Below are 57,671 nucleotides of genomic sequence, written 5' to 3' on the forward strand. Positions count from 1 at the left end.
GGCACCTCGACCACGATGGGGGCCGCCGTCATTATGTCTGCTACTGTCCCGCTCATCTGCTTCCCCGCCTCAGTTGGCGTTGGCGTCCTCTGCCCTGACGACCAGGACGGGGCACTGGGAGGCCCTGACGACCCTCTCGGCGACGCTTCCCATCAGGAGCTTGGACATGCCTGTCCTTCCGAGGGTTCCCATGACGATGATGTCGTAGTTAGCGGACTCGTCCAGGATGACCTTGACGGGTGCTCCCTCCTTGACGGAGATGGCGACCTCGACTCCCTCCTGCGTTCCGAGGTCGCGTACGTAGTCCACGGCCTCCTTACCCTCCTTCTCGAGGGTGTTGTACACGTTCATGACTGCTGTGTCCATGGGCATGTTGGTCAGGATGGTCTGATCGAGGACGTACAGGGCTGTGACCTTTCCGCCAGACAGCTTGGCCAGCTCCATAGCCTTCTTCACTGCGGCCTTTGTGTACTCGCTTCCGTCCGTCGGCACGAGAATGTTTGTAAAGCTCATTTTCACAACCTCTTTGTATTTTCATCCAGAGCGACAGCCTCGGGCTTCCCGCCGAGGGCCGACAGGGCGTCGAAATCCTCCGTCGGGATGACCGACAGCACGTCCGTTCCGTTGTGATTCAGTATGTTCCTGTGTTGATTTAATATCTTGCCCGAAAGTTTCCATAGGGCGCTCCAGACCGTCTCGGGATCCCCTCCCTGGGCCTCGGCCGTCCGGGCGAACTCAAGCGCCTCGGCGACCATGTCCGGGCTGCGTATCATGCCGTTGTCCGTGCCTATCGCCAGATCCGCCCCGAGTGCCTCCGCCCTGGCTATCGGCGGGACCTTCCCGAAGTACCTGTTGGACGTGGGGCATACGACGATCGGGACCTCCGCCTCGGCGCACTTCAGTATGTCCGAGTCGGTGGCCTCGCACATGTGGACGACGAAAGCCGGGTCCAGGGACAGTACGAAGTCTATGTCCTCGCGGACCCTCTCGCTGACGTGGATGGCGAACACCATGCGCCGCTCCCTGATGGCGTCGGCAACCGCCTCGATGTAGCCCGGGTCCATGTCAGACACGCTGGATATGCCGATCCCGTCCGCCACAGACAGTATGTCGTCGATCTCCTCGGGGTCGAACTCGGGGGACACCGGGCGGCCGAGGATGACCGCCTCCGGCGCGCTCTCCCTCAGCATCCTGCATCCGCGGGCCCCTCCCTCCCTGAAATCGACGAAGGTGACCGCGCCCGAGGCCCTGGAGTCGCGGGCGAAGCGGGACATGTTGGATGATATCTCCGTGTCAGGTGCCTCCCTGAGGTAGCGGTGCTTCAGCCCGTCCGGCGGGGCGACCAGCTCCTGCAGCGACATCCCGGGCGGCACGCGGAGGCCGTAGTCGGCGCAGTGCGTGTGGCCGTTGACCGTGTCCATGAGGACTATCCCCCTGCGGTCTGGCCGGACCGGGCACTCCCCGCCGCCGACCTCCACCGCCCTGCCATCCTCGACGATCAGATAACCCGGGCGGAACCCCCTCCTGTCGGAGACCATGCCCTCCAGTGCGTAGCTGCCAGAACATTCCATGCGGACGTAATGCCACTTGGATTCATTAACAGTTGGTGACAACCCTTAAGTTCTGGAGAATTGTGGAAAGTCCAGGTGAACAAATGCCGACAGTAGATTCCAGTCTCTGCGTGGCCTGCGGCGCGTGCGCGGACGCCTGCCCCCAGGATGCGATCACCGTCGAGGACGTGAGCGTCATCGACGCCTCGAAGTGCGTCGACTGCGGTGTGTGCGTCGACGAGTGCCCCGCCGGAGCCATCTCCGAGTGAGACTGACGGAAACAAAACAAAAGGGGAACGGGGACGACCCCTCCCCCACCTTAGCACCCATCCGGGCTCATGCCCAGTAGGGCTTCTTGACGAACTTGTACGCCATGAGCACCGCCGTGGTGGCCTCTCCCATGGCCGTCGTGATCTGCTTGAACTTACCGGGGTAGCTGACCACGTCGCCACAGGCGAACACTCCGGGGCGGCTGGTGGACATGTCGAAGTTCACCTTGACGAGACCGTCGTCCGTCAGGTCCAGGTCCCACTTCTTGAGGTCGTCCAGGTCGGCGGAGATGCCGATGTTGATGACCGCCAGGTCTGTGGGGATGTCGAACTCCTTGCCGTCCTGGGAGACGGTCACGGACTCGACGTGGTCCGTCCCGTTGATGGACACGAGGTTGGCGTTCATCACAGTCCTGATGTTGCTCTTCTGAAGGCTCTGGACCGTGGACTCGTCGGCCCTGAAGTCGGGCCTCCTGTGCACTATGGTGGTGTCCGTGACGGTGTCGGCGATGAGGGCCATGTCGATGGCGCTGTTGCCGCCTCCGAACATCGTGACCTTCTTCCCGACGATCTCCTCCTTCGGGGGCAGGATGTAGGTGACGCCCTTCCCGAAGAACTCGTCCTCCCCGGGGCATCCCATCTTCTTGGGCTTGAAGCTGCCCATCCCGATGGCGACTATGACAGACTTGGCGTGGTACGAGCCCTTGTCGGTGTTGACGATGAGCTCCCCGTCCCCGTTGACGATGGTGTCGACCCTCTCGTTCTCCTTGATCTCGCACTCGACGGACTCCGCCTGTGCGTAGAGCTTGTCGGAGAGCTTCCTGGCCTGGATGGTCTCGAAACCGGGATAGTTGTGGATACCCTTCTCGGGGTAGAGGCTCACGAGCTGTCCTCCGACGCGCGCGGAATCGATGATCAGGGTCTTCATCATCTTCGACCTAGCGTAGATTCCGGCGGTGAGGCCCGCGCAACCTGCTCCAACTATTACCACGTCATAGCACATTGGAGCCACGAAATCATGTCTTAATATAAAAATATGGATGCCCTTAATTCGATAGCTGGTTCAATTTCGGCAATTTCTTCAGAATCACGATGCTTTTTCTACGAATATCGTAGCCGCGTTGTGACAATCAGCACAACGCCGGAGCCGTGGACGATGTAAACGTGTCTATAATCCGGACCCGACCCGGCACTCCTTTATAGCGAATGAGAGCAGATTACGTTGCAGGGGTAAACATGGAACAGTCGGAGATATACACCGAGACGATCATGAACATGATTCTGGATGCCATAGACGACATCATCATCCTCCACGACTCCGCGCACACGGTGATCTGGATGAACAGGGCCGGCGAGAAGGCGTTCGGCAGGAACGTCGACGAGGTCATCGGGATGAAGTGCTACGAGCTCTTCGGCAACACCACATCATGCTCCGACTGCGTCGTGAACGCCTCCAACGTCGGGAGCCGCGTCAACAGCATCAAGCGCAGAGTCATCCCCGGCACCGGGATCCAGTGCGACTGCTCCGCCATTCCGTACTACAAGAACGGCAAGCTGGAGCTGGTCGTCCAGCACCTGCGCCCCGTCTGCCCCGCGGTCGTGCCGACACAACCTTAATTAAATGAAGAGGGGATTCACGCCGCATGACATTCGAAATCGCTGACTACCTCGTGGTCATGGCCGTCGGAGCCATCTACTTCATCATCCTCGGCATCGCCAACCTGAAGAAGACCGACTCAGAGTGAGGTGGGCCCCTTGGTCCAGCTGACCGAGCCTATCGTCAGGATGATCAAGCATCCCGACACTAACAAGGTCCTGGCGACCGCCTCCCCTGACGGGAGACCCCACATGATAGTGTGCGGCAGCCTCGACGTCTCCGAGAGCGGTAAGATCGTCGTGGGCGAGGCCTACATGTACAGGACCGTCAAGAACCTCGAGGCAAACCCAGAGGTCGAGTTCCTTGTGTGGAAGGGCAACTCCGCCTACTCGATCAAGGCGAGGGCCGTGTCCAGGGAGACATCCGGTCCAGAGTTCGACAGGATGTCCAGGTTCCTGGACCGCATGAACATGGCGACGGTCGCCGTGTGGGAGTTCGAGGCCCTGGAGGTCTGGGACGAGAGCGCATCCAGCACCTCCGGCAACAGAGTGATCTGATGGAGATCGTCAGGTTCAGGCAGATCAGTCGCGTCCTGTTCTTCGTCGGCGCGGTCGTGATGGTCCTGGGGATAGCCGTCTACATGCTCTGGAGCGAGGCGGGCGGCGTCGTCATGCTCATCGCGGGCATGGTCGTGGCCGTCATCTCCCTGTCCATAACGCGCCTGTTCTCGGCCTACGACATGAGCCACTGGCTCGACAGGACGAAGCCTCCGAGGGAGGACTGAGAAACACCTTAACTCAAAAACTTTCGATCGTTATGTTGTTTGATGCGGGCGTGAGCCCGCGTTGTGGTGTCAGAACCTGCTTCTGTCCCTCTCCTCGGGCTTGTGCTTCCTGAAGCAGTCCCTGCAGTAGACGGGCCTTCCCTGGGTGGGCTTGAAGGGAACCTCGCACTCCGCTCCGCAGTCCGAGCAGACCGCCTTGAAGAACTCCCTGGGCTTGTCCCTGTCGTATCCCCTGTCCCTGTAGCCTCCGTATGCCATTTTATCTCCTCTTGGTGGAAGGTACCCCAATAATGCTCCGTCCCGAAGGGCCGGATTTTACCAGAACGCCTCTGGGGGTGAATCTCGGCTCGGATATAATTCACTTATTGGGGAACGGCTGGAACGCGACGGGGATGTCACAGCGTCCCGCAGTCGGGGCAGATCCACATGCCCTTGTAGCAGACCATCATCTCGCCGCATCTGGGACAGACATGGGAGCGGCTCCTCTCGGTGCCCACGACCTCCTTCTTCGAGAGGTCGGCGTTGGCCCAGGCGATCAGGGAGTTGAGCTCCCTGGCGCGGTCCGTCTTGTCCGGACCGTAGAACTGGAGGTTGTCCGTCTCGTTGTAGAGACGGGTGCGCATCTTGGCGAGGGCGCGGGCCACGTTGTTGAACGTCGCCAGCTTCACCTTCTCCAGAGGAAGGACGTTGTTCCTGTACCTGACGTCCAGGTACTCGATGCTGGAGTCCAGGAACCTCTCGAACTCGCCCTCGTTCGGATAGACGGGGACGGACAGTATGAGGTCCCGCTTGGGTTGCAGGGACGGATTCCTGGATATCACGCGGTCGAGGGCCACCCTGACGGCGGACCTCATCTCGCCGCCGACCTGCCCGTAGATCCTGCGCAGGTGCGGGACGTCCTCCTCCCTGGCGACCGACGCCATCCTGGCGGCCGCCTTCATGAACTCGTTCCCGGAGCTGTGGTCCATCACGTCGAAAAGCTGGGGGATGAGCTCGTCGTCCCTCTGGATTGTGCTGAGGTATCCGATGCAGGCGAGACGGACCCTCTCCGAGTCCTTCTGCCTCATCTCCCTGACCTTCCCGAGCACCGCCCTCTCATGGACGTCGGAAAGCAGGAGGACGGTCTCGGCCCTCACGCGCTCGTCATCGCAGTCGAGGTAGCCGCTGACGATGGGGAGCTTCTCCGCATCGTAGTAGTTGACAAGCCAGCGGTCCTCGGAGATCGAGCCGGGGCGACCGGCGATGACCCTGTCCACCGCTTCTATGAAGCGCTCCAAGTACTCGACCTTGGTTACGGACATCGGACGCCCCTTGGAAGATGATTTCAGATGTCCCTGGAGTCCAGGGCCTGCTTCAGGAACCTGACCTCCTCGTCGGAGAGGGTGATGCCCTTCCCCATCTTGACGTGGTCGGGGGACCACTCCCTGATGTCGTACTTGGGGTCTCTGTCGTTCCAGCTGATGAGGTTGAGCTCCTTTGTCCAGCCTTTGGATGATTCGGAGAGGACCGCGATCTTCTCCACGATTTCGTATTTGATTTCGACCATCGTTTTCCCGTTCGGGCGAATGCACGCCTTTATTTTAAAGCTTTATTTTTTCTTAATAGGGACGACCGCCGCGGGATCCTTCCGATGGTCCGCGGCCTCATGGCAATGGTTATATCCCTGGCGAGTAGAATGTCAATCACGGATTGATGGAATTGTCACGACAATCATTGAAACCGAGGGGCGTGTGAGCCCATGGAACCAATCACGATCGCATACATCGCCATCATCGCGGTGCTCCTCGTGTGCTCCGCGTTCTTCTCGATGTCGGAGACGGCCTTCACCAGCGCCAACCAGGTGAGGCTCAAGAAGATGGCGAAGGACGGGGACAAGAGGGCGGAGAAGGCCCTCGGGATCCTCGAGGACTACGACAAGTTCCTCACCACGATCCTCATCGGAAACAACCTCGTCAACATCGGAGCGAGTTCCCTGGCCACCACGACCATAGCGATCATCCTTGTGTGGATGAACGACTCCTCGGTCTCACTGGTGTCCACCGTGGTCATGACGATCATCGTGCTGATATGCGGTGAGATCACCCCCAAGACCCTCGCGAAGAGGAACCCCGAGAAGTACGCCCTCAAGGTGTGCGGGGTCGTCAGCGCTGTCGAGAAGCTGTTCTCCCCGGTCTCATGGCTGTTCACGAAGTTCACCAACGCCATCGGCAACAGGGTGGGCGCGTCCGAGGCCACGATGACCGAGGACGAGCTCGAGGTCATGATCGACGACATCGAGGAGGACGGCGTCCTGGAGGAGAGCGAGAGCAGGCTCATCAAGTCCGCCATCAGGTTCGACGACACCCAGGTGGGCGAGGTCTTCGTCCCCAGGGTCGACATCGTGGGGATCGACGCCGGCGCCTCCAACGACGAGCTCCGCGTCAGGTTCAACTCCACCGGCTTCTCGAGGATCCCGGTCTACGACGGCAGCATAGACAACATCATCGGAGTGGTCTACTCCAAGGACTTCTTCTCCGCCCTGTTCGGCACCGAGCCGTTCACGATCAGGAGCATCATGAAGCCCATGAAGTACGTCCCCGAGACCATGAGCATCGCCGACATACTCAGCGACTTCCAGAAGTCCAAGGTCCACATGGCCGTGGTGCTTGACTCCTACGGGGGCACGATGGGCATCGTCACCCTGGAGGACATCCTGGAGGAGCTCGTCGGCGACATATGGGACGAGAGCGACGTCATCCAGCTTGACGTGACCCCGATCGGGGAGAACAGATACAAGGTGAAGGGGGACGCGAACATCTTCGACACCATGGAGAAGCTGGGCGTCGAGTTCGACCCCGGAGAGTACGACGACTACTCCGTGACCGGCTACGTGTTCTACAGGCTCGACCGCTCACCCCTCAGGGGCGACACGGTCGACGTGGGGAACGTCAGGATTAAGGTGACCGCCGTGAAGGGACGCAGGGCCACCGAGTGCGAGTTCGAGGTCCTCCCTCAGGAGGAGTCCCCGGAACCCGACGAATGACCTTCCAGACCCGAGAGGAACTCCGTGAGGATCCTCTCGGCAACCTCCTTCCTGGCGGGGTGCGACTGCACCTTGCCGGTTATCGCTATGACATCGCCGTGATGGGCCACCTCGTACGAGCCCAGGACGGCCTTCTGCTTGTCGAGCCTCATGTAGAACACGCAGTCCTCGTCGACGCGGTTCCCGATGTCCGCGACGATCCACTCCCTGATCTCCGGCCCTAGCCTCTCGAACAGGTCCCTGAACTGCCTCTGCTTGGTGAGCCTGGCCTCGAGGATAGTCATGGTGTTGCCGTGCTCGCTCTCGGTCGGCTCCTCGGAGTACTCGGCGTCGCCGAGCAGCTCCTCCATAACCTCCTCCAGGAGCTCCTTCCTCTCGGTGGCGTAGCAGAACGTCTGCACCCTGATCCAATGGAACGTTGTGGCCGGCATGTCACTCGGCCTCCTGCTGAACGTCGCCGGATCCCTGGGCATCCTCCGCGGGCTCCTCGTCCGGCGCCCTGGGGATGAGCCCGAAGACCCTCTCGGGTTCGGACGTGGACACGACCACCACCCTCTTCCCCATGAGCTTCATGGCGACACCCTCGTCGTCCCCCACGCGGGAGAAGGACCTGTGCTTGACACCCTTCAGGTTCCAGTTGCCGTAGTTCCTGATCTCGGTCAGGTCGCCCTGGCGGACGTCTATGACCTCTTCTCCCCTCACCACGGTCTTTCTGAACACGTAGGTGATCTCCACCCTGTCCTCGTAGACCTCGAGGTCCAGCCTCAGGACGAGAAGGACCACGATTATTATCACGAATATGATGGCCGACGCCGGGATCGTCCAGGATGGCATCTGGGTGTCCAGGACGTACTGTGAGAACACCATGAAGGCGAGGGTTGCGATGAGGACGGCCGCCGCGAGATACGCGAGGTTCCTCGGCAGTATCGGGCGGGACTCCCTGTAGAGAGGTTCCATGCCTCCGACGAACATCCTGTGGATAGATAAAACGAGATGCTGGACTGGTTTCCGACATATGCAAAGATTTATATTCCACCTGTCTATCATGGGGTTTGCTGGTCCCATAGCTTAGTTTGGCTTGAGCGTTCGGCTGATAACCGGAAGGTCATGCGTTCAAATCGCATTGGGACCACCACTCTCTTCTTTCATCGATTCTCTTCGTCACAGTCCCTGTTGTTCGACACCGTCTCCCGTTCCGAGAGCATCTTTTGCATCCAATCGATATCGCATCGTGAATTGTCCCGCGGCGTCGCGCAGAGCATGAGAATGTAAGCGGGGGCGGAGCCCCCTGAACGGTTTTGGATCAGTCATCCGTCTCGGGGAGCTTCAGCCCTCCGAGGCACTGGCAGAGGCAGGTCAGCATGGGGTCGTCCTCGAGGTACTTCTCGAAGTCCGGGTTCCACATCTCGATGCCGAAGACCCTGCCCTGGTAGATGGCGTAGAAGTACAGCAGCGCGGGGGCGGAGAAGTCGGTCTCGTCCACCTCGTCGTTCCAGTCATCGAACGCCTGGTTGACCGCGTCGGCCACGTCGGGCTCCATCCCCTCGGTGACGTCGTCGTCCATGGGGTAGACGTAGGCGTCGGTCTCGTCCAGATAGTCGTACTCGTAGAACAGGGAGTCGATCCCGTGGGTCTTCATGAACTCGGCCATGTACTCGGGCGTGTTGTCCCCGAGGATGGCGAAGGCCTCGTCGGGAGCCAGGAAGTCCGTTACCTCGGTCAGCTTGAAACCGTTAGCCTGGGCGAAGTCGGCGACCTCGTCCTCGTCCATGATCGGAGTGTATCCGGCGTAGTCCTCATCAGACATGATGGAGGGAACGACGGCGCCCTAGATAAGGTGTGCGCGGGGACACACCGACGATATGGGATGGAGGGGTTTGGAAGGGTGCGGGGACGACCCCGCTTGGGAATCACTGTGCCTTCGGCGCCTCCGGCTCCGGGTCGTACATGTACTTCCTGCAGAACGGGATGATCATGCCTCCGATTCCGTTGCCGACGATCACCAGGAGTATGAACACCAGCGCGTCCAGGGTGAAGACGCCGGCGGAGCAGAAGTAGAACATGTCCGCGATGGAGTGCTCGAACCCGGCCAGGATGAACACGGGCACGCAGAACAGCAGCGCGAGGAAGCTGTTCCTCTGCTTGAAGAAGTCCACCGCGATGAACATCAGGACACCGCAGAAGACCCCGCGGAACAGCACCGAGTACCATTCCAGAGCCAGCTTGTTGTCGACCAGCGTCGTCGCCACGTCGTAGGGCATCATCAGCCCGGTGATCAGGCACCCGACGAAGTTCCCGACGATTATGACTGGCATGTACCAGAGGAACGAGGGCGGGTTCTCGACTATGTACCCGACCTTCCCCGTGTACAGGTCCAGCTTGAACGCGACGACCGTCATGAGGCCGATGGCGAAGAGAACCGCCCCGACCCACTTCACATCGTTGTAGCATCCCAGGAAGACGCAGCACCCGATGGAGATCATCATCCCCGCCAGGATAGCCCTGACGAAGCTCCTACCGTACTTCTTAGCATCCATCCGATCACAGCTCGTGGTAGAACAGGATGATCGTGTGGTACTCGCCGTCGGAGGCCCTGAACCCGCCCGGGATCATACCCAGGCGCCTGAAGCCCTCCTTCTCGTACAGGTGAATGGCGGAGGCGTTCTCCTGCACCACGGCGTTGAACTGCATGACCCTGAATCCGAGCGACTTCGCCACGGACAGGGAGTCCCGCACCAGCATCGAGCCTATGCCCTTGTTGCCCATCCCCCTGGCGACGCAGTAGGATGCGTTGCAGATGTGCCCGCACCTCCCCACGTTGTTGGGGTGGAGGATGTACAGCCCCACGACCCTGCCGTCGAGCACCGCGACACCGCAGTGCGACTGCGACCCGAAGAAACCCTCCGCCTCCTCGGGCGTCAGCGGCTCCTCCTGTGGGAAGGCCATACCGCCCTCGACAACGGCGTTCCATATCGCAGCCATCTCGGGCAAATCGCCCGGTCCATAAGCCCTTACCGCGACATCCATGACGTGTGCATCGGGTCATCCGTTCTTAAGTCATGCTGGTCCGTCCCCGGGGCGGTCCATGGCGGACGCCGCCTCCCTGGCCAGCTCCCTCTCCATCCTCCTGCGGTTGAAGAGGACGGAGTCCATGAAGATGACCCAGCATATCTCCACGACTATGGACGTGGCTATGGCAACCATGGCGTAGGCCGCGAGGGGACCCAGCGTGGCGGCGCACAGGGCTATGGCTATGCCCTTGTTCTTGTACGACGCCATCAGGATGTCCGCCACCCTCTGGCCCCACGGCAGGCCGGCCCTCTTCTCCGTGACCTCTATCGCGCTGCCGAGGCCGAAGGACCTCAGGGCCGCTATGACGGCGAACGCGGCGAGGATCGCCGGCGTGGACGAGGAGAAGTTGGTGGACCCGACGGAGAGCCAGACGAGCACGAAAATGCAGCAGTTCATGAAGATCGCCATGAAGTCCCTGCTGAGCTGGAACCTGGTCAGGAGCCTCGACACGACCAGCGGGATGCCGATGATCTCCACGACGGCGAGGACCACCTGCGTGATGTCGACCTCCTCCCCCAGTGCCAGCCATACGACGAACGGCACCCAGACGAGGGACGCCACGTAGACGTATATCGTTCCCCTGGCGGCGTGCTCCATGTCTCCCCTGAGGATGTAGGAAAGCGGGGCGACGGATGCCGCGAAGGGCGTAGCTGCGATGAACACGAGGCCGGCGGCCTCCCTCCCGAACTCGGTGTCCCTGAGGAGGAAGTACCCTGCGAGCGGGATCAGCGACGACAGCACCAGACCCATGAAGACGGCCCTGAGGACGGATCTCCAATGGGCCACCGGGCTCAGGTTGGAGAACGTGTACCTGGACAGGGACAGTGTCATCATCACGGCAAGGAGAAGCACGGTCAGGTTCGACCTGACGTCCGTGGTCAGCGTCTGCGACGGGAACACGCCCACCACGTTCGTGAGCAGGGCGATGATAAGCGCCATGGACATCATGAAAGCGCTGCTCTTCAACAGGTCCTTCGGTGTCATCCCCACCCCGGAACCGTTACGTGTTCATAACAGTCGCCCCCGCGGGAGCGTCGACCGACATCGGCGGCGAATGTCCATAACGGGGTGTCAACGCGCCTGAAAGCTGGAAATAGGCGGTATCGGCTATAAAATTCCTTAGGGTCACCCATCCAACTCTGCGCTGTATGAAATACTCAGTCGCCCTCTTTAAAATAAGTAAGAGGCGAGGGAGAATGGAGGCGAGGATAAAGAGAAGGTCGGGCTCCTGCGGGTTCGACCCTCCGGATTCTTTCCCGGGGGACGTGATACGTTACCACGGGGTCCCGCCCGAGCACCCATCCCACGCCGTGCCCCCCGAGGGGCCGCTGTTCCACGCGACCATGGACGGCGAGATCCTGCAGAGCTACCTGACCTGGAGGGCAGAGGTCTCGGAGCACGGCGAGGCGGCCCCGCACTAGCCCTTCGTATGGCTGAGGATCTGCGAGCTGATCAACGACCCGCTAACCGAGTGGGAGGACGCCCTCTCGGAGGTCCTGTGGATGAACGGCCGCTTCTCCGACTCGTACACGCTGTCCGTGCTCACGGCCAGCGCCGCCAAGGACATCTGCCTCCTGATGAGGCGCAGATGGCCCGAGCAGGTCCTGTGGACCGGAGGGTACCTCAGGGACGCGTCCCTGGCCGAGGCGCTGCTGAGCGACCCTGTGCCGAGGATCCCCTTCGGGGTCATCTCCAGGGCCTGCGGGATGGACTGCCTGAAGAACGTGGAGGACCGCGACGCGTTCTCCGAGACCTTCTCCAAGTGCCTCGGGTACATCGTCGCCATGGAGAGGACGGAGGACCCCCACCTGTTCGGAGGGGAGTGCTTCACGGACAGGAAGGTCCTGCTCTTCGACGGGTTCGCCTACTACGGGGACCCGGAGTACGCCTCGGCGAAGGTGCTGAGGCGCGACGGGCCCGGGCGCTGGGGTGACATCCTCCGCGGCCTGGCCGCCACCGTGTACTCGGCGGTCCACTGGGACCACGACGACATCCCCTGGAGGGAGGCCCTGCTGCTGACCGACGCCCAGGCCGAGAGGGTCAGGCTCGCCATGGAGGACGAGTCCTCCGGCGACGGGGAGAGCCTCGTCCGCAGGGACCCCGCCGAGTGGGGGCCCGCGGTCCAGGAGGACGGGGACTACCCGCTGAACCCGATCGTGTTCGAGGACATGAGGGCGAAGATGTCCCACCCCCGCAAGGACTCGCTGAGGGCTTCCATAAGGATCCACAGGGGCCAGTCCGGGCGCAGGGACGTCCCGTACGTCCCGTCCGACCACTGGTGCGCCAGCTACGACGAGATGACCCACGAGCAGCTCGAGTACTACCTCTCATGGAGGGCGGACGCGCTCAACGGGGTCTACAGGGACACCGACCGCGGGTACCTCTGGCTGTTCCTGTGCGAGGCCGTGGACTCCGAGAGCGACCCCAACCGCCGGCTCTCGGTGCTCAACGGCGTCCTCAGGGCCTACGGCGGGTCATCCGACTCCATCAAGGGGCTCATCACGAGGACCGCCCAGGACTACGCCATAGCCACGGGCCAGGACCCGCCGTGGGACGGCTCCGAGAGGGACCAGCTCCTCCTGCTCTGGGTGAAGCTGGACATCGTCCCCATCGGGCGCATCCCCGTGGAGATGGCCCTGCCCTACGCCGACCCCTCCGTGACGTCGTACATGAAGAACCCGTCGGACTACGACGCCGCGTTCAACATCGCCCTCAAGGCGCTGTCTTCCAACATCTACGACAGGACCGGCAAGAGCCTGGCCGAATGCATGACCGGGAGGACCAAGACGGTGTACAGGAAGCTGTTCCCCGGACTGTCATCCGACTGGGGCAGCTGCAGCATGACGATCTGCGACATCAGGCCGACCAACGGCGGCGGGAGGATCCTCACCGCGGCCCTCAAGGCTGCCATCAGGGCGGTCAACGTGCCGCAGGGCCTGAGGGCCCCGAGGCGCCCGACCGGCCTGATCAGGGAGAGGTGCCTCCTCATAATGGAGTCCGAGCTCATGGCGTGGACCGAGAGGCAGGAGCGCGCCAGGAGGGTCGAGAGGATCAGGAGGGAGGCCGCCTCCATAGTGCTGGACAGGGCGCTGGTAACCGACGCCGAGACGGACCTGGCGGCGGTGAGGGACATGATGGGCACGGAGGACGAGGAGCCCCCCGAGCCCGAGCACGCGTCCGAGGTGCCCCCGGCACCCGCGGAGGCCACAGAGACCACACCCTGGGACGACCTGGGGAACAGCCTCGACGAGGGCCAGAGGGGATACCTGGCGGCATCCCTGGACGGCCGCGGCGAGGAGTTCGCGAGGGACGCGGGAACGACCGCCGTCCGCTTCGAGGACGGCATAAACGCGGTCGCCATGGACACCGTGGGCGACCAGATAATCGAGGACGGGAACGTGTTCGACGAATACGCCGACGACGTCCGCCGCATACTCGCGGCGCATCCCGTCGAGATCGGATGAGAGATACCGAGAGAGTAAGGAGAGATTGATGACAGAGATACCCAGGAGGACGCTCGTGACCATGATAAACGCGCTGTCCTCCGGTGTGGTCCCCCGCAGGGGACTGGAATACATAGCCGTCGGGAGGAGGAGGGAGACCGAGACCTTCGTGAACGACCTGGAGGACACCGCCGAGGGCGGCGGGGCGTTCAGGTTCATATCCGGGAAGTTCGGGAACGGCAAGAGCTTCATGATTCAGATGGTCCGCAACTACGCCATGGACCGGGGGTTCGTCGTCATGGACGCGGACCTGGCGATAAACCGCAGGCTCACCGGCAGCAAGAAGGAGGGCCTCAACACCTACAGGGAGCTTGTCCGCAACATGGCGGTCAAGTCCCGTCCCGACGGAGGGGCGCTGGAGCTCGTCCTCCAGAGGTGGATCGACGAGGTCCGCCAGAGGATGTCCGCCGAGAGGAACCTGCCGCTGAAGGACATCCCGGCGGGGGACGTGGCAGAGAGGCTCGCCAGGGAGACCTCCGCCATGAGCGGCCTGACATACTACCAGGACTTCGCGGCCGTGGTCTCCGCATACTGGCGCGACGTCTCCTCCGGCAGGGAGGACATGCCCTCGCTGCGCTGGCTCAAGGGGGAGTACGAGCTGAGGTCGGACGTCCGCAGGGACCTCGGCATCACGAACATGGTGAACGACACCAACTGGTACGACTTCATCAAGATCTGGGCGGAGTTCGCCCATCGCATAGGATACAAGGGGCTGGTCGTCTTCATCGACGAGGGCGTGGTCCTGTACAAGATCCAGAACAGGGTGGCGCGCAGCAACAACTACGAGAGGCTGCTGTCCATGTTCAACGACATAATGCAGGGGAAGTCCTCGCACCTCTCGGTGTACGTGTGCGGGACCCCCGAGTTCATCGAGGACCCCGACAGGGGGCTCTACAGCTACGAGGCGCTGAGGTCCAGGCTGGTGGCCGGCAGGTTCGAGAACGGCTACGACAACTACCTCGGCCCGGTGATCAACCTCAGGCCGCTGACCAACGAGGAGGTCTTCGTCCTCCTCAGGACGCTGCGCGGGATGCACGAGCAGCGCTACGGCTACAGGTCGGAGATCGACGACGCCATGCTGGAGACGTACCTGAAGACGGTGACCTGCGCCATAGGCCAGGGCATGGTCACCCCGAGGGAGATCACCAGGGACTTCATCAGCCTGCTGGACACCATGCACCAGAACCCCGACGTGACCTTCTCCCAGCTGGTGGAGAACAGGACGGTGTCGCCGGACCGCGACCCGGACGACGACCTCATCGAGGACCTGGAGGTATGACGGACCACACCGGGCGCATGCCCGGCTTCGTCCTCGACCACCTGCACAGGAGCGGGTGGACGGCCTTCCGCGATGTCCAGGAGAGGGCGTTCGACGTCCTCTTCGGCACCGACCATCATCTTCTGATAGCCTCGGGCACGTCCTCCGGGAAGACGGAGGCCGCGCTCATACCGGTGGTGTCCTCGCTCTTCTCTGACCCGGTTGACGGCATCGGCGCGATGTACGTCGGACCGACCAAGGCCCTCATCGACGACCAGTTCGCGCGCATGGAGAGGATGCTCAGGGAGTCCCGCATCCTGGTCAACGGATGGCACGGGGACGTCGACGCCAACAGGAAGGAGAGGCTGCTGGCGGAGCCCGAGGGCATCCTGCAGATCACCCCCGAATCCCTGGAGGGCATCCTGGACAACCACTCCGAGGACGTCCCGCGCATGTTCGGCTCGCTGAGGTTCGTCATCGTGGACGAGGTGCACTCGTTCATGGCCTCCGACAGGGGGCTGCAGCTCATGTGCGAGATCGGCAGGATCAGGAGGGCCTGCGGATGCGCCCCCAGGATGATCGGGCTCTCCGCGACCCTCTCCGACACCGCTGCCGCCGCGGAGTGGCTCACGTCCGGCGCCGAGGGGGAGGCCGAGGTCGTCGCTTCCGACGACCGCAGGTCCTGCCGGGTCGGCATCAAGCACTTCCGCTTCCCCCCGGAGTACCCCGAGGGAGGCAGGAGGAGGGAGGTCTCCAGGTACTACTCCGAGCTGTTCAGACTCACCGACCCCTACGCGTGCATAGTGTTCACCAACAGCAGGGCCGGGGCGGAGAGGACCGCCAGGTCCCTGGCGAGGGTGTCGGAGGCGAAGGGGTCCCGCAACCCGGTGAGGGTCCACCACGGCTCCCTGTCCGGCAGCATGAGGAGGACCGCCGAGGACGACCTCAGGGGCGGGTTCCCAGCCACGGTGGTCGCCACGGTCACCCTGGAGCTGGGCGTGGACATAGGCGGGCTGGACCGCGTGGTGCAGATCGGCGCCCCGTACTCCTGCTCCAGCCTGGTGCAGAGGATGGGCAGGTCGGGCCGCAGGAACGGCAGGCAGGAGATGGTCATGTTCTGCAACGACGACGATGGGGAGTGGCGCCCCGGGATCGAGGGGGTCTCGCTGGAGCTCGCCAGGGGGATCGCCGAGACCGAGCTGTACCTGGGCGAAGGCTGGACCGAGCCCGTGTCCCCGGACCCGCTGCCCTTCGGCCTGCTGTTCCACCAGACCCTGGCCGCGCTGAAGGGGGCCCGGAGGTACATGAGGTTCGGGGACCTCTGCGACGAGGTGCTGTCCCTGAGCCCGTTCTCATCGGTCACCACGGACGACTACAGGCTCCTCCTGAAGCACATGATCAACAAGCGCACGCTCATCCAGACCGAGGACCTGACGCTCCTGATAGGCCCGAAGGCGGAGCCCGTGGCCTTCGGAAGGGACTTCTCCGCCGTGTTCGAGGTGAGGGACGAGACGGAGATCCGCGCCGGCGGGAGCACCATCGGCACCGTGCAGGGGAGCCCGGAGCCCGGGGCGACCGTCGCCCTGGCCGGCAGGGTCTGGAGGGTCGTCCGCCGCGGCGACGGATGGGCCGAGGCGGTGGAGACGGACGGCGAGGCGGACGCCAGGTGGAGGTCCGACCCGCCGGACATCCACACCAGGGTGATGTCTAAGGTCAGGGAGGTGCTGCTCTCGGACGACGACTACCCGTACCTGGACTCCTCGGCCAGGGAGGAGCTGGGGGCATCGAGGAGGGCCTTCCGCGCCTCCGGCGCCGGGGACGTGTTCGTGCCCACCGAGAGCGGGTTCGACATCTACCCCTGGCTTGGCACGGTGCAGTTCGACACGCTGAGGCGCATGCTGGGGCGCGTCGCGGGCGTGAGGGTGTCGTACGCGTACAGCCCGCTGGTCATCGGGGTGTCGACCAGGCTGACGGTGACCGAGATCCGCAGGGCGCTGGAGTCGATCCGCCGGGACGACGACCCGGTGTCGCTGCTGGACGACAGGGAGTCCCTGAGGCTGGAGAAGTACGACGGGTTCGTTCCCGAGGCGCTCCTGGCGGACGCGTTCTGCGCCAGGAGGATCGACTGGGACTTCGAGCTGTGACCCGGATCTTCTTGAAAACGTCTGACATCGACTCTCCAACTAAGTTAAGTGTGTTTCAGACATCCTATATAACAATGTTTGATTACATTTAATTGTTATATAGTCATTAATTATACGATAACCATGTCATCAAAGGAACCGGTTACACATGGAACGGACGGATACGTTCAGGACTTCACCCTGGACGAGGGCATCATGTCCCTGGTCGCCGAAATCAGCGAGCTCGCGGATGCACTCGGATCCGGACCAGAAGCGGACCAGGAGACGATCGAGGCGAGCATGATCGCATCAGCCCAGGCATCTACGGCCATAGAGGACAACCCCATGACGGTGGAGCAGGTGGCCCTCGCGGTCGCCGGTAGGGAGACAGGATGCCACCCGCGTCATGTCAGGGAAGTTCTGAACTGCCACGAGTGCTACCGCATCAGACCATCCCTGGACCCGCTGTCGGAGGAGGATCTCCTCCGGGCCCATGGCGTGATGACAAGGGGTTTGCAGGAGGATTCGGGACGCTACCGCGACTGCGGTGTCGGCATATGGTCGGGAGACAGGCTCATCTACAAGGCTCCGCCGGCGCACATGGTACCCCAGATGATGTCGGACCTGATGGAGTGGCTGCGTACCTCTGAGCATCACCCCTTAGTGAAGGCGTGCGTGTTCCACTACGAGTTCGAGACAATTCATCCCTTCTCCGACGGGAACGGCCGCACGGGAAGGCTGTGGCAGTCCGTCATAATGTTGGATTGGAAGGGCTGCATGAAATGGGTCCCGTATGAGACGGAGGTGCTGGCCAGACGCGGTCGCTACTACAAGGCGATCAGATCGTCCAGGCAGATCAGGGACACATCACCGTTCATCAGGTTCATGTTGGAGACAGTAAGGGACGCCGCCGAATCGGCTCAACAGACAATATCTTCTGATGAGTTCTGAAAAACTCAGCAAAACAGAAGTCCTGTAAACGTATCCGCAGGACAGATGGAGAAGGAGAAACGAGGCCTATGATGTGGGCAACCCTCTGCAAACATCCTGTTGGAACTCCGGTAAATTGAAGATTTAAACTCGCATCCTCAAAGTGTGATTGAGGTATCTGCTGCGATCATCACAAATGGAACTGACGTTCTTTGTTTTCAAAAAGGACTATCTAAGCGTAGCTACCTCTCCTACAAATTCGAATTCCCTGGCGGTAAACTAGAAGAGGGAGAAACTCCAAAACAGACTCTAATTCGTGAATTGAAAGAAGAACTTGACCTAGATATATCAGATTGCAGATTCAAGCAGTACAGGGACATAATTCATAAATATGATGACTTCACAGTACTGATCCATTACTTCATCATATACGATTACGATCCGAAATTCACACTTAATGAACACATATCCGCAGTTTGGAAACCCCTTCACTTACTTTCCGAGTTAGATTGGGCCGGTGCTGATCTAAAAGCAGCACATATTTTGGAGCGTGAAGGTATTGAGTGACGAGTCTCTAAGATTGGGCCTGGAGCATGGTTTCATAGATAGTTCAGTCTCTGCCAGTGAAGAATTCAAACCACAGCTCATAACAAACAATCCCTTGAGAAAAGAGAAAGTAATCACTACTCTGAAACAGGAAATGGAAAAATGTGACGAATTCATGTTTTCCGTCGCATTCGTTAATTCAGGAGGAGTTAACGCATTAGCCCAGGAGTTTAGAGAGCTCGATCGGAAGGGGATCAAAGGACGCATAATAGCCTCACAGTATCAGAATTTTACCGAGCCCAGAGCCCTTAAAGATCTCAGAAAAAACAAAAACATCGATCTTCGCGTAATCACTGAAAAAGTCTCCAAAATGCACACCAAATGCTACATCTTTAGACACGGGGACTCGTATGATGTAATTATTGGAAGTAGCAACCTCACCAACAGTGCTCTCTGCGATAACATGGAATGGAATCTTAAATTCAATTCCAAAAATTCTGGAGAGATCATAGCCAACATACTTTCAGAGTTTGAAAGAAACTACGAGATTGCTACACCGGTGGATGATCTTTGGATTGAAGAGTACTCTCTAATCTATAACGATTTGAAACATTTCAGACAGGCTCTGAAAACAGGCATACCGGCGATTCCAAAAGCTGATCAAAAAAGAATCCAACCCAATCGCATGCAGGCGGAAGCTCTGAAAGGTTTAGAAGAGATCAGAGCTAAAGGGGAGGACAGAGCACTAGTCATCTCAGCAACTGGATCCGGAAAGACTTATCTTTCTGCCTTCGACGCAAAAATCGCTTCCAAAAAATTCCTCTACATCGTTCATAGAAATCCTATCCTTAACAAAAGCATGCAAAGCTTTGAAGCGGTGATGGAAGGAACAAAAACAATAGCTAAGTATGATCCAGTTCTCAATGATCTGACCGCAGATTGTACCTTCGTCACGATTCAGACAATAACTAAAGAAGATGTATTGGCCAAAATCCCCAAAGACTGGTTTGATTACATTCTTATTGATGAAGTACACCACGCTGGTGCTCCGACTTATCAGAGAGTTATCAATTACTTCAAACCAAAGTTCCTTTTGGGAATGACAGCAACTCCGGATAGAACAGACGATTATGATATCTACAAACTGTTCAACTACAACATTGCATACGACATTAGACTGAAAGAAGCAATGGAATACAAATTGATCTGCCCTTTCCATTACTTCGGAATATCAGATCTTACCTTTGACCAAGTCTCTGAGGATGATAAAACCAAATTTCTCAAGACAGAAATGGATCAGAGGATTGACCACATCTTGGAGAATGCTGAATATTTTGGATACTGTGGAGATAGACTCAAAGGGCTTGTATTCTGCCGGGATCTCAAAGAAGCAGAAGATTATTCCAGAGAATTCAACAGACACGGATACAAAACCGAGTGGGTCTCCGGAATGATGGACAAAAATCTGGTGGAGACTTGTATTGAGAGATTGGAAGCTGATGAAGGAACGAATCTTCTAGACTACATTTTCACAGCAGACTTATTTAACGAAGGAGTGGACATTCCTGCCATCAACCAAGTGATTATGCTTCGTCCGACTGAATCGCCAATTATCTTCATCCAACAGCTCGGAAGAGGCCTTAGACACCATCCCGGAAAGGAATATGTTGTCATACTCGACTTCATAGGCAATTATGAGAAGAACTACAACATTCCTCTAGCTCTTTCCGATGACAGATCATACAACAAATCGGAAGCAAGAAGATTCATTGCTGCAGGAGATTCGATTATTCCAGGTAATTCAACAATCAGTTTTGATGAAATCTCTAGAAATAAAATCTACGAATCCATCGATAATTCTGATTTTACCGAAGCTAAGATCATTATGGATGGTTACAAAAGCTTGAAGATGCGTCTTGGAAGAATTCCAGAATTGACTGATTTCAAAAAGTATGGATCGATTGATGCCTTGAATCTTCTTTCGAAATACAAATCATACCATAATTTCCTGAAAACAAAGGATAATCAGTATTCTATCTCCTTTGATTCGGACAAGGAAGAATATTTGGATTTTATTACAAAAATAGCTGCTGCTGGAAAAAGAAGACTGGAAGTCGAAGCTCTTGAACTTCTGATGAATGGCACGATAGATCTTGAATCAGATTTAAGAAGCATTGGAGTTGAAACTTCCAATAAAAACCTAATTCAAGTATTAGATGGTAGCTTCTACACAAGTAACGTTGTGCTTGTTGAGAGCTGTGAAGGAAAATATCACGCATCTAACAAGTTCAGAATGATGATGAATGATGCAGCGTTTTCTGAACATGTTATACAGATTATAGAACTAGGACGGTCTAACTGGACCGAACTATATTCTAATACTTATGAAGGAACAGATCTTGTTCTGAACATGAGGTATACGTATGAGGATGTCTGCAGATTTCTGAACTGGCCGAAGAACCTGAATGCACAGAATATGGGCGGATATTTCTACCATAAAGAAACAAAGACATTTCCTGTGTTCATTAATTATGTTAAAGGAGAAGATGTAGTTGAGTCTCAAAAGTACGAAGATCGTTTCGAGAACAGAAATACATTGATTGCTCTGTCTAAGTCTAATGATAACCGTAATTCGGCTAGAATGAAAGTAGTAGAGAATTCAATGGCGAATGAGGTTGGTATTCATCTTTTCGTCAGAAAGAACAAAAACGACAAAGGATCTAAAGAATTCTACTACCTTGGAAAAATGATGTTTGTACAATTTATTGATAATAATAAACCTGTTCAAATCGAATACAAACTAAAAAATGATGTAAGACAGGACTTATATGACTATTTCAATTCAGAGTAATCCTCACAATATTGAGTGATGTTCATATGAAATAATATGATCCAAACATTACAAATAATAGATTTGATGCTTAAAAAAGCCATATGCCAGGCACATACCATTGAATCTTTTTGATTTGTTCATTAGATCACAAAATTAAAGATCTACATCCAGTGCTACATCCATGGACTGCTCAGACAAATCTCTCTCTGAACTCTTTACATCAAAACTTATCATACCGGATTATCAAAGACCGTATGCATGGTCATCCCAGCAAGTGGAGCAGTTCTTTAGCGACCTTGTCCAGTTTATCAACCGCGATGATCCCGAATATGATGATTTTTATCTATTCGGACAAATCATCATACATTCTGACAATGGTCGCAGAAATGTGGTTGATGGGCAGCAACGTCTCACCACATCTACAATATTCTTGTGCGTCGTCAGGGACATCATACTCAACAGATATCCCAACAACCTTATGTCACTCCTGAACAAGGTATACAATTCAATCGGATTCGATGACGAAGATGATGGATTCCGCCTTGAACTCAGTAACTTCAACCAAGAATTCTTTAGAGAATATGTGCAGTGCTCCAATCACTACAAAGAAGCAAAATCAAGATCCAACATCCTAATCAAAGATGCATACCAATGTCTCAATCACCTTGTCCTGAATTACATTGATAATTTTGAAGATCCTCAACAAGCACTGAAGCATCTTACTGACAACTTTCTTCAAAACTTCCATGTGTCATATGTGGAGACTAAAAAGTTGAGCCAGGCTTTTGTAATCTTCGAAACTCTGAATTCACGTGGTATGCCACTAGACGTACAGGATCTTCTTAAGAACTATTTCTTCAGCAGACTTGGAGACAAATGGCCGTACATCAAAAACAACTGGATCAAAATGATGACAGACATCAGTGAAGTAAAAGGCGACCTGTCTCAGTGCATAAGATACTACTGGAATTCTAAAAATCCGTTTGTCAGAGATGATGACCTATTTCCAGCAATCTCCAAGGAGAAAAATATCAGCAAAATCAAATCCACATTCGATGGAATAGTCGAGACATCTGCCCTATACATCGAAATGATATCTCCTAGGATTGGTGGCTCGTTCACAGACAGAAGTGTTGAGGCCTTAGCTAATCTACGCACAATGAGTGCAACTTCATTTTTCCCATTGATATTCGCACTAAAATCTGAAAATAATGATGATGATATCATCGAAGCAGTTCTTGTCCAGATTGAGACAATGGTGTTCAGAAACCAGGCTATCATGAAAAAGACTGCAAACAAGAATGAGGTCTTCTTCTCAAGAACTGCAGAGGCCGTATCCAGAGGAGAGCTTTCTGCAACAGAAGTCATGCAAAATATTGCCTCAAACACATCAAACGATATAGAAGTGGAAGCTGCTTTCAAGGGATATAAGACTAAGTCCACAATGGTCGGCAGAATGATCCTGACCAGTCTGTATAATCACGAGCATCCGGAACTTAAGATAAACAGTGGTCGTGCTGTTCATATTGAACACATTATGCCCCAAACAAAAGGAACGTGGAATATTGATGACGACACATGGATCGAATATAAAGATCGCATCGGAAACATGGTACTCTTGGATGGCAAAAAGAACATATCCGCAAGCAATGACCTCTTCGATCAAAAGAAGGAACGCTATCTCAAATCAGACATCATTGATACTCGTGAGATTGCCAAATATGATAAATGGGGACCAGAGGAAATTAATGAAAGACAAAGCGAGCTACTGAAAAAGGTACTCTTGAGGTGGCCTAAATATAATCAAAACTGATTTAGAATTCAAATTCGGTTGGGGTCACCCCCAACCCCATCCTAAAATAACCAATTTAATACTGGCATCTTATGTGTTCATTGACGCATAAGATCTGTATTGTTTTTATGAATAATCGCTGTAAAAATGAAACAAGCAACTAAACTTGATTAATACCAAACAACACATTATTCGAACGAGCACCCATAACCGTCTTAACTCATACCATATGTCTTTTCAAAGTTCATACCATGAATCGTGACCAGCAGGAAAAACAGCTCGAATGTTCTGATGCTATCTCAGATCTAAAAACGATCCTGGATACACCCGGATTCTGCGAACCGAGAGATGTGTCAGAACTCCTGGACTCTCTATCTGATCTCAGACAGGATATTGAAGACAGGACAAAGAGCATCCTCTTCAAAATTGGACTGACGTCAAAACATCTGAAAGATATCGGCCCAGAGTTCATCGAGTTGTATGACTCTCTTCCGGAACGTATCAAAAAACACAACGATGAACTGGCGGATCGTTTGGCGAAGGGCGTAGGGGTCACAATTAATCCTGTCGAAGGATACGATCTGGATGCACAACAACTAAGGTCCATCGCCATGGACGTCCGTAACAGGCTGATCATAGCAGGTGCCGGAACAGGAAAAACAACAACCATCGTAGGTCTGGCGAAATACCTGATTCTGTCGGGAAAGGCTAAATCCGACGAGATATTGTTTCTGTCTTTCACCAACAATTCAGTAGATGACCTCCGGAAACGTATAGAGACAGAGATCGGACAACGGGCGGATGTTACGACATTCCATCGTTTGGGTCTAAAAATTATCGCAAGTGCCCGCGGCGTCATGCCCAGGATCACACAAATCGATGTGAATGGATTCGTCAAGAACGAGATCACTCGCAGAATGTCGAATGCCGGATATTTGACACTGATAAACGAGTATCTGTCCCGTGATTGCAGATACGTTGCAGACGAATCGGACTTCGAAACGAACGAGGAATACGAGCGGTTCATCCTTGAGAATCCGCTGATCACGTTAGATGGTAGAACAGTGAAGAGCTTCGGAGAGGCCGACATAGCGAATCACCTAGTCCTGCTCGGCATTGACTACGAATACGAAGCACCTTACAAAACAGACACTCGTACCGAAGAGTACGGTCAATATCATCCAGATTTCCATATCAAAGGCACTGATATCTACATCGAGTATTTCGGAATAGACCGCAACGGCAATGTCGCACAGTTTATGAGGTCGTCCAAAGGTGGAGATCCATCGGAAGAGTATCGCAATAGCATTGAATGGAAGAGATCGCTCCATGCCGCCAATCACACCATGATGATTGAACTGTTCGCATACCAACGTTCCGAAGGGAATCTTCTAGACATACTTGACAAAGAACTTGAAAAACACAAGGTGGCCATGCATCAGATGACCCCGGCCGAGGCATACTCCAGAATCACCGGTGGGGATGACCGCCCGCTAGAACTGCTGGTTAGCCAGATCACCACAGCAATCGGTCTGATCAAGAGCACTGGCAAGCTCCCTTCCTCAGTGTTCGCTGAAATCAAGGATTGTGGATCGAGACGGGCCGTTGAACGTATGATCAGGATTCTCAACCCGGTGTACGACGCATATCAGGCAAGGTTAGCATCAGAAGACGAAATCGATTTCGAAGATATGCTGAATGAGTCTGCCCGGTACGTCCGCGAAGGAAGGTTCCAAAGTTCGTACAAATGGATCGTCATCGACGAGTATCAGGACATCTCCCGTTCGAGATACCATCTTCTCCGGGCACTCCGTGACTCATCTGATGCCAGACTCTTCTGCGTCGGCGACGATTGGCAGAGCATCTACCGCTTCAACGGAAGCGATGTAGGATACATCCTGGATTTCGAGAGATACTGGGGTGCATCCGCCATCTGCCGTATAGAAACCACATATCGTTTCTCTGGGGACATTTTGAAGGAGAGCAACAACTTCATGAATCGCAGTCCGCACCAGCTGCATAAGAATCTACGTTCTAACATGAATAGACGTGGAATTGTGGAAGTTATAGACTGCGATAGCCGCTCCGCTTGTGCAAGAGAGATGTCTAGCAGGATATCCAAGATACCTGAGGAGGAGAGCATTACCATTCTCGGTCGGTTTCGTCATGATATCGTCTCTCTGGAAGACTCCGGCTTCACATGGAAACCTGATGTTGGCCGCCAGACATACACAGTTATCGATCGCAGAAATCCAGGCCGTAATATCAAGTTCATGACAATTCATGGTTCTAAAGGCATGCAATTCGATAACGTCTTCATACTGAACAATGTCAAAGGACCAAACGGATTCCCAGATAAAAGACGGGAACCTCCTATGATAAGTATGCTCCTAAGTGATTCAGGAACAAAGACTGACGAAGAGAGACGCCTATTCTATGTCGCCATGACCCGGGCAAGAAAAGCTGCCTATTTGGTAACACTCAGAGGGCTCGAATCTGAATTCGTAAGAGAACTATCTTCCTTTACAGACACTGGTGGCATGATCTGTCCTGCATGCGGAGGCACACTTGTCCTTCGTAAAGGACCATATGGGAAGTTCATGGGCTGCTCCAACTATAGAAACGGATGCAAATTTATTCGAAAGATCTGATGGGCTACCATGTGTTCAATTAAAACTCTAACTCGGCAACATTAGGTATCAGCCTCCGACGTTGCCGAGTTTGAGTGATAATACACCGTAAAAGCAGAGATCACTTCATGAAGTACAGGCCGTCACGTAGAATGTATTTCTGATCATCCAGAACCGCAGACCAATCCTCTGATATGCTGTCCAGACTCCGATAGTCCAAAACCCTTCCGCTGTTGGTCATCACCCTTCCCAAAGGATCCAGCATGAGATACGAGCCTTCCATCACGTCGTTATCCTCGAAAATCAGAGGGTCCCCATTGGAGAGGACTATCTCCGAATGCCTCTTCCTGAAGGATTCGAACTCCTCGTCGGTGACACCGTACAATGCATCGGCATCCGGATTCACGTTCCTAAGACTGAGCATCTGGAAGACCTTCACGCGTTGTGGATCGATCCGACGAATCAAATCTGTGAAATCATCCTCAACACTCTGCCTCACCACGGTTATGTTCAGTTTCACCGAGATCTTGTGACGGTGCGCCATATCAGCCACCGACACCACATTCTCGATGTGATTTCCACCGTTGCAACCTCTGCCCAACGTCCGCTCCGTGTCCTCTGAGATGGAATCGACCGACAGACCCAGCCAGTCGAGGGACCCCTCCAAGTCCGACAAGACATCCTCGTCGATGAGTGAGGCGTTTGAAACAATACTTACCATGAATCCCATGCGCTTGCTGACTTTACACAGCTCCGCGATTTCTGGATATAGGAACGGCTCTCCGCCGGCATAGTTAATCTTACAAATTCCTGAATGACGAAGCTTCTTCAGAATGGGAACCCACTCATTAGCGGAAAGCCAGCGCTTATCCAGTTTCGTGCTGAAACAGAACCCGCATCTGTAGTTACAGCATGACGTAAGGTGCACGTTCGCCGATCTGAACGCGCCTATTGTCGTATACTCTGTCGCATCGGTTCTCCCGGTACGTTCCATAGACTCCATGAAAAAACATGAATCGGATTCAAGTTCATATATGGAATAAGTTTTATAAAATTCGATTTAAAATTTCAAACTGAATAACTCTTTTAACATTACCCGCGGATGGTGCCGCATGGGAGACAGAAAAGAATCATACAGACTGTCAACAGCCAGGATAATGGTCCTGCGGCACCTGATGAACGATGTGTACTCGGAACATCCGGAAGGGGTGTCCCAGCAGAAACCAGAGGAATACGGAATCCAGGAATTCCCCACGTACTACAGATACAACGACGTTACCGGGATCGTGAGGGTCCATTACGACGGCCTGTTTTCAAGAGGGCCTCTGATCATGGAGGAAAACGAAGGTTCGGAATCCCAATACGAGGGGATCCTCAACCAGCAGAATGTACGCAAGACCCTCGAATCGTATGTGTCTAAAGGCATACTGGTTAAAGACAACGGCCACAACGTTCGGAACCGCAAGCTGTATTTCCCGAATGAGACCGAGGAGGGGTTCAGGTCGTTTGTGGACATCGTCTCCGAGTATTCCGAGTTCAGCGGTGGCCCCATCAGAGTCAGACCGGAAACCGACACTGACGGAATCCTGAGGTCCTTGATGAAACAAGCCACTGGTTCCGCGGACTATTTCGATGGCACATATCAGGTCGGAGACATATTGCTTAGTTCGAAGTTCAGCCACATAATGGTCAACAGGAATCTCATCCTCTCCAGACTGAAGAACCTGGGCGTCAAGGTGACCCTGTATCTGGACTCCGAGGATGAACACTACAGAATAACCGTTCCTGTTGTGGGTCACTATCCGAGGGTGTACGAGGACACTGAACAACTGGAATCATTCGTCTCCGATTGTAGAGTACTTCTGGAGTACATATCGAGTCTTGACGATGCTGAAATCGCACTTAACCTGAAGTCGGCGGACAGAGAACTGTTGAAAGACAGGAAATTCCGCAGGAATGCGAAACATGTCAGAGAGGTGTCGATTGGATACCTATCCGAAGTGATCGATTCTTTTGAGAAAGAGATCGATACCCTCAATCGCATAGCGGAGGAATCCCAGGATTGTTTCAATCCGAGGTTCTGGTTCGAGAACGATCCGGATGGAACCCGCAGGTCGGAATCGACGTGGGCGGACCTGTTATTGGACGAAGACGATCTGGAAATGGTGAGGTCTAATGCAAGAGTAGAGGTGTTGACTCAGAACGAATGGCATCCTCTGGCTGATGACTCCGTCGAAAAAGAACTCCTTGCGGAGGAGGCCTTCCGCTGGTACCCGTCGCTCATCGACGAGTACGCGATATTGCCGACACTGTGTCTCCTGCAGACGTCGCCCTCGGCGCTGATAATGTTCGCTGTTACCGAATCTTCGTGGGGAAAAGGCGTTGGCAGACTGGACCTGCACCCCGGGACCACGGACGTACTCAACAGGGATCTGATGAAAGCAGCAATATCTGACATCCTGGCCGGAAGGAACAAGAGGTATGGTGCCGAATGGTCCACCAGGTACAACGGATTCGGAGAGTTCCTCTACAATGGTACCAGCCAACCATCCCTTCTGTATTTCAGAATCAATGTGTCCAGATACCTTTCGTTCAGAGGAGGGAGACTGCTACCTCCGACTCAGGAAGCGGAGGATGACCTCCCGTTTGAAATCGGTACGAATCACAATGGTTGCATCGCCACAGTGCTAGGATCCACCAGATACTCCACGTTCGCCTTCGAACACCTGAAAAAGACCAGTGTCCGTACCGATTACTTTGGAACTCTGGCAAACGAAATTCCGAGCTTGATCAGAAAGATGCTGCGCTACCGCATCATCTACGGCCAGATGCCGGAGGTGTTCAGACCTCACAATTCGGTATGATCGACATAGTGCCATGTGCATGAATGCAAACCCGTCATTCGTTCGGTCACAACGGAGCCGACACATCCCCATTAATAGCGGTCGTGCCATGCGGGTTTCGGGATGCACATGGATGGGATGGACTCCATCGAACTGAGAGCGAAGCTTGGCGACAGGACCTACGAGGCCGGTGTTAGGCTGCTGGAGAAGGACGCCATAATCGAGAGGATCGAACTGAGCGGGACCGCGGGATATGCGAAGGTCAGGGACTCCGGCACGAAGGTCGTGATCTACCGCGACAGGAACGGCGTCTTCGACGCGACCTGCGACTGCACCGTGAAACCGATGGGATGCAAGCACTGCGCCGCGGTGTACATGGACCGCATAGGGTTCAGGCCGGACGCAAGCGCCGACGCTGTCCGCGGGCACATCGCTGGATTCGCAGGGACCAGCTTCGACCCGTACGACTACGACATCGACCAGAACACCGCGACGACGCGCTTCTGCAACTTCATGCAGGACAAGGTCCTGGACCGGAAGATCAGGAGCATCGGCCGCACGATCATCGGGACCGTGAGGGACGATGCCGAACGCGATGAGCTCTTCAGGGAGCTCTGGGACTCCTGCGGGAGGTTCGGGTCGCCCCACGACGAGTGGTCGAGGGAGACGATCGAATCCCTGTTCGGTGTGTCGTTCTGGGAAGGTGACGACTGACGCCGGGATCATCGGCAAGTACCGGCGCCGTCGATCGTCAATCCATGATCGAAGACGCCGTGATGTCGGTGAGATGCCCCTCCTGCGGGGAGCCCGCGGAGGGATGGATGATGAGATCGAACCATCTGGACGGGGAGGGCCTGACCGAGTACTACTCCTGCCCATGCGGATGCAGGTTCAGGGTGGAGGTCGTACCGGAGTGATCCTCACTCGTCCCAGCGGCCGTCGTCGGAGTCCCTCGGGACCCTCGTAGTCCGGGACGCCATCCCGGCACTCCTCCCATTCCGACATGTCCGAGGTGCACCCAGGACTATGCGGCCCGGCGTTCCGGATGGATGGACGTCCCGAGACTTAATCGAAGAAAAAAATGCGGTTAACTCCGGAAAACCCCTTCCTACGTTTCAGTTTTCGGGCTTAATCGAAGAAAAAAACGCTATTACGCATATTCTGGTAGATCGTCCGCTGACAAATTCGACACAATCAATCAAATTTTAATTAATAATTAAACTACTGTTTATTTCATATACAGATGTTATTATACAATAAAATCCTTACATCATCTATGTTCAGACGGATCGATCTCGAGAATTTCAGATCCTTCACAAAGGCCACTCTGGATCTCGGGGGAAAGGGGGGCACTGCGAAACCATATGCCCTGATATACGGAGAGAACGGATCCGGTAAGACAAACCTAATCGAATCCGTCTCGTTCCTCACACAGAGCATGAGGACACTTGTGATAGGCGACGATATAGCGAGACAGAGGGCAATTCTGAAAAATCTACGTGACGTCGAGGACGGGTCCTCCATACTGTCGCAATCGATGGATCTGATGGACCGGGCTTTCGAGGAGATAGAGATGGCCGCATCGTCGATAAGCATCTGTGACTACGCGCGTACCGTGAAGACGATAGGATCGGACACGGACATGCGTCTGGTGTACTCGTTCATCGTCGATGGGAAGGAAGCCGAATACGAGCTGAGGTTCTCCGATGACGGAAAGGTCGTCCACGAGAGACTGAACTACTTCATCAACAGCCGCTCTGGGAGATACTTCGAGATCGACGGACGCAACGGCCCTGCAACTATCCTTTTCGGAAACGGCTTGTTCACCAACAGGAGATTCAAAGCCCAGATGAAAGAGCTCGTAGAGAAGTTCTGGGGCAACCACACCTTCATGTCCATTCTGTACGCAGAATACCGCAGGTCCAACCGCGAGTACATCGAAGAGAACGTCCGCCAGGGAATGGGGATGATCATCTCGTATCTGGACGACATCGTCGTGAGCACCCCGCTCGATGGGCGCGATCCAAGGGTGTGGCCGTTCGAACCGATTTCCGGAACAATCCCGTCGGAATCCGAACATCTGTTGGACGCATACGAGGAGGCCATAGACACGTTCTTCACCCGCATGTACACGGATGTGGGAAAGACGTACTACAAAAAGGCGGAGAAAGACGGGAACATAGCATACATGCTGATGTTCAGCAAACGCATATCGGGAACGTTCCGCGAGGTCCCGGCGACGATGGAATCCACCGGGACGAGGAAGCTCCTGTCAATGATGCCCGCTCTGCTCTCCTGCGTGGATGGATCCGTGGTGTTCGTGGACGAACTGGACAGCGGGATACATGACAAACTCATTCACGATCTGATGAAGGAAGTCCTTCCATCCGTGAAGGGACAGATGGTCGTCACTACGCACAACACATCACTCATCAAGGATACCGATCCATCCAAAGTCTACGTGATCGACCTAGATGCCGTGGGTAACAAGGACATCAGATCAGTCGACGCGGTTACACGCACACAGAAGAGCCACAACAACACCGCCCGGTACCTAGAAGGAATGTTCGGAGGCGTACCGTACATAGGCATGATGGATCTGAAAGACATCTCTGACACTCTCGGAGAGAAACTCGGGAGAGATCCATGACGAACACACTCGTCGTGGTTCACGGTAAATGCGAGATGGCCCTCTGTCAGAGGATGATGAGGCTCCTGAGGATGTCCATGGAGATCGTCTCACGTGAAAGAGGAAAGGAGGCCATAACGATATCGCAACTTCCGGAGATCCTCTCCACAGGATAGTTCTCATCGGAAACGAGCCTGCACAAGGCGTTTCCATCCATCGAGTACAACATGAAGAGAGCCACAAGAATGGAGCGTCTCGTGATCTTCACGATAATGGACGAGGACATGGACTTCAGGAACCGCAAAAGCTACTTGAGTGGCGACCTCTTTAGGAACAGTCCGTTCTACGACCGCATAGTCCCGATCATCAACACACCCAACATGGACCGTGTGATGGAGGAGATAGGACTGGGCTCCATCCAGAGCAAAAAGGTGAGATCGTACGCCAGGATCATGGACGAGATCGTCGACCCGATGAAGTTCCTGCTCGATCTGGACGGGAACAGCAACACCAACATGGACCTGTTCGTGAGACACTGCATGTCCTGTAGCCCTCCGTATCAGAGCCAGGTAGACCCCATCCGCAAGCTTAATCGAAGAAAATAATGCGGTTAACTTCGGAAAACCCCTTCCCACGTTTCAGTTTTCAGGCTTAATCGAAGAAAAAAACGCCATTACGCTTTTTCTGGTAAGTCCGTCGGAACATCCTCATCGTGGCTCGTTCCAGGGATCCTCCCCGCCATCGGAGTCCCTCGGGACCCTCACAGTCCTGGACCCGGGCCTCAGCCTGGACAGCGCGGACGCCAGTTCGCCCCTCCTCCCGGCGGCGGCCTCCGGTCTTCCCGCGAAGCGGCGCGACGACGACAGCCATCCGGCAGTGTCCAACGTCCTCCGCATGTTCCCCTCCCTGAACCTCCTGAGTGCCAGCAGGTCCGTGGGGAACAGCAGCGTGAACCCGTCGCCGACCACGGCCGGGCCGTTGGGCAGGTGCACAGCCTCGCCGGAGGCCTCCAGGGACACCTTCCCGTCCCTCGTGACGTATGTGACCGTGCAGGGGAACCTGGGGACGACGCCGTCCGTAGGCTCGTCCAGGTCGATCTCCAGCTCGTCGGTGACGACGAACGACACCCCGCCCTCCAGCACCGAGATGTCGCGGTAGAACGTCAGCGCGGCGAACCTGCCGTACTCGGCGGGATCGAACGGGGCGTGGGTCCTCCTGCCCCCGAAGGCACCGAACACCGCCTCGGCAGACGGCCCCGAGAGCGTCCCGTCGTCGAGCGACGTCACCTCGGCGGTCAGCGAGAAGCCGTCGTCGAGGTACAGGATCGTCCTGCCGTCGGCCAGGCGCCCGACCCTGAAGCCGCTACCCAGGTCCATCCTGCGGACCGGGTGGCCCGGGGCTCTGCCCTGGCACTCCTCCCATTCCGACACGTCCCCGTCCATCCCTGCGGCCAGCGCCCCGGGTATCCTCGAAACCTTCACGCCCTCAGCCTCCCGACGTCCTCCCGGACCGCGTCCACGCAGATCAGGAAGACCTCCCTCAGATGGGACTCATCCAGGTCCTCGTACTCGGCGGCTATGACCGCCGGCTCCTCCCCGAGCTCCAGCTCCAGCCCCGTCGGCTTGAAGATGAACGCCGCCGGGGCGTCTGGCAGGGCACCCTCCGTCGAAGGCGGCAGTATCGCGAACGTCCCGTCCTCGTACCCGCCCGAGCGGTTCCTCATCTCCCTGATGTCCGTGACGAAGTCCTGGCGGGTGCGCGTCACCCTCAGCAGCAGCACCCACTCCGGCACGGCGCACAAGTCCAGCGATGGCACGGGCGTCCTGATGCTCCTCCCCGGCAGATGGGCCTCGCCGGACCTGGACAGCATCCTGGTCTCCGGGACCATGTCCTCCAGTGACGCGGCGTAGTACTCCAGGTACGGGAGGACCTCAGCCCTCCTCTCCTCCGGGTCGGCGGGCATCGATGCCGCTCTCAGGAGGTGGTCCAGGGCGGCCGCGTCGTCCTCCTCTGTGAAGCGGGAGCAGAACGCCTCCCTTGCGAGCGCGAGCCGCGCCCTCCAGTCGTCCTCCGCCGCCTCCTCGAGCATGGGGGCCGCCTCCTCCGCGATCCTCGCGCCGTCCTCCGGGTCCTCGGCGGAATGGGCGTCTTCCAGCAGGCACTCGGCGAGGATCCTGCGGGATGCCCCGCACCCGTCCTCCGCGGAACGGCGCGCCCATTCGGCGCACCTCGGGTCGCGGGCCCTGAACAGCGCCTCGGCGAGCATCGCCCTGACCTCGGATAAGTCCGACGCCCTGTCCTCGGCCTCGGAGATGAAGCCGTCGTCGACGGCGTACGCCCACAGCCCGTCGGCGCACCTCCTGCGCTCCGGGAGGGCGGCCTCCATGAACAGCCTCCACGCCCGCCCCGAGGCCTCCTCCGGCGTAGACGATAGCGGATGGCCGAGGATCAGCTTCCATGTTGCCCTGGTGTCCCCGAGCCTGTGGGCGCGGAGGTACATGTTGGCCGCCTCCATGGTGTCCGGCTCCCTCCCGTACAGCCCGAACTCGGAGACCTCGCCCGCACGGAACGCCGCATAGGGGTTCTTCCAGGACCTGTCGTACAGACGGTCGACCGTTCTGGCCCTCTCGAAGCGGTCGCGCGCGCTCTCGATCCTGGCCTCCGCCCGCTCGTATCTCTCCCTCATATGCTCCGAATCATCCGGGGTCATGCGGCTGACGCACTGCATCGTAATCGTGGTTCGGACCCCGTGGAACCGATATATACTTTCATATCTGAGATTAATAACGAATACGTATTCTATATATTCACGCCGTCACGTGCGTGCACGGTGCTCCCTTGAAATACCGCCCCTGCGAGAGCAGTCCGCGATGACATGAAACCCGACTCTGCGACATGCTCCTCGGAGTACGCACCAGGTCAGGTTTATCATCGGATGAGTGATACTATGGACATGGAGGAGCTTAAGAAGATCAGCACAAGCGGACTGTCGTTCATGAGGCTGAGAGCCGAGAACAGATTCTACGTCGACAAGTCCATGCTGATCGCGGACGTCATCGAAACGGACCCCAGCGGCGTGTTTCTGTACACCCGCCCCCGCAGGTTCGGGAAGTCCACGAACATATCGATGATCGACGCCTTCTTCAACTTGGGCTACAGGGGCAACGACTGGTTCGAAGGACTGGAGATATCGGAACATCGTGAATTCGACATCTACAGGAACGCGTACCCTGTGATCTGCATCGATCTGAAGGATGCGGTCGCGAACGGTTTCGATTCGTTCACAGGCATGCTTAGGAACATCATGAGGAACACGTTCACGGTCTTCCGCTACCTTCTGGAATCGGACTCCGTCTACGCGGATGAGAAGGAGGAGATCCAGTCTGTCCTGGACAGGAACATCACGGACCTCAACATGATATTCTGCATCAAGGACCTCTGCACAATGCTCGAGAGGCACCACGGCAGGAAGGCCATCGTCCTTATAGACGAGTACGACCGCGCCATCACCGACACGATCGACTCCAACGATCAGAAGAGCATGATCGACTATCTGAGCTCGTTCATGTCGGCCACCCTGAAGAGCAACCCCAGCCTCCAGATGGCGTACGTCACGGGCGTGATGCAGCTGGCGAAGACGGGGATGTTCTCCGGGGTGAACAACCTCAGGGTGAACAACATCCTCTCCAGGATGTCGGACGAGAGGTTCGGCTTCACCGATGAGGAGGTGAGATCCACCCTGGAATACTACGGCCACCCGGAGAAGATCGACGAGGTACGTGAATGGTACGACGGCTACCGCTTCGGGAATGCCGAGGTGTACAACCCGTTCAGTCTGATGAACTATGTGTCCTCCGGTTTCGTGACGGAGGGCTACTGGGCAAGCTCGGGCAACGACAGACCGTTCAGATGGATGATGGAACGGACGGGCAGCGGATCCGTGGACGCCCTCGCATCCATCATCAGCGGGGCCCCGCAGAATCCGACATACACATGGACATCACCTACGACGACATGCGCAGATCCACGGACTCCGACCTGCATTCCCTGATGGTGATGACCGGGTACCTGAAGGCCGTCCCGTCCGCCGACGGGAGGTTCGCCGTATCCGTACCGAACAAGGAGGTCAGGAACATGCTGGACAGGGTCATCAAGAGCACGGTCCCCGTCGACGACGCCCTGTTCAGGGACTTCGCGGTGGCGGTCCGCGACGGGGACTCGGCAGGGATGGAGCGCATGCTCGGGAGACTCCTGGACGGGAGCAGCTACTTCGACCTGAAGGACGAATCCGACTACAAGCTGGCGGTGTACCTCTGCCTTCACGGGATCATCTGGAATTACGACGTGGAGAGCGAGGAACCCGAGGGGAACGGACGCGTGGACATCATCATGAAGCCGAAGGATCCTTCCCTGGAACCCATAATCATGGAGCTGAAGATGTCAGGTTCGGAGTCGTCGCTCAAGTCCGACGCCGAGGATGGCATCAGACAGATCCATGAGAGAAGGTATTACAACGGGATGAGCGGAGGCGTCATGCTGTACGGCATGGCGTTCCGGGGCGTTGTCCCGAAGGTCATCTCCGAGCACATCGTCCTGTGACGTGAAATCTCTGTGAAGCGAGCGCTTTTAGAGGGAAGGTGCCGGACCCCGGATCCGCTCTTGATGGATGCTGAGACCGAGAGGGCGCCGTCGGCGACCCTCTCGGAGACACTAGGCCTGCGATGATGAATCCTGCCTCAGTTCCCGTGGAAGAGGCACTTGGTCTGGTGCTCCGGCTCGCTGGACACGTACATCCCGAGCTTCTTGTAGGTGCCCTCGTCCACGGACGATATCACGACGGACGAGTGCACGTCGCATCCCCTCAGCTCGGGGATCTTGGCGACCGCCCTCTCGACCACCGGGTCGGTGTTCGCCGCGATGGACAGCGCCACCAGCATCTCGTCGATGTGCAGGCGGGGGTTCCTGTTGCCCAGGTAGTCGACCTTGAGCCTCTGCATGGACCTGATGACGTCCGGCGATATCAGGAGGACGTCGTCGTCGATCCCAGCCAGGATCTTCAGCGCGTTCAGGATCATGGCCGAGGACGCGGTCAGTAGCGGCGAGGCCTTTCCCATGACGATGGTCCCGTCCGCGAGCTCCGCTGCGACGACGGGCCTCTCCGTGCTCTTCGCCATTGCCCTGGACGCGGTGACAGTCCTCCTGTACTCGATGGAGAGCCCCGCCTTCTTGAGTATGAGCTCGGACCTGAAGACCATCTCGTCGTCGGCCCTGCCCTCCCTGCGGTCCCTGAGGGCCGCGAAGTAGCGCCTTATGATCTCGTTGTTGGCCGCGCGCCTGACCGCCTGGTCGTCGACGATGCAGTTGCCTGCCATGTTGACCCCCATGTCCGTGGGGGACCTGTAGGGCGACTTCCCTGCGATCTCCGTCAGGATGGCGTTCAGGACCGGGAAGATCTCGATGTCCCTGTTGTAGTTGACCGTGGTCTTGCCGTACGCGTCCAGGTGGAACGGGTCGATCATGTTCGCGTCGCTGAGGTCCGCGGTGGCGGCCTCGTAGGCGATGTTGACGGGATGGTTCAGCGGGAGGTTCCATATGGGGAACGTCTCGAACTTGGCGTACCCCGCCTTCCTGCCCAGGCTGTGCTCGTGGTAGAGCTGGGACAGGCAGACCGCCATCTTCCCGCTGCCGGGGCCCGGCGCGGTGACGACGACGAGCGGCTTGGTGGTCTCCACGAACTCGTTCCTGCCGTACCCCTGGTCGGATACGATGAGCGGGATGTTGGACGGGTACCCCGCGATGGGGTAGTGCCTGTAGACCTTCAGGCCCAGCGCCTCGGCCTTCTTCTGGAAGGCGTCCGCGGCGGACTGTCCGTTGTACTGCGTGATGACAAGGCCGCATACGCCGATCCCCCTGTCGTGGAACGAGTCGACGAGCCTCAGGACCTCCTGGTCGTAGCCGACGCCGATGTCCTTGCGGACCTTGTTCCTCACGATGTCCTCGGCGTTGATGACGACGATGGCCTCGGCCTGGCTGCCGAACTCCATAAGCATGCGGATCTTGCTGTCCGGCATGAACCCGGGCAGGACCCTGGACGCATGGTAGTCGTCGAAGAGCTTGCCTCCGAACTCCAGGTAGAGCTTACCCCCTGAGCTCGCGATGCGTTCCCTGATGTGCTCGGACTGGGTCCTGAGGTACATGTCGTTGTCGAATCCCGTCGGCATGTGGCGTTACATGCGCTCATAATACTAAAACGTTGAATCGGGGCAGGAGGCCCCTTGGTTTCACGGGCGGAATGAGACCCTCAGGCCCCCGTCCGGGGGATCCGGGCGCCTGACCAGCCCGGCGGCCTCGAACGCCGACCTCGCCGCCGCCAGAACGGCGCAGACGGGGTCCGACGACGCATGCGACGAGCGGTAGCGCCTGGTCTCGTCACCCAGGCAGACGATCAGCTCCGCGTCGGAGCGGAAGAACCTCCCCTCTTCCACAGGCGGACCGGCCCTCAGGTCCATCCCGAGGCCCAGGAACCCCAGGGCCTCCCTCATCCTGGACGTGAACAGCGGGTCGCGCACGTCCAGGAGGAATGACCAGTCGTAGCCGTCCATGATGTCCCTCAGGACCGCCATCTTCGTGTCGAAGGAGTCCTCGTCGAACTCCTCCTCGGACTCCGACCCGTCGTCCCTGAGCTCGTAGCCCTCGTCGCTGGTCATGCCGGCTCCGTGGTGGGATCTCCGCCGTTCTCTTCTCTCAAATCGAATTCGCTGTTTCCGTTCTTCAGACACATACCTCCTGCGAGGATGCATCCGGATCCGAACTTCCTCCATCCTATCCGGTCCGCATGCGTGTGCCTCATCGTCCGGGTCGATATAATTACTTTAAACTGTAATCTTTGTAATCATCGATATTCATGAAATCTTCGACATCTTGGTAATGGCAAGACGCGGGAGAACGCGGGAAAAATGATCAGATGGGAAAACTGGAGGGCGCCGCCTCCGGACGATGACGGACGAAGACAGCCTGGACTTCTCAGACGGCTGAGCCGACGGAGACGATGAAGATCTCGTACTCGAAGCCCTGGTCGTCCGCGGGCTCGTCGTTGTAGACCCCGATGAGCTCGTACTCGTCGCCGAGCATGCCCTCGTCTACAGAGGCCTCGAACGACCTTTCGGAATCCGTAGAGTGCTTTTGGGACATCCCTTTCTCCCTTGCGTTCAGAGTACGGGGTGAATGTATTTAAACGGGCCTAAACACGGACAAGCTATCTGCTAAATTAATCCAGATTGTCGAACAGCCATTGAGATCCGGAGTGCGCACGACGGCATACCGCCCGGCCCGTGCGGGTCCCGGCGATCCGCCGCCTCCGGTGCCGGCTCCACGCGTGCCAATAAATAACACGCGCGCGTTGTGAGAGGACATGAAGATTTCGAAGAGGATCTCGGACATCCCCATGTCCGGGATCAGGAAGATGTTCGACCTCGCTGGCCCGGACTCCATAAACCTGGGCCTCGGCGAGCCGGACCTCGACCCGCCTGCGGAGGCCATCGAGGGCATGAACGCGGCGGCATCGGCGGGCCGCAACAAGTACGGCCCCACCGCCGGGATCATGGAGCTGAGGGACGCCGTCGCGGACTACTTCTCCAAGTACGGGAAGGTGGATGGGAACAACATCATGATCACGCCAAGCGGGTCGACGGCGCTCCTGGAGATCACCCAGAGCATGGTCGACCCCGGCGACGAGGTCCTCGTCCCCAGCCCCGGGTTCGTCATCTACGGCCCCCACGCGGAGCTCGCAGGGGGAAGAGCCGTCGAGTACAGGCTCACCGACGACGGGCTCTTCCAGCCCGACATCGACCACATCCAGTCGATCATCACCCCCAGGACGACCATGATCGTGGTCAACACCCCGTCCAACCCCACGGGCGGCGTCCTCACCGAGGAGTCCAAGAAGGCGCTGTGCGACATAGCCAGGGACAGGAACATCACCATCCTCGCGGACGAGGTCTACAACGAGTTCATCTACGAGGGGAGGCACACGTCCTTCATGGACAGCCTCGACTGCGCCGTCGTCGCGAACGGGTTCTCCAAGATGATGGCCGTCACCGGCTGGAGGATGGGCTTCCTCTGCGCCGAGCACGAGCTGATGGACACCCTGATCAAGATGCAGTACCACGTCTGTGCCAGCCCGGCGATGCCCCCGATGTACGGGATACTCGCCGCCCTGCCGCACATCGGGCCGTACCTGGACAACGCCAGGAAGGTCTACAGGGCCCGCAGGGACCTGATCACCGACCTCATCAACGACATCCCCGGGATGCACCTGGAGGCTCCCCGCGGGGCCTTCTACGCGTTCCCCGGCTACGACCGGGACATCAGATCGGCGGACCTGGCCAACGACCTCGCCAGGGCGGGGCTCATATGCACGCCCGGATCCGCGTTCGGGTCCTACGGCGAGGGGCACCTGAGGTTCTCCTACGCGGCGGACGAGTCGAAGATAGAGGCGGGAATGGCTATATTGAAAAAGGTCATCACCGAGGGGAGATAAGCATGGCCGACGAATACGACCCCAACGCAGCCCTCTTCGGAGGGGATGAGCAGGAGATGAGCGAGGAGGAGGCCCATCTCAACCAGCTGTTCGGCAAGAACCCCAACAGGACGTCCGCCATCTTCGACCTGTTCAGCGTCGAGATGATGGAGAGCATCGACGAGGACGCCGACCTCCCGGAGGAGGCCAAGAGGCAGCTCGTCTTCAAGATGACCGCCAACAGCGTCCTGGACATGGTGATGGAGTGCCTCGCCCCAGACACCGCCGAGGAGGTGGCCGCCTGCCTCGACGGCTACATCGGCATGAGCCTCACCAACAAGAAGCACCAGGTGGACATGATGGGCGAGCTCCGCAAGGCCGTGATGAACGTGAAGCAGAACGAAGGGGAGAGCGACGAGGACTTCGAGCGCCGCCTCTCCGACCTCGAGGACGCGTGGTGGAACATCCCTCAGCCGCTGCTCAACGGCAGGACGCCCGACGACGCCATCCGCGAGGAGATGAGAAGGTACGGTCTGGACGAATGAGCGGCACCGAATGGTACAGGGCATCCGCGCCGGGGAAGTTCGTCATCCTCGGCGAGCACGCCGTGGTCTACGGCAAGCCCGCGATAGTCCTCGCGGTGGACCTCAGGATGGAGATCGCGGTGCGCGGGTCCAGGTACAACATGATCAACGGCGAGCGCATCGACTTCCGCAGGCAGCCCCATCTAAGGTACCTCACCAGGAACGCCACTGGCGGGCTGGAGTTCGAGACCTCCAGCCAGATACCTGTGGGCTCCGGGCTGGGGTCGTCGGCGGCGCTGTCGGCGGCGCTGGCGCTGGCCCTCGGCGAGAGGGACGGCAGGCGCATGTCCGAGGCCGAGCTCGTGGAGGAGGCCTATGAGGCGGAGCTGTTCGCCCAGGGGATAGGCAGCCCGATGGACGCGTCGGCCTGCGTGCACGGCGGCGGGATCGCCGTCAACCTCCCCGAGTCGGAGGGCAGGCACCTGTGGACCGTCACCCGCGGCGAGAGGACGTGGAGCGTCTCCGACGTGGACGTGCCCGACATGACCTTCGTCATCGGGAACACCGGCATCAGAGCCCCCACGGGACCCCTGGTGAGCAAGGTGAAGAGGTTCAGGGACAGGAGCAGCTTCGCCAACGACATCATCGACGACATAGAGCAGGCCACCCTCCAGGGCAGCCAGGCCATCGCCCGCGGCGACGTGGAGGAGCTCGGCAGGCTGATGACCGACGACCACAAGCTGCTGTCCATCCTGGGCGTGTCCAGCAGGGAGCTCAACAAGCTGGTGAACGCCTCGATGCCGTACTCCTACGGCGCGAAGCTGACCGGGGCCGGCGGAGGCGGGTGCATGGTCGCCCTCACCGACAGGCCCGAGAAGGTCTGCGAGGCCATCAGGTCCAGGGGAGGAACGCCGTACGTCGTGAAGACCGGCGTCCCCGGGGCGATGATGCTCCCGTGAAACCCTTTCCACATCACACTTCTCAAGGTGGTTCCATGGATCTGAACGACGAGATCGAGAGACTCCGCACCAAATGCATCGGATGCGGGAAATGCAGCAGGGTCTGCCCCTCGCTCAAGCACGGCGGCATCGACCCGATGGAGGTCATGATGGGCGGCGAGGCCGACATGTCCACCTGCATAGGCTGCGGCAACTGCTCCGCTGTGTGCAGGAGGACCGACCCCATGGCGGTCATGCAGGACCTGGTGGCCCTGGAGAGGGACCTCCACGTGTCCCCCGCTTTCAGGGAGACCGGCTACGCCATGAGGCCCGTGGAACAGACCCCTGAGCCCGTCTGGACCGGCGACGAGGTCATGGTCATGCCCGGATGCGTCACCAAGGCGAAGGTCCCCTACGTGATCTACGCCGCATCGGTGGCTTTCGGCGCGATGGGCGTCAGGGCCGGGGAGCTCCCGGGGAACACATGCTGCATGCACCCGACCCAGTTCAGGGAGATGACGGAGATGGAGCGCAGGTCTTACAGGACCGACATGGGCAGGACCGCCGGGGACAGGCCCCTGGTGACCCTCTGCGCCGGATGCAACCAGGAGCTTCAGAGGTCCTCCGTGGAGGCGGAGCACATCATCGCGTTCCTGCACGACCGCATCGGCTCCCTGCCGAGACTCGCGTCCCCGATCAAGGTGGGGATAGAGCCCGGATGCTCGGCGATGGACCTCAGGAACGAGATGAGGGAGGTCGTGGAGGCCATGGGCTGCGAGGTCGTCAACACGACCATGGGATGCTGCGGGAAGAACACCCCCGTGGCCGGCCCCCTCATGGAAGAGAGGGAGGCGGAGTGCGCCGGAGCAGACTGGATAATCGTCGGATGCCCCATGTGCCAGGTCAAGTTCGACTCCCATCCGGACGGGATACCTGCGATGCACATAGCCGAACTCGTCGCAATGGCCGCGGGCGACACGGAGTCGCTCAGGCATCACATCATCAGAAGGGAATGAGAAGGGTAAGGGGTTTCAGAAGGCCTCTCAGTACATCGATGAGAGGATCACTCCGACCAGCAACAGGTTGATCAGGTAACCGACCACCAGTCCTATGATCCCGCCGATGACGGCGCCCTTCACCGTCCCCGTGTCCTTCTTGATGACGATGAAGAGGACGAGGAGGACGATACCTATCAGGACTGCCCACAGCAGCCCCAGGATCAGGGACAGCAGCAGCGTTACCACGAAACCGATGATCATCGACTTCTTCTCGAGTTCCGTTGACGAGGAATCCGTGAAGGTCCATGACGAGCCCTGCTGGCTTCCAGGTCCTGGAGACGTGTAGGCGCTGCCAGACGGACGCTGGTCGAATCCGCACGAAGGGCAGAACGTCGCCCCCGGATCTATCTCTGCACCGCAGTTCTTACAGTACATGCTGATGATATCATCCGGTGACTATATGAAACAGCCAGACCAGACCTGAAGAGGACCTCACCTGTACTTCGGGCCGGGGCTCATCCTGCGGAGATAGTCGTTGAGCGTCGGCGAGGACGCCGCATCCCTTATGCTGAACACGCTGGTCCTGCCGTACAGGAACCTCCTCCTGCGGTTCCTGCAGAAACCCGCCCTGAAGAGCGCCACGTCCGTCTCCGGCACGCTCTCCTGCATCGCGTGCACCATGAGACGGCGCTTGATCCTCCTGTCACCAACCCCCGTCGCCAGGACGGAGCAGGCGTACAGCACGACGCCCAGGGCGAACAGCCCGACGACGACCGGGGCTATGTCGGGGAGATAATGCATGAAACCCTCCAGGTTCCCCCTCATCCACATGGGGATGTATTCGATGAACAGCTTGTCCGGATCCCTCATGGGGAACACGAATATGTCGTTGGAGAACCCGAGGTAGCCCCCGTAGAGGAACATCAGGACGGAGAGCCACTTGGCCTTCCTCAAGGGGTACGCCCTGGAGCGTCTGTGGTCGCTCCTCATCGCCTTGCCCAGGTTGCGGCCGTAGCGGCGCAGGAGCCTGCGCTTGTAGCGGTCCCCCTTGTACGAGGACCTGAGGTCCCTGTATGCGGCCTTTATCTCCGCGTCCGTGGCTGACGAGGCGTCCACGCGCGAGCGGGATGTCACCGGCACACCCTCCGCTCCGGACGGGTGCGCGCCCCTGGTGATGATCTCCCTCGAGGTCCCGGGCAGCCTGATGGCCCTTGCGGACCTGGTTGAACAGTCCTCACGGGTGCGACGCGCCATGCCTCCGGATATGGACGGCATCGTATTTCAGAGGTTAGCAGAGATGCTCCGACCGAACGGGCGACCTTGCGGCGCCCCGATATGCGATCAGAGAAGAAGAATGGGATCGGGAAAGGTGTTTGAGGGGCCGTGGCCCCAGTTGTGAGTCTCAGATGAGGTCCTCGAAGCCCTCGACGACCTTGGGGAACTTCTCCTTGACGACCTTCAGCAGGTTGTAGACGTTGACCTCGCCGATGTCGGAGTCCTTGATCATCTTGATGAGCTCGTCGATGGTCTCGTCGTCCAGGGAGGCAAGCTTCTCCTTGGCCATCCAGTTCCTGAACAGCTTGTCCTCCATCCTGTCGCGCCACATCTTCTCGTAGGGCATCAGGGCCTTCTTGGAGAAGTCCCCGGTCTTGGCGCACTCGGTGAGGACCTTTCCGGCGTACATTCCGGTCCTGCAGGCGTGGCAGATTCCTCCGCCGGTGATGGGGTCGATGATCCTGGCGGCGTCACCGACGAGGACGATGTTGTCGTCGACGGCGCAGTCCAGTCCGGGGCATGTGGAGACGAAGCCTCCCATGATCTCCAGGCACTGGCCCTTGTTCAGGCGGGGGTCCTCGGCGATGAACTTGTCGAGGTAGTACTTGGCGTCGCCGTTGCCCTTGCAGAGCCTTCCCATGACGCCGATACCGACGTTGGCGATGCCGTTGCCCTTGGGGAAGATCCAGATGTATCCTCCGGGGGCGACGGAACCGATCACGAACTCGCAGTAGTCGGGGACGCAGTCGATGTTGCACATCCTGTACTGGATGCAGGAGTCGATGTCGTTCAGCTTGAGGGTGGTGTCGATTCCGGCCCATCTTCCGACCTGGCTCTCGTAGCCGTCGGCGGCGACGACGCACTTGGCGCGGATCTCGATCTCCTCGCCCATGCTCCTGGCCTTGATTCCGACGATCTTGCCGTCCTCGCGGATGATGCCGGTGCACGAGGTCCTCAGCATGATCTGGGCGCCGGCCTCGGCGGCGTCCCTGGCGAGGGCCTTGTCGAAGAGGTGCCTCTCCAGGACGTATCCGACCTCGGACCCGGCCTTGGACTCGTCCAGCTGGAACGTGGTCCCCTGGGGCGACTTGATGATCGCTCCCTTCATGTCCCCGCGGATCCAGGTGGGGTCGGGCTCGATGCCGACCTCCTCCAGCCATTTCTTGGAGACACCCTCGGCGCACCTGAGGGGCGCACCGATCTCGGCCTTCTTCTCGATCAGTATGGTCTTCAGACCGCCCTGGGCGCAGTACCTGGCGGCCATGCTTCCGCCGGGTCCGGCCCCGACGACGACTATGTCGCACTCGTATGTCTTCATGGGTGATCACTCCAGAGAAAGCGCGGCCACGGGACAGAGCTTGACACATATGCCGCATTTGATGCAGTCGTCGTTGAACTCCAGAACGAAGTCGTTCAGGAATATGGCGTTCTTGGGGCAGGAGCCCACGCATCCTCCGCAGTGGAGGCATTTGTTGACATCTACATTCATTCACATCACTCCGGTTTGGTTAAACGGGTTCAGTCGGCCTGCTCGTCCTTGGGGACGATGAGGGCCTCGGCCAGCTCCTTGGCCTCGGCGGCGTGGGTCTTCCTCCACTCGTCCAGCGGGACGGAGAACTTGGCCTCGATCTCCTTCCTGAACTCGGGTCCGGAGTTGTAGGCGCAGAACGGGAAGACGCGGAGGTCGGGCGATATGTAGTGGACGCCGCAGCGCCTGACCCTCTCGATATCGTAGTTGTAGCTGTCCTGGAAGTGCATGCCGGCTACGAGCATCATCTTCCACGAGAAGGCCGCGAGCGTGTCCTTGGACTTGTCGGACATGACGTCCTTGATGAGGTTGACGAACTTCATCTTGGTCAGACCCTCGGGCATCTTGCTCTCGTCGACGCAGCTGTTCAGAAGCTTGACCAGCTTCGCGACGTACATCTTCTTGAACCTGGAGTTCTCGGCCTTGTCGGCGATCTCGTTGAGGCCTGCGGAGAACCTCCCGACGTCGACGAACCTGGGGAAGGGCACGACGTTGCCCTTGTCGTCCTGGAACAGGTAGGTGGCGATTCCGCAGTGGGGGTGGGTTGTGAAGGTGACCTTGGTCTGGCCGAGGATGATGGACGCGAACTTGGAGATGGGCGCGACGACGGGGACGGGGTACCAGTCGTCCTTGGTGGCGTACCCGGTCTGCTCCTCCACGCACCTGACCAGATCGGGGAGCGTGAACCTTCCGGAGGCGACCTCCTCGTTGGTGACCCTGCCGGTGAACGCGATGGGCTGGAAGTTGACTCCCCTGATGACGTCGGAGTTCTCGAAGGCGAACTTGATGATGTCCCCGATTATGTCGTCGTTCATGCCCATTCCCACGACGGGGACGAGCACGATGGACGGGGACTTGAGGCCGTCCTCCTTCAGCTTCCTGCAGTTCTCGATGACGCCCATCTTGATGTGCATCATCTTCCTTCCCCTGGACCTGAGGTAGACGTCGTCCGTGAGTCCGTCGAACTGGAGGTAGATGGTGTTCAGACCCGCCTCCTTGGACGCCTTGAGGAACTCGTAGTCCTTGGCGAACTTGATTCCGTTGGTGGCGACCTGCACCTGGGCGAACCCGAGCTCCTTGGCATCCCTGACGACGTCGACGAACCTGGGGTACACCGTGGGCTCGCCTCCGGCGAACTGGACGGCGGTGCACTTGATGGGCTTCTCGGACCTGAGGGCGACGAGCATGTCGTGGACCTGCTCGTATGAGGGCTCGTACACGTACCCCGCGTCGTTCGCGTTAGCGAAGCAGATGGGGCAGTTCATGTTGCACCTGTTCGTCAGGTCAAGGTTGGCGATCGCGGAACAGGAGAGCATGTCGATCCTCTGTCCGTCGATGACGATGTGAACCGTGTCATCGGGATCGTCGCCGATGGTGCGGTCCATGGCGTTGTGGACCCCGACTCCGTCGTATGCGTACTTCTCAGCCTTGAGATACAGGTCGACATCGGCCCAGTACACATCGGAGAAGTATCCGTGCTCGGGGCATGTCTTCTCCATGTAAACCTTGCCGTCCTTGGCGAAAATGTTCGCCTCGAGGATCTTCCCGCACTCGGGGCAGATGGACTGAGTCTTCTTGGGAAGACCCTTCTTCACTGCATAGTTAGTCGCTGTTATCGTCATGTTACTGAAGATGTCGGATGCTTTGATATTATAAAATAGAAAGGGAGAGAACGAAAGGGTTTCTACGATGTTACAGACCGTCTGGCAACCTGTCGATCGTCGGAAGTCCGCAGCGTTCCCTTTATAAGCCGTCAACGAACGGACGGTTTCGAACCCGAGCATCGGATGCCTGACCGGACAATATGGTCCACACGACCTGTCAAGACACGCTACATGCATGCTTTGGAAGCAGAACCGGGAATCAACGTGACCGCACGGTGTCTCCATTAAGAAGCATAGCGGAGAAGTGAGATGGCCGGCCGGGCACTCGAGACCCGACCGGCAGGAGAACAGTAATGACCGTTACTATCCTCCGGAGGACGTTTAACGTCCGCATCTCGATCACAATCTTCGGGATTGAGATCGAGATCTCCGTCCAGTGATGGACGGACAAACCCTGGCCGCAAGGCCCCGGGCCTGTTCCGATCAGGCTCGGTTCGGGTATGTATGTTGGAACGTCGAGGAAGTATTTAAAGAATCGTTTCGACATTCGATAGCGTTAGTGCAACTTATTGGAACATATTCGGCTGAGCCACAACCAGGGCTCACTGCGTAGACTGCATTGGAACAGACTCGAATGACGCGGAACGGGCGGCCTCCGGGAATCAACGTGACCGCACGGTATCCCCTTTAAGTCGGCCTGCGGCGAGACACCGTCCATGAGCAGGATGGACAGGTTCGGTGGGATGCCGTTCGCGGTCATCGCTGTGGCGCTGCTCCTGGCGTCGACAGCGATGGTCGCGATGGTGCATCAGTACGGGGACACCGAGGACGGAGCGGATGACCTGGAAGACGGTATAGACGCCATGGACATGGCCGTTGCGGATGTCCAGGCGTATGTGAACCGCGGTCTGGGCGAGATCGTGAGGGGTCTGTCGACGGCCTCCGACGGCGTCACCGATGCCGCGGACACGGTGGAGGAGAGGGCGGAGGCGTTCCGCGAGAGGTCGGAGGACTGGCTGGAGTTCCAGTTCCCCGTCAGGAGCGGCGGCGCCGTGGCCGAGCTCGTGTCGTACGAACTGGACCTGACCGCAGAGGCCCTGTCCCTCCAGTCTGATGCGGGCGACGGCGGGTACACGCCCGCTTACCTCAAGGGGACCGGGACGGTCCACGTCACCGTCAGGTCCGACGCGGGACGCGGGGAGGCCGACCTGGACATCTCCACGGACGGCAGCTACGCGCTGCCGCTGTCCGCCGAGAGGCAGTCTCTGTTCGAGAGCATGGCGGGCGACGGCGGGATCTCGGTGTCGCAGATGATGACGTACCAGCTGACCAGTCTGGCTCAGTACAGGGTGATGAACGGATACGGGGCGATGTCCGAGTACGGATCCAAAGGGACCATGTCCATAATCACGGCCGACGACGTCCGCGCGGCGTACCGCAACGCCCTGGAGGCCGCCTCCATGATATGCTTCAGGGACGGGGACGGCTCGCTGTCCGGGTACGACCGGGCAGACCTCTCCGACCTCCTCGCATCCGAGGACGGGAGGATCGTCCTGGACCTGTCCGCCGTGTACTCCCAGGCGCTGATGTCCGTGATCGACGACGTCGCCCTGAGCTGGTTCGACTACGTGATGGGGTTCCAGATCCTCGACGGCCTGGACCAGGCCCTCAACCCCTTCAGGAACGCGGTCATGTCCCTCGCGGCGTTCCTGCTCGGGGAGGAGGAGGTCTACAGCGCCGTTCCGTACATAGAGAAGACGATGGAGCTCGCCGGGATCGACCCAGACAAGTACGGAAGCCCTGGCGCTGGCACATCCACTGTCACCGCCGCCGGGATCATCGTCACGGTGGAGAACCCCACCTCCGACGTGCTCTCGAAGGGGTGGCTGAAGGACTTCAAGAAGAGGTACTCCGGGGACACCAACTTCGTGATGGAGTTCATCCTGGACGTGCTCAGGCACGCCTCCGTCTCGCTGGCGGAGAGCATGGACCTCGGGGTGGTCTCGGTGGATGTGGACCCGTACGACGACACCCCCTTCCTGGACACCCTCGCGCAGCTGTTCGACAGAGCCGTCGCCGACGGCATGTCGGCGGTGGAGGACGCCATATCCGGATCCCTGGGCTCCAGCACCGCGTACGACCCGTTCTACGGGGCCATAGCCGACGAGATCTACGCGCATGCGGACGAGTTCGTCCTGTCCTCCGAGCTGGAATCGAGGCTGGTCTCCGAATGGACCTCCGCCATACCCGAGGGCTCTGAGATCACGCCGCAGACGCTGCTCGATTCCGGGGAGCTGGAGAGGGCACTGCACTCTTACGAGGCCTCGGTCCGCGACGATCTGGCACTGTTCGACGAGCTCCGCAGGGTCGCCGACGGCGAGGGTGTGGTCAAGAGGGTCCTGACGGAGATCTGCGCCTTCGGGCTCGGGGCCATCGGCATAACCGACTGCGTCCCGGAGAGGATGGGGACCATGTGCGACGAGATACTGGCGATCAACGTCATGAACCCGCACGGCGGCGTGACGGACCTCCCGGGGACCACGGACTTCCGCCTAAACGACGGCAGCGGGATGGTGACGTCCGAGACCCTCGACGCCGAGATCGGGAGCGACCTCATCGTCGAGGAGGTCGCCGTGGACAGGGAGAGGTGCGTGCACACCGTCGGGTTCAGGGAGGACTCCAGCGCGGCGTACTCCACCGTCATCGTCGTCGGCATCAGGGACCTCATGGACGTCAGGGTCGTCGGCAGCGGCGCGATGTCCGACGCCATGGGGGCCTCCTCGTCGGTGATGGAGGACACCGTGGCGCTGGACACATCCATCGAGATAACCGTCGCCAGCGGATGGGCCCTGGCGGGCATAGAGTATATCCCGAGCACCACCCTCTACGAGGACCTGTGGAACCTCCTGCTGGAACTGCTGGAGCCCATAATCGAGCCGCTCAGGAAGGTCATGGAGGCCGTCAGGAGCGTCATGACCGCGATCTCCGAGGCGCTCATCGAGGCCCTGACCTTCGTGGCGGAGCAGCTGACCCGCATATACCAGGCTGTGATTGGGCCGCTGAGCGACCTGAAGGGGTGGTTCGAGTCCGCCGCGGAGACCGTGTTCACGGAGGCGGCCCTGGACGTCCTCGTGAGCATAGGGCTGGACGAGCAGACCGTCACGCTGGAGTTCTTCGGATGCACCCTGGAGTTCAGCACCGACGCCGTGACATGGGCGGCCAACACCAAGACCCTTCTCTCCGCCACGCTCACGATGCCCGTGGCCGGAGTGACCGTGTACGCCGGGGTCACCGCCAAGGTCCGCGGGGAGGTGGAGGCCGAGAACCTGATCGTCACCGGGAAGGGCGGCATCGATGGCGACGGCTGGAGCGTGGACGTCACCCTGGACCCGCTGATGCGCGGCGGGAAGTATCTCGTCACGGTGGACGGGGAGGTGGGCGGCACCGACATATCCCTGGTGGCGCCGAAGCTCGAGGACTACCACGAGATGGGCGTTGCTCTGAGCGACGTCCCCGGGATCGGGGAGGTCATAGGCAACATCCCCGTCATGGGCGCCCGCGTCGGTCTGGACGCCGGATTCAGCCTGAAGTACTCCGACCCGATGGACGACGGCCTGATCGTCAACGAGTTCGAGTCCAACCCCGCCGGAGAGGACGACGGCCACGAGTGGGTGGAGCTCCTCAACAACTCCCCCGTGAGCATCGACCTCGACGGGTACACCCTCCTGGCCGCCTCCGACCGCAGGACCAAGGTCATGGAGCTCTCGGGGACCCTGGGGCCCGGGGAGTTCCTGGTGGTATACCCGGAGTTCACCCTGGTGAACTCGTCCGGGAAGTACACGAAGAACGGCGAGGCCGTCGTGCTGAAGGACCCGGACGGCAACGAGATAGACCGCACTCCGACGGAGAAGGACGGCTCCAACGACGGGATGACCTGGCAGAGGTCGTTCGACGGGTCCACCGAGTGGGTGTTCGCCGAGGGCACCCAGGGCAGGACCAACAGCCCGTACCCGGGCAGCAGCCTGGTGTCCGCGGCGGAGCTGAAGGACGCGGTGTGGACCGCGGTGGAGAAGTCCTTCGACAGGGTGGGGACGATAACGGACCTGGAGTCCCTGCAGGAGTTCGTGCAGCACCTGGTGAGGTACACCCTGGAGGAGCTGATAGACGCCGTGGCGGGGAGGATCCTGGAGGCGTCGGTGTTCGTCAGCCTCGACGTGGGCGACATGGCGTCGGTGTCGGAGACGGGCGTGAGGGTCGCGCTCAGGACGGACGGCGACCTGGCGGTGGACGTCCTGAGGTACGTGACGGGGAAGCTGATGGAGCTCGTCCTGGGGGCCGAGAACCCCTACTCCATCGACCCCGTGGGGATGTTCACGGAGAACATCGACCTGGAGGTCACCGTGCACACCGGCGTCGGGTTCCCCGAGGTGCTCTCGGACGGCACCGACCTCCCGGAGATGGACCTCGGGGTCACGTTCAGGACGAACCTCGCCGGGATCACCAGGCTGGCCGGCTCCGACACCGGGAGGCCCGAGGTCGTCATGGGCATAAGGGCGATCGACTGCCCGGAGCTGGCGATACCCTCGCGGCTGTCCCCCAAGGACGGCATGGAGCACGACCTGTGGCTGATGATGCTGACCGTGAGGTTCTCGTGAGCGCTCCGGCGGATGCGCGCGTGCGAACCCTATGATTATAAGGGGGAAAGGGATGGGGCTAGACATGGCCGGAATGGACTTCAAGATCCCCACAGTGCTGACGTCGGAAGAGCTCATGGAGAAGGCTTTCCACAGGGCGTCCAAGATCCGCAAGAACGGCACCAACGCGCTCGACTCCAGGAAGAAGACGGCGCTGGCGAAGGTGACCGCGTCGGGGGACATCGTCGTCACGGCCCTGCAGGGCTACGTTGACAGGTTCCCCCGCCTCGACAAGGAGGACGACTTCTTCCCCGAGCTCGTGGACATCGTCATCGGCATAGACCGCTACAAGAAGGCACTGGGCGCCGTCAACTGGTGCGCCACCAAGGCGGAGAAGCTGAAGAACGACACCCTGAAGGACATCCGCCGCACCAAGGACCCCGAGATAGTCGAGGCCACCAGGAGGAGCTTCTACGGGAGGCTCAACTCCTACGTCGACAGGATATCCGACGACCTGCTCTTCCTGCAGGACGCCAAGAACAAGTTCAGGAAGCTCCCCGCCGTGGACCCGAAGGTCCCGACCATAGTCGTCGCCGGGTTCCCCAACGTCGGCAAGAGCAACCTCGTCAACGTCCTCTCCACCGCGGAGCCCGAGATCGCCCCCTACCCGTTCACCACCAAGGGGGTCATCGTCGGCCACATAGAGGACGACTGGCGCAAGTACCAGATCATAGACACCCCCGGTCTGCTGGACAGGCAGTTCGACGAGAGGAACGACATCGAGAAGCAGGCGGTCCTGGCCCTCAGGTACCTGACCGACGTGATGCTGTTCGTCATAGACCCGTCCGAGACCTGCGGATTCCCCCTGGAGATGCAGGAGAGGCTGCTGGAGACCGTGGAGAAGGGATTCCCCGGCGTCCCCATCATCATAGCCGAGAGCAAGTGCGACGTCCTGAAGACCGACGACGGCAGGCTCTGCTTCTCCGCCCAGACCGGGGAGAACATGGACGTCCTCACAGAGACGATCATGAGGGAGCTCAGGGCGGTTTTCAAGCGCAAGGCCGCAGAGGCGGAGCCTGAGGGAGAATGACCGAGGGTCCAGCGACCAGTCCCGAGATGGCGAGGTACTTCGCCGAGCTCGCGGCCAAGAAGGACGAGTGCTACGCCATCGCCGAGAAGGCGAGGGGCATGGGGTACGACCCCGAGACGTTCGTGGAGATCCCCCAGGCCGAGGACCTGGCGTCCCGTGTGGAGAAGCTCCTGTCGGACTACCACGTGGAGGGCGTGGCGGAGGACATCCGCAGGCTCACCGCGGAGTACGGGAACCGCGAGCTGGTCGCCCTGATGGTGGCCAAGGAGATGGCCAAGAGGCCCGCCGAGAGCACCGAGAAGGCCCTGGACAGGGCCGTCAGGGTGGGACTCGCCGTCCTCACCGAGGGCATCCTCGTCGCCCCGCTCGAGGGGATCGCCGACACCCGCATCAGGAAGAACGGGGACGGGTCGAACTACGTCGACCTCGTGTTCGCCGGGCCCATCAGGGCCGCCGGAGGAACCGGCCAGGCCATGAGCGTCCTCATCGCGGACGTGGTCAGGACGGAGCTGGGCATCGGGAAATACCAGCCCACCGAAGGTGAGATCGCCAGGTTCGACGAGGAGATCCCCCTGTACAAGCAGTGTCAGCACCTCCAGTACACGCCCACCTCCGAGGAGATCGACCTCATCGTGAGGAACTGCCCCGTCTGCGTCGACGGCGAGGGCACCGAGCAGATGGAGATCTCCGGATTCAGGGACCTGCCCCGCATAGACACGAACAGGGTCAGGGGAGGAGCGTGCCTGGTCATAGCGGAGGGTATGTGTCAGAAGGCGTCCAAGCTGAAGAAGCACGTGGACAAGCTCGGCCTGGAGGGCTGGGAGTTCATCGGGAAGTACCTGGACGCCCACAAGGCGCCTCCGAAGGAGGAGAAGCCGGGCGAGGTCAAGAAGCCCACCGTGGAGCCCAAGGAGAAGTACCTCATGGACATCGTCGCGGGACGCCCCATCTTCGGGCACCCCTGCGCGGTCGGGGGATTCAGGCTCAGGTACGGCAGGGCGAGGACGTCCGGACTCGCGGCCCTGGCCTTCAACACGGGCAGCATGTACGCCATGGACGAGTTCATGGCCCTCGGGACCCAGGTGAAGATCGAGAGGCCCGGCAAGGCCTGCGTCGTCACCCCCTGCGACCAGCTGGAGGGGCCCACCCTGCTGCTGAAGAACGGAGACCTGGTCTACTGCCACACCAGGGACGAGGTCCTGGCCGTGAGGAACCAGATCTCCGAGATAACCGACAACGGGGAGATCCTCGTGCCGTTCGGAGAGTTCTGCGAAAACAACCACACGCTGGTGCCCTGCGGGTACCCCGTGGAGTGGCACAGGCTGGAGATCCTCGAGAAGGGGGAGCTCCCCGAGGACTGGAGGGACCCGACATACGACCGCGCCAAGGAGATGAGCGCGCAGCTCGGCGTCCCGCTGCACCCCAAGTTCAACCTGTTCTGGTCGGACTGGCCGCTGGACAGGATTAAGGCCCTGAGGGAGCACGTGCTCTCCACGGGAAGGTACGACGGCGTCAACCTCTCCGTCGAGAGGGAGCCGGTGTCGAAGCGCATGCTGGAGGACCTCGGAGCCCTCCACAGGGTGGTCGACGGCAGGGTCGTCATCGACGAGAGATACTCCAGACCCATGCTGGACTGCCTGGGCGTCAGGATCGCGGACGGCGTCCTGGTCGCCGGGCCGGAGCTGGAGGGCGGGAGCACCCTGGAGGCCATCAGCAGGGCGGCGGGCTACGAGGTCCGCGCCAGGGCCATGACCCGCATCGGGACCAGGATGGCCCGTCCGGAGAAGGCGAAGGAGCGCGAGATGACCCCCAAGGTCCACGCGCTGTTCCCCATCGGCAAGGACGCCGACGCCAAGAACGAGCTCATAGCCGCAATAGCGGTCTGCAGGAACAACGCATCCAAGAGCAGGAACGGGAAGAACGAGGTCGTCGTGGAGGTGGGAAACAGGTTCTGCCCCGTCTGCAAGACCTACACCTACCGCAACTGGTGCAGGGACTGCGGGTCGCACACGGCGTACACCCCCAGGCAGAACAGCTTCGGGAACATGGGCCCCGTGGACATCGGAATCAACCTCGAGGAGGAGTTCAAGGCGGCCTGCGACGGTCTGCACGAGAAGCCCCCATCGGACCTGAAATGCCTGGAGACGCTCGCGTCGAAGACGAAGACCTGCGAGGCCATGGAGAAGGGCATACTCAGGCAGAAGAACGGTGTCAGCACGTTCAAGGACGGGACGATCAGGTTCGACATGACCGACATCCCCCTCACCCATTTCAAGCCCAGGGAGATCGGCCTCAGCATCGAAAAGGCCCACGAGCTGGGATACACCCACGACTGGAACGGCGACCCGCTCACCGATCCCGAGCAGATATGCGAGCTCAAGGTCCAGGACATCATCCCCGCCAAGGACTGCGGGACGTACCTCGTGAACGTCGCCAAGTTCATCGACGACGAGCTGGAGGAGTTCTACCACCTGCCCAGGTACTACAACGTGCAGAACAGGAACGACCTCATCGGGCACATCACGTTCGGACTCGCGCCCCACACCTCCGGAGGCATCCTCTGCAGGATCATCGGCTACGCCGACCTCCGCGGATGCTACGGCCACCCGTTCTTCCACGCGGCCAAGAGGAGGAACTGCGACGGCGACGAGGACTGCGTCATCCTGGCCATGGACGGCCTGCTGAACTTCTCCAGGACCTTCCTCCCCGACAGGAGGGGAGGCCTCATGGACGCGCCCCTGGTTCTCACCACCAGGTTGGATCCCAACGAGATCGACAAGGAGGCCCACAACGTGGACTGCCGCAGGGAGTACCCGATCGAGCTCTACAGGGCCGCCATGGAGATGAAGGACCCCAAGGAGATCGAGAAGCAGATGGACCTCATCGCGGGGAGGATCGGGACCCCGGACCAGTACGAGCACCTCGGGTTCACCCACGACACCCACGACATCTCGGACGGGCCGAAGTACTCCGCCTACACCACCCTGGAGACCATGATGGACAAGATGGACGCCCAGCTCATGCTCGGGAAGAAGATCCGCGCAGTGGACGAGCAGGACGTCGCCAGACGCGTTCTGAACAAGCACTTCCTGCCCGACATGATCGGGAACCTGAGGTCTTTCTCGACCCAGACCGTCAGATGCACCAAGTGCGGGGAGAAGTACCGCAGGATGCCCCTCGCCGGAAAGTGCACCAAGTGCGGCAACGCGCTCACGCTGACCGTCCACGAGGCGAGCGTCAAGAAGTACCTGGAGATCTCCAAGGTCATCGGCGAGAAGTACGGTCTCGACACCTACACCAGGGAGAGGATCGAGATCCTCGAGATGAGCATGGACTCCGTCTTCAACAACGACAAGGTCAAGAAGTGCAAACTGTCCGACTTCTTCTGAGCCCTCAGGACTGCTGTCCCGACTTCATGCCGGGCGCGAGGTACATCGCCACGAAGGAGTCCAGCTGCATGTCGCGAGCCTTGACGGCCACCTTGGAGCCGAGCCACCCGGTGGCAATGAGCTGGGCGTTCATGTTGGACGCCCCCATGATTACGTCCGAGAACCTGGATGTGGACCTGTCCGCCCAGTAGTCGGACAGGGTCTCGAGCGTTGCCGGGTCGGTCTTCTCGACGGCGTTGTCGATCTTCCCTCCGAGGATCTGGAAGAACTGGGTGTAGTTCTGCAGGAACGCCTTGGGATCGTGTTTGGACTGCGCGGGCTCCAGTGATTCCACCCTCCCGGAAGCGTCGGTGAACACGCGGACGGCCTCTGCGCATATCGCCGAGAGGTCGTTCAGGTCGGTGTAGACCGAGAAGGACTCTATCGCCAGGAACATGTACTCATTCATGGTGTTCATCAGCTCCCTCTGGGTGCCGAGCTGCTGGGACCTGTCCCTTAGCCCTGCCATGAGATCGGTGATGAGGTCGTAGTCGTCTATGAGGATGGCCAGGTCCGCTATCCCTGCACGACTGTGGGTGGATGTGTCCGCCGAGGACCTGACGATCTCGTCGACGCATCCGTCCAGCATCCTGCCGTAGACCTCTGCGGACGGCGCGAGCCCCGCCTTGACGGCCTGAGTCCATGCGGCGACGGCTCCTGCGAAGTCACCCGCCTGGATCTTGGCGAAACCCTGCTCCATGGACGCTTCCGCATCGACGGCGCCGTGCACGGGCGCTCCCGGCATCGACGTCGTGGCCGTCGTCGGGGCCGCCGGCTCCGATTCGAAGTATGCCCCGCATTTCATGCAGAAGCTGGAGTCGTCAGGGGAGGCGTAACCGCATTTGGAACAGGTCTTCATGGGGCGGGCATGAGGCTCTCGGTATAAGCAGATGACCCTCGGAAACGCGAGGAACGCGAACGGTCATCTCTTGGGGCCTGCCAGGTACATCTTGGAGTACGCCGCGAGCTGGGAGTTGCTGGACCTGCCGAGGACCTTCCCGGACAGCTTGCCGGCCATCGTGGAGTGCGTGGCCAGGAAGAACGCGTTGTTCAGAGGCGACAGGTACGTCAGCCCGGGTGCGGAGGCCCAGGCGTCCGCCAGCTCCTCCACCCGACCGGGTGCGGTGGAGTTCACCATGTCCTCCACTGTGTCCAGGACCTTGCCCGTGAAAACGCTGTAGCAGGAGAGCCAATCCAGGGGACCGGGCCTGCTGTCCGGGAACGCGTTGGACAGGTGAATCGCCTTCTCCACCATCTCGCCCACGGCGTCCTCCGCGTCGGCGCAGATCTCGTTAACGTCGCGCAGGTCCGTGTAGAGGGCGAAGGTGTCCATGAACAGGTACATGTACGGGTTCGCCAGGCCCAGGACCCCGTTCTGGATCGTGCACACGTCGAGACTGTTCGCCAGCCTGGACATTATGTCTGTCAGCGGCTCCCTGTCCGGCATGGTCATGGCGAAGCTGATCATCCCCGCGTCACGGTACGTGGTGGGGTCGACCGCGATGCCGAGGAGGCACCTCGTGGTGGCGTCGACCACCCTGCCGTAGGCGGAGTCGTCCAGCTGGATCCCCGGGATCGCATCCCTCCAGCATGCTATGCCCTCCACGAACCTGCCGGAGTCCATCAGCATCTCGCCACGGAGCATCGGGTCGTCGGGCAGCGACGACGAGGCGGGCTGCGCGGGTGCGGAGCCCTGTCTGACCATGAAATACGAACCGCAGTGCGTGCAGAAGTCAAGCGAGTCGTCCTCGGT

Annotated in this window: 55 protein-coding genes and 1 tRNA gene (2 of these 56 cut by a window edge); 30 read left to right on the top strand and 26 right to left on the bottom strand. The window is 58.9% G+C overall.

Going from position 1 to position 57,671, the window contains the following annotated elements:
• The 3 genes in view from JS82_07165 to JS82_07175 are tightly spaced (at most 34 nt apart) and all read right to left on the bottom strand, a layout consistent with a single transcriptional unit that may run on beyond the window.
• Positions 1-35 carry the start of a CBS domain-containing protein gene (locus JS82_07165; protein ID QHK18429.1) on the bottom strand. The gene continues 796 nt to the left of window position 1, outside the view, so only the first 35 of its 831 coding nucleotides appear in the window; its start codon is at positions 33-35; its stop codon lies off the left edge, out of view.
• A 34-nt stretch (positions 36-69) separates the two neighbouring features.
• The gene (locus JS82_07170; protein QHK17898.1) at positions 70-513 is read right to left on the bottom strand and encodes a universal stress protein; all 444 of its coding nucleotides are present in this window, start codon (positions 511-513) and stop codon (positions 70-72) included.
• Between the two features lie 2 nt (positions 514-515).
• Complete coding sequence (locus tag JS82_07175) at positions 516-1,571, bottom strand: amidohydrolase family protein (protein QHK17899.1); 1,056 nt, start codon at positions 1,569-1,571, stop codon at positions 516-518.
• An 83-nt stretch (positions 1,572-1,654) separates the two neighbouring features.
• On the opposite strand from JS82_07175, the gene JS82_07180 reads away from it, so the two are divergent.
• On the top strand, positions 1,655-1,819 hold the full coding sequence (locus tag JS82_07180; protein QHK17900.1) for a 4Fe-4S dicluster domain-containing protein: 165 nt from the start codon (positions 1,655-1,657) through the stop codon (positions 1,817-1,819).
• A gap of 67 nt (positions 1,820-1,886) precedes the next feature.
• Here the strand turns inward: JS82_07180 and JS82_07185 are convergent, their stop codons facing one another.
• The gene (locus JS82_07185; GenBank protein ID QHK17901.1) at positions 1,887-2,822 is read right to left on the bottom strand and encodes an FAD-dependent oxidoreductase; all 936 of its coding nucleotides are present in this window, start codon (positions 2,820-2,822) and stop codon (positions 1,887-1,889) included.
• A 233-nt stretch (positions 2,823-3,055) separates the two neighbouring features.
• Here JS82_07185 and JS82_07190 point away from each other — a divergent pair, with 233 nt between their 5' ends.
• The 3 genes from JS82_07190 (at position 3,056) to JS82_07200 (ending at position 4,200) form a co-directional block, all read left to right on the top strand.
• On the top strand, positions 3,056-3,436 hold the full coding sequence (locus JS82_07190) for a PAS domain-containing protein (GenBank protein ID QHK17902.1): 381 nt from the start codon (positions 3,056-3,058) through the stop codon (positions 3,434-3,436).
• A gap of 138 nt (positions 3,437-3,574) precedes the next feature.
• Entirely contained in the window at positions 3,575-3,973 is a 399-nt protein-coding gene (locus JS82_07195) for a hypothetical protein (protein ID QHK17903.1), read from the top strand.
• Positions 3,973-4,200: a hypothetical protein gene (locus JS82_07200; protein QHK17904.1), complete on the top strand. Its 228-nt coding sequence runs from the start codon at positions 3,973-3,975 to the stop codon at positions 4,198-4,200. The genes JS82_07195 and JS82_07200 overlap by 1 nt, the downstream gene beginning before the upstream one ends.
• Before the next feature lie 69 nt (positions 4,201-4,269).
• On the opposite strand, the gene JS82_07205 is transcribed toward JS82_07200, so the two are convergent.
• The 3 genes from JS82_07205 to JS82_07215 all read right to left on the bottom strand — a co-directional run bounded on the left by JS82_07205 (position 4,270) and on the right by JS82_07215 (position 5,746).
• Positions 4,270-4,458, bottom strand: a complete 189-nt coding sequence (locus JS82_07205; protein ID QHK17905.1) for a hypothetical protein — start codon at positions 4,456-4,458, stop codon at positions 4,270-4,272.
• A gap of 137 nt (positions 4,459-4,595) precedes the next feature.
• The gene (locus tag JS82_07210) at positions 4,596-5,501 is read right to left on the bottom strand and encodes a hypothetical protein (protein ID QHK17906.1); all 906 of its coding nucleotides are present in this window, start codon (positions 5,499-5,501) and stop codon (positions 4,596-4,598) included.
• A gap of 23 nt (positions 5,502-5,524) precedes the next feature.
• The gene (locus JS82_07215) at positions 5,525-5,746 is read right to left on the bottom strand and encodes a hypothetical protein (GenBank protein QHK17907.1); all 222 of its coding nucleotides are present in this window, start codon (positions 5,744-5,746) and stop codon (positions 5,525-5,527) included.
• 192 nt (positions 5,747-5,938) lie between these two features.
• Between JS82_07215 and JS82_07220 the strand changes: the two genes are divergently transcribed.
• Entirely contained in the window at positions 5,939-7,222 is a 1,284-nt protein-coding gene (locus JS82_07220) for a DUF21 domain-containing protein (GenBank protein ID QHK17908.1), read from the top strand.
• On the opposite strand, the gene JS82_07225 is transcribed toward JS82_07220, so the two are convergent.
• Both JS82_07225 and JS82_07230 read right to left on the bottom strand, forming a co-directional pair.
• On the bottom strand, positions 7,192-7,653 hold the full coding sequence (locus JS82_07225; GenBank protein QHK17909.1) for an exosome protein: 462 nt from the start codon (positions 7,651-7,653) through the stop codon (positions 7,192-7,194). The genes JS82_07220 and JS82_07225 overlap by 31 nt on opposite strands.
• Position 7,654: 1 nt before the next feature.
• Positions 7,655-8,179 carry a hypothetical protein gene (locus JS82_07230; GenBank protein ID QHK17910.1) on the bottom strand — a complete coding sequence of 175 codons (525 nt, stop codon included), beginning with the start codon at positions 8,177-8,179 and terminating at the stop codon, positions 7,655-7,657.
• 100 nt (positions 8,180-8,279) lie between these two features.
• On the opposite strand from JS82_07230, the gene JS82_07235 reads away from it, so the two are divergent.
• Positions 8,280-8,357, top strand: a tRNA-Ile gene (locus JS82_07235).
• A gap of 168 nt (positions 8,358-8,525) precedes the next feature.
• On the opposite strand, the gene JS82_07240 is transcribed toward JS82_07235, so the two are convergent.
• From JS82_07240 to JS82_07255, 4 genes are all read right to left on the bottom strand, one after another.
• Positions 8,526-9,029, bottom strand: coding sequence for a hypothetical protein (locus JS82_07240; GenBank protein ID QHK17911.1), 504 nt, complete (start codon positions 9,027-9,029; stop codon positions 8,526-8,528).
• Between the two features lie 103 nt (positions 9,030-9,132).
• Complete coding sequence (locus JS82_07245) at positions 9,133-9,759, bottom strand: formate/nitrite transporter family protein (GenBank protein QHK17912.1); 627 nt, start codon at positions 9,757-9,759, stop codon at positions 9,133-9,135.
• A gap of 4 nt (positions 9,760-9,763) precedes the next feature.
• Positions 9,764-10,249 carry a GNAT family N-acetyltransferase gene (locus tag JS82_07250; protein ID QHK17913.1) on the bottom strand — a complete coding sequence of 162 codons (486 nt, stop codon included), beginning with the start codon at positions 10,247-10,249 and terminating at the stop codon, positions 9,764-9,766.
• Positions 10,250-10,279: 30 nt separating this feature from the next.
• A complete protein-coding gene (locus tag JS82_07255; GenBank protein QHK17914.1) occupies positions 10,280-11,278 on the bottom strand; it encodes a Na+-dependent transporter in 999 nt (332 codons plus the stop codon).
• Positions 11,279-11,490: 212 nt separating this feature from the next.
• On the opposite strand from JS82_07255, the gene JS82_07260 reads away from it, so the two are divergent.
• The 9 genes from JS82_07260 (at position 11,491) to JS82_07300 (ending at position 25,930) form a co-directional block, all read left to right on the top strand.
• Complete coding sequence (locus tag JS82_07260) at positions 11,491-11,715, top strand: hypothetical protein (GenBank protein QHK17915.1); 225 nt, start codon at positions 11,491-11,493, stop codon at positions 11,713-11,715.
• Between the two features lie 81 nt (positions 11,716-11,796).
• Positions 11,797-13,758, top strand: a complete 1,962-nt coding sequence (locus tag JS82_07265; GenBank protein ID QHK17916.1) for a hypothetical protein — start codon at positions 11,797-11,799, stop codon at positions 13,756-13,758.
• 28 nt (positions 13,759-13,786) lie between these two features.
• Positions 13,787-15,076: a biotin carboxylase gene (locus JS82_07270; protein ID QHK17917.1), complete on the top strand. Its 1,290-nt coding sequence runs from the start codon at positions 13,787-13,789 to the stop codon at positions 15,074-15,076.
• Complete coding sequence (locus JS82_07275) at positions 15,073-17,199, top strand: DEAD/DEAH box helicase (protein QHK17918.1); 2,127 nt, start codon at positions 15,073-15,075, stop codon at positions 17,197-17,199. The genes JS82_07270 and JS82_07275 overlap by 4 nt, the downstream gene beginning before the upstream one ends.
• A gap of 123 nt (positions 17,200-17,322) precedes the next feature.
• Positions 17,323-18,129 carry a Fic family protein gene (locus JS82_07280; GenBank protein QHK17919.1) on the top strand — a complete coding sequence of 269 codons (807 nt, stop codon included), beginning with the start codon at positions 17,323-17,325 and terminating at the stop codon, positions 18,127-18,129.
• A 144-nt stretch (positions 18,130-18,273) separates the two neighbouring features.
• Positions 18,274-18,675, top strand: coding sequence for an NUDIX domain-containing protein (locus JS82_07285; protein ID QHK17920.1), 402 nt, complete (start codon positions 18,274-18,276; stop codon positions 18,673-18,675).
• On the top strand, positions 18,659-21,505 hold the full coding sequence (locus JS82_07290) for a DUF3427 domain-containing protein (protein ID QHK17921.1): 2,847 nt from the start codon (positions 18,659-18,661) through the stop codon (positions 21,503-21,505). The genes JS82_07285 and JS82_07290 overlap by 17 nt, the downstream gene beginning before the upstream one ends.
• A 163-nt stretch (positions 21,506-21,668) precedes the next feature.
• Entirely contained in the window at positions 21,669-23,300 is a 1,632-nt protein-coding gene (locus tag JS82_07295) for a DUF262 domain-containing protein (protein QHK17922.1), read from the top strand.
• Between the two features lie 230 nt (positions 23,301-23,530).
• Complete coding sequence (locus tag JS82_07300) at positions 23,531-25,930, top strand: UvrD-helicase domain-containing protein (protein QHK17923.1); 2,400 nt, start codon at positions 23,531-23,533, stop codon at positions 25,928-25,930.
• A 100-nt stretch (positions 25,931-26,030) separates the two neighbouring features.
• Here the strand turns inward: JS82_07300 and JS82_07305 are convergent, their stop codons facing one another.
• Positions 26,031-26,912 carry a radical SAM protein gene (locus JS82_07305; GenBank protein QHK17924.1) on the bottom strand — a complete coding sequence of 294 codons (882 nt, stop codon included), beginning with the start codon at positions 26,910-26,912 and terminating at the stop codon, positions 26,031-26,033.
• 109 nt (positions 26,913-27,021) lie between these two features.
• Between JS82_07305 and JS82_07310 the strand changes: the two genes are divergently transcribed.
• The 6 genes from JS82_07310 (at position 27,022) to JS82_07335 (ending at position 31,986) form a co-directional block, all read left to right on the top strand.
• Positions 27,022-28,773, top strand: coding sequence for a hypothetical protein (locus tag JS82_07310; protein QHK17925.1), 1,752 nt, complete (start codon positions 27,022-27,024; stop codon positions 28,771-28,773).
• A 102-nt stretch (positions 28,774-28,875) separates the two neighbouring features.
• Positions 28,876-29,466, top strand: coding sequence for a hypothetical protein (locus tag JS82_07315; GenBank protein ID QHK17926.1), 591 nt, complete (start codon positions 28,876-28,878; stop codon positions 29,464-29,466).
• A 44-nt stretch (positions 29,467-29,510) separates the two neighbouring features.
• A complete protein-coding gene (locus JS82_07320; GenBank protein QHK17927.1) occupies positions 29,511-29,669 on the top strand; it encodes a hypothetical protein in 159 nt (52 codons plus the stop codon).
• A gap of 359 nt (positions 29,670-30,028) precedes the next feature.
• Positions 30,029-31,402 (top strand): AAA family ATPase, encoded by a 1,374-nt coding sequence (locus tag JS82_07325; protein QHK17928.1) that lies wholly within the window; start codon positions 30,029-30,031, stop codon positions 31,400-31,402.
• A complete protein-coding gene (locus JS82_07330; GenBank protein QHK17929.1) occupies positions 31,399-31,557 on the top strand; it encodes a hypothetical protein in 159 nt (52 codons plus the stop codon). The genes JS82_07325 and JS82_07330 overlap by 4 nt, the downstream gene beginning before the upstream one ends.
• A gap of 69 nt (positions 31,558-31,626) precedes the next feature.
• Positions 31,627-31,986, top strand: a complete 360-nt coding sequence (locus JS82_07335) for a hypothetical protein (protein QHK17930.1) — start codon at positions 31,627-31,629, stop codon at positions 31,984-31,986.
• A gap of 102 nt (positions 31,987-32,088) precedes the next feature.
• Here JS82_07335 and JS82_07340 read toward each other — a convergent pair whose 3' ends face one another.
• Entirely contained in the window at positions 32,089-32,862 is a 774-nt protein-coding gene (locus JS82_07340) for a hypothetical protein (protein ID QHK17931.1), read from the bottom strand.
• A complete protein-coding gene (locus tag JS82_07345) occupies positions 32,859-34,109 on the bottom strand; it encodes a hypothetical protein (protein ID QHK17932.1) in 1,251 nt (416 codons plus the stop codon). The genes JS82_07340 and JS82_07345 overlap by 4 nt, the downstream gene beginning before the upstream one ends.
• 225 nt (positions 34,110-34,334) lie before the next feature.
• Between JS82_07345 and JS82_07350 the strand changes: the two genes are divergently transcribed.
• On the top strand, positions 34,335-35,432 hold the full coding sequence (locus JS82_07350) for an AAA family ATPase (GenBank protein ID QHK17933.1): 1,098 nt from the start codon (positions 34,335-34,337) through the stop codon (positions 35,430-35,432).
• Complete coding sequence (locus JS82_07355; GenBank protein ID QHK17934.1) at positions 35,375-35,980, top strand: hypothetical protein; 606 nt, start codon at positions 35,375-35,377, stop codon at positions 35,978-35,980. The genes JS82_07350 and JS82_07355 overlap by 58 nt, the downstream gene beginning before the upstream one ends.
• A gap of 137 nt (positions 35,981-36,117) precedes the next feature.
• On the opposite strand, the gene JS82_07360 is transcribed toward JS82_07355, so the two are convergent.
• From JS82_07360 to JS82_07370, 3 genes are all read right to left on the bottom strand, one after another.
• A complete protein-coding gene (locus tag JS82_07360) occupies positions 36,118-37,602 on the bottom strand; it encodes a DUF1846 family protein (protein QHK17935.1) in 1,485 nt (494 codons plus the stop codon).
• Between the two features lie 60 nt (positions 37,603-37,662).
• Complete coding sequence (locus JS82_07365; protein QHK17936.1) at positions 37,663-38,088, bottom strand: hypothetical protein; 426 nt, start codon at positions 38,086-38,088, stop codon at positions 37,663-37,665.
• 316 nt (positions 38,089-38,404) lie between these two features.
• Positions 38,405-38,572, bottom strand: coding sequence for a hypothetical protein (locus JS82_07370; protein QHK17937.1), 168 nt, complete (start codon positions 38,570-38,572; stop codon positions 38,405-38,407).
• A gap of 220 nt (positions 38,573-38,792) precedes the next feature.
• Here JS82_07370 and JS82_07375 point away from each other — a divergent pair, with 220 nt between their 5' ends.
• From JS82_07375 to JS82_07390, 4 genes are read left to right on the top strand one after another with little or no spacing between them, the layout of a single operon-like run.
• Entirely contained in the window at positions 38,793-39,920 is a 1,128-nt protein-coding gene (locus JS82_07375; GenBank protein ID QHK17938.1) for an aminotransferase class I/II-fold pyridoxal phosphate-dependent enzyme, read from the top strand.
• A 2-nt stretch (positions 39,921-39,922) separates the two neighbouring features.
• On the top strand, positions 39,923-40,444 hold the full coding sequence (locus JS82_07380) for a hypothetical protein (GenBank protein QHK17939.1): 522 nt from the start codon (positions 39,923-39,925) through the stop codon (positions 40,442-40,444).
• On the top strand, positions 40,441-41,382 hold the full coding sequence (mvk, locus tag JS82_07385; GenBank protein QHK17940.1) for a mevalonate kinase: 942 nt from the start codon (positions 40,441-40,443) through the stop codon (positions 41,380-41,382). Before JS82_07380 ends, mvk begins: the two co-directional genes overlap by 4 nt.
• A 35-nt stretch (positions 41,383-41,417) precedes the next feature.
• Entirely contained in the window at positions 41,418-42,377 is a 960-nt protein-coding gene (locus JS82_07390) for a 4Fe-4S dicluster domain-containing protein (protein ID QHK17941.1), read from the top strand.
• Between the two features lie 27 nt (positions 42,378-42,404).
• Here the strand turns inward: JS82_07390 and JS82_07395 are convergent, their stop codons facing one another.
• From JS82_07395 to JS82_07415, 5 genes are all read right to left on the bottom strand, one after another.
• Positions 42,405-42,794 carry a zinc-ribbon domain-containing protein gene (locus tag JS82_07395; protein QHK17942.1) on the bottom strand — a complete coding sequence of 130 codons (390 nt, stop codon included), beginning with the start codon at positions 42,792-42,794 and terminating at the stop codon, positions 42,405-42,407.
• Between the two features lie 57 nt (positions 42,795-42,851).
• Positions 42,852-43,613, bottom strand: coding sequence for a hypothetical protein (locus tag JS82_07400; protein ID QHK17943.1), 762 nt, complete (start codon positions 43,611-43,613; stop codon positions 42,852-42,854).
• Positions 43,614-43,761: 148 nt separating this feature from the next.
• Positions 43,762-44,952: a geranylgeranyl reductase family protein gene (locus JS82_07405; protein ID QHK17944.1), complete on the bottom strand. Its 1,191-nt coding sequence runs from the start codon at positions 44,950-44,952 to the stop codon at positions 43,762-43,764.
• 6 nt (positions 44,953-44,958) lie between these two features.
• Positions 44,959-45,123, bottom strand: a complete 165-nt coding sequence (locus JS82_07410; protein QHK17945.1) for a 4Fe-4S dicluster domain-containing protein — start codon at positions 45,121-45,123, stop codon at positions 44,959-44,961.
• Positions 45,124-45,152: 29 nt separating this feature from the next.
• On the bottom strand, positions 45,153-46,784 hold the full coding sequence (locus tag JS82_07415; GenBank protein QHK17946.1) for a radical SAM protein: 1,632 nt from the start codon (positions 46,782-46,784) through the stop codon (positions 45,153-45,155).
• 698 nt (positions 46,785-47,482) lie between these two features.
• Here JS82_07415 and JS82_07420 point away from each other — a divergent pair.
• The 3 genes from JS82_07420 to JS82_07430 all read left to right on the top strand — a co-directional run bounded on the left by JS82_07420 (position 47,483) and on the right by JS82_07430 (position 55,879).
• Positions 47,483-51,421 carry a hypothetical protein gene (locus tag JS82_07420; protein QHK17947.1) on the top strand — a complete coding sequence of 1,313 codons (3,939 nt, stop codon included), beginning with the start codon at positions 47,483-47,485 and terminating at the stop codon, positions 51,419-51,421.
• 73 nt (positions 51,422-51,494) lie between these two features.
• Entirely contained in the window at positions 51,495-52,490 is a 996-nt protein-coding gene (locus JS82_07425; GenBank protein ID QHK18430.1) for a GTP-binding protein, read from the top strand.
• Entirely contained in the window at positions 52,487-55,879 is a 3,393-nt protein-coding gene (locus JS82_07430; GenBank protein ID QHK17948.1) for a DNA polymerase II large subunit, read from the top strand. The genes JS82_07425 and JS82_07430 overlap by 4 nt, the downstream gene beginning before the upstream one ends.
• Positions 55,880-55,883: 4 nt before the next feature.
• Here the strand turns inward: JS82_07430 and JS82_07435 are convergent, their stop codons facing one another.
• Both JS82_07435 and JS82_07440 read right to left on the bottom strand, forming a co-directional pair.
• Positions 55,884-56,777 (bottom strand): hypothetical protein, encoded by an 894-nt coding sequence (locus tag JS82_07435; protein ID QHK17949.1) that lies wholly within the window; start codon positions 56,775-56,777, stop codon positions 55,884-55,886.
• A gap of 63 nt (positions 56,778-56,840) precedes the next feature.
• Positions 56,841-57,671, bottom strand: partial view of a hypothetical protein gene (locus JS82_07440; GenBank protein ID QHK17950.1) — the 3' portion only. Its footprint extends 30 nt past the window's final position; the window shows 831 of its 861 coding nt (coding positions 31-861); its start codon lies beyond the right edge, outside the window — the gene reads right to left on this strand; the stop codon is at positions 56,841-56,843.

Source organism: Methanomassiliicoccaceae archaeon DOK (assembly GCA_009911715.1).
GTDB lineage: Archaea > Thermoplasmatota > Thermoplasmata > Methanomassiliicoccales > Methanomethylophilaceae > Methanoprimaticola.

Excerpts from the sequence above, each read along its gene's own strand:
- JS82_07300 (QHK17923.1), top strand. The coding sequence starts at position 23,531 with ATGAATCGTGACCAGCAGGAAAAACAGCTCGAATGTTCTGATGCTATC.
- mvk (QHK17940.1), top strand. The coding sequence starts at position 40,441 with ATGAGCGGCACCGAATGGTACAGGGCATCCGCGCCGGGGAAGTTCGTC.
- JS82_07320 (QHK17927.1), top strand. The coding sequence starts at position 29,511 with ATGATCGAAGACGCCGTGATGTCGGTGAGATGCCCCTCCTGCGGGGAG.
- JS82_07335 (QHK17930.1), top strand. The coding sequence starts at position 31,627 with ATGGAGCGTCTCGTGATCTTCACGATAATGGACGAGGACATGGACTTC.
- JS82_07415 (QHK17946.1), bottom strand. The coding sequence starts at position 46,784 with ATGACGATAACAGCGACTAACTATGCAGTGAAGAAGGGTCTTCCCAAG.
- JS82_07405 (QHK17944.1), bottom strand. The coding sequence starts at position 44,952 with ATGAAGACATACGAGTGCGACATAGTCGTCGTCGGGGCCGGACCCGGC.
- JS82_07250 (QHK17913.1), bottom strand. The coding sequence starts at position 10,249 with ATGGATGTCGCGGTAAGGGCTTATGGACCGGGCGATTTGCCCGAGATG.
- JS82_07435 (QHK17949.1), bottom strand. The coding sequence starts at position 56,777 with ATGAAGACCTGTTCCAAATGCGGTTACGCCTCCCCTGACGACTCCAGC.
- JS82_07170 (QHK17898.1), bottom strand. The coding sequence starts at position 513 with ATGAGCTTTACAAACATTCTCGTGCCGACGGACGGAAGCGAGTACACA.
- JS82_07370 (QHK17937.1), bottom strand. The coding sequence starts at position 38,572 with ATGTCCCAAAAGCACTCTACGGATTCCGAAAGGTCGTTCGAGGCCTCT.
- JS82_07240 (QHK17911.1), bottom strand. The coding sequence starts at position 9,029 with ATGTCTGATGAGGACTACGCCGGATACACTCCGATCATGGACGAGGAC.
- JS82_07175 (QHK17899.1), bottom strand. The coding sequence starts at position 1,571 with ATGGAATGTTCTGGCAGCTACGCACTGGAGGGCATGGTCTCCGACAGG.
- JS82_07330 (QHK17929.1), top strand. The coding sequence starts at position 31,399 with ATGACGAACACACTCGTCGTGGTTCACGGTAAATGCGAGATGGCCCTC.
- JS82_07305 (QHK17924.1), bottom strand. The coding sequence starts at position 26,912 with ATGGAGTCTATGGAACGTACCGGGAGAACCGATGCGACAGAGTATACG.
- JS82_07365 (QHK17936.1), bottom strand. The coding sequence starts at position 38,088 with ATGACCAGCGACGAGGGCTACGAGCTCAGGGACGACGGGTCGGAGTCC.
- JS82_07410 (QHK17945.1), bottom strand. The coding sequence starts at position 45,123 with ATGAATGTAGATGTCAACAAATGCCTCCACTGCGGAGGATGCGTGGGC.
- JS82_07180 (QHK17900.1), top strand. The coding sequence starts at position 1,655 with ATGCCGACAGTAGATTCCAGTCTCTGCGTGGCCTGCGGCGCGTGCGCG.
- JS82_07200 (QHK17904.1), top strand. The coding sequence starts at position 3,973 with ATGGAGATCGTCAGGTTCAGGCAGATCAGTCGCGTCCTGTTCTTCGTC.
- JS82_07400 (QHK17943.1), bottom strand. The coding sequence starts at position 43,613 with ATGGCGCGTCGCACCCGTGAGGACTGTTCAACCAGGTCCGCAAGGGCC.
- JS82_07255 (QHK17914.1), bottom strand. The coding sequence starts at position 11,278 with ATGACACCGAAGGACCTGTTGAAGAGCAGCGCTTTCATGATGTCCATG.
- JS82_07270 (QHK17917.1), top strand. The coding sequence starts at position 13,787 with ATGACAGAGATACCCAGGAGGACGCTCGTGACCATGATAAACGCGCTG.
- JS82_07345 (QHK17932.1), bottom strand. The coding sequence starts at position 34,109 with ATGCAGTGCGTCAGCCGCATGACCCCGGATGATTCGGAGCATATGAGG.
- JS82_07230 (QHK17910.1), bottom strand. The coding sequence starts at position 8,179 with ATGGAACCTCTCTACAGGGAGTCCCGCCCGATACTGCCGAGGAACCTC.
- JS82_07210 (QHK17906.1), bottom strand. The coding sequence starts at position 5,501 with ATGTCCGTAACCAAGGTCGAGTACTTGGAGCGCTTCATAGAAGCGGTG.
- JS82_07310 (QHK17925.1), top strand. The coding sequence starts at position 27,022 with ATGGGAGACAGAAAAGAATCATACAGACTGTCAACAGCCAGGATAATG.
- JS82_07205 (QHK17905.1), bottom strand. The coding sequence starts at position 4,458 with ATGGCATACGGAGGCTACAGGGACAGGGGATACGACAGGGACAAGCCC.
- JS82_07280 (QHK17919.1), top strand. The coding sequence starts at position 17,323 with ATGTCATCAAAGGAACCGGTTACACATGGAACGGACGGATACGTTCAG.
- JS82_07375 (QHK17938.1), top strand. The coding sequence starts at position 38,793 with ATGAAGATTTCGAAGAGGATCTCGGACATCCCCATGTCCGGGATCAGG.
- JS82_07425 (QHK18430.1), top strand. The coding sequence starts at position 51,495 with ATGGACTTCAAGATCCCCACAGTGCTGACGTCGGAAGAGCTCATGGAG.
- JS82_07350 (QHK17933.1), top strand. The coding sequence starts at position 34,335 with ATGGAGGAGCTTAAGAAGATCAGCACAAGCGGACTGTCGTTCATGAGG.
- JS82_07215 (QHK17907.1), bottom strand. The coding sequence starts at position 5,746 with ATGGTCGAAATCAAATACGAAATCGTGGAGAAGATCGCGGTCCTCTCC.
- JS82_07315 (QHK17926.1), top strand. The coding sequence starts at position 28,876 with ATGCACATGGATGGGATGGACTCCATCGAACTGAGAGCGAAGCTTGGC.
- JS82_07380 (QHK17939.1), top strand. The coding sequence starts at position 39,923 with ATGGCCGACGAATACGACCCCAACGCAGCCCTCTTCGGAGGGGATGAG.
- JS82_07190 (QHK17902.1), top strand. The coding sequence starts at position 3,056 with ATGGAACAGTCGGAGATATACACCGAGACGATCATGAACATGATTCTG.
- JS82_07275 (QHK17918.1), top strand. The coding sequence starts at position 15,073 with ATGACGGACCACACCGGGCGCATGCCCGGCTTCGTCCTCGACCACCTG.
- JS82_07260 (QHK17915.1), top strand. The coding sequence starts at position 11,491 with ATGGAGGCGAGGATAAAGAGAAGGTCGGGCTCCTGCGGGTTCGACCCT.
- JS82_07395 (QHK17942.1), bottom strand. The coding sequence starts at position 42,794 with ATGTACTGTAAGAACTGCGGTGCAGAGATAGATCCGGGGGCGACGTTC.
- JS82_07355 (QHK17934.1), top strand. The coding sequence starts at position 35,375 with ATGGACATCACCTACGACGACATGCGCAGATCCACGGACTCCGACCTG.
- JS82_07265 (QHK17916.1), top strand. The coding sequence starts at position 11,797 with ATGAACGGCCGCTTCTCCGACTCGTACACGCTGTCCGTGCTCACGGCC.
- JS82_07185 (QHK17901.1), bottom strand. The coding sequence starts at position 2,822 with ATGTGCTATGACGTGGTAATAGTTGGAGCAGGTTGCGCGGGCCTCACC.
- JS82_07325 (QHK17928.1), top strand. The coding sequence starts at position 30,029 with ATGTTCAGACGGATCGATCTCGAGAATTTCAGATCCTTCACAAAGGCC.
- JS82_07245 (QHK17912.1), bottom strand. The coding sequence starts at position 9,759 with ATGGATGCTAAGAAGTACGGTAGGAGCTTCGTCAGGGCTATCCTGGCG.
- JS82_07360 (QHK17935.1), bottom strand. The coding sequence starts at position 37,602 with ATGCCGACGGGATTCGACAACGACATGTACCTCAGGACCCAGTCCGAG.
- JS82_07420 (QHK17947.1), top strand. The coding sequence starts at position 47,483 with ATGAGCAGGATGGACAGGTTCGGTGGGATGCCGTTCGCGGTCATCGCT.
- JS82_07220 (QHK17908.1), top strand. The coding sequence starts at position 5,939 with ATGGAACCAATCACGATCGCATACATCGCCATCATCGCGGTGCTCCTC.
- JS82_07430 (QHK17948.1), top strand. The coding sequence starts at position 52,487 with ATGACCGAGGGTCCAGCGACCAGTCCCGAGATGGCGAGGTACTTCGCC.
- JS82_07390 (QHK17941.1), top strand. The coding sequence starts at position 41,418 with ATGGATCTGAACGACGAGATCGAGAGACTCCGCACCAAATGCATCGGA.
- JS82_07225 (QHK17909.1), bottom strand. The coding sequence starts at position 7,653 with ATGCCGGCCACAACGTTCCATTGGATCAGGGTGCAGACGTTCTGCTAC.
- JS82_07295 (QHK17922.1), top strand. The coding sequence starts at position 21,669 with ATGGACTGCTCAGACAAATCTCTCTCTGAACTCTTTACATCAAAACTT.